52 protein-coding genes and 2 other annotated features are annotated in these 56649 nt (G+C 62.4%); of the genes, 33 read left to right on the top strand and 19 right to left on the bottom strand.

Translation table 11 applies throughout. The features are described 5' to 3' along the window. Positions 1–47 precede the first annotated feature (47 nt). The gene (locus ACESY8_RS02325; protein ID WP_009259290.1) at positions 48–401 is read left to right on the top strand and encodes a helix-turn-helix transcriptional regulator; all 354 of its coding nucleotides are present in this window, start codon (positions 48–50) and stop codon (positions 399–401) included. Positions 402–460: 59 nt separating this feature from the next. Here the strand turns inward: ACESY8_RS02325 and ACESY8_RS02320 are convergent, their stop codons facing one another. Together ACESY8_RS02320 and ACESY8_RS02315 are read right to left on the bottom strand one after the other, a co-directional pair. Beyond that, on the bottom strand, positions 461–1768 hold the full coding sequence (locus ACESY8_RS02320) for an MFS transporter (RefSeq protein WP_007489069.1): 1308 nt from the start codon (positions 1766–1768) through the stop codon (positions 461–463). A 20-nt stretch (positions 1769–1788) separates the two neighbouring features. Beyond that, entirely contained in the window at positions 1789–2787 is a 999-nt protein-coding gene (locus tag ACESY8_RS02315) for an amidohydrolase family protein (RefSeq protein ID WP_021632052.1), read from the bottom strand. Positions 2788–3049: 262 nt separating this feature from the next. Between ACESY8_RS02315 and ACESY8_RS02310 the strand changes: the two genes are divergently transcribed. Both ACESY8_RS02310 and ACESY8_RS02305 read left to right on the top strand, forming a co-directional pair. Continuing rightward, positions 3050–3829: a TetR/AcrR family transcriptional regulator gene (locus ACESY8_RS02310; RefSeq protein ID WP_007489073.1), complete on the top strand. Its 780-nt coding sequence runs from the start codon at positions 3050–3052 to the stop codon at positions 3827–3829. Between the two features lie 71 nt (positions 3830–3900). Next, complete coding sequence (locus tag ACESY8_RS02305) at positions 3901–4173, top strand: hypothetical protein (protein WP_007489074.1); 273 nt, start codon at positions 3901–3903, stop codon at positions 4171–4173. A gap of 270 nt (positions 4174–4443) precedes the next feature. On the opposite strand, the gene ilvC is transcribed toward ACESY8_RS02305, so the two are convergent. The 4 genes from ilvC to ilvB form a co-directional block, all read right to left on the bottom strand. Next, positions 4444–5463: a ketol-acid reductoisomerase gene (gene ilvC, locus ACESY8_RS02300; protein ID WP_498794557.1), complete on the bottom strand. Its 1020-nt coding sequence runs from the start codon at positions 5461–5463 to the stop codon at positions 4444–4446. Positions 5464–5589: 126 nt separating this feature from the next. Beyond that, positions 5590–6042 (bottom strand): GNAT family N-acetyltransferase, encoded by a 453-nt coding sequence (locus tag ACESY8_RS02295; protein WP_054338509.1) that lies wholly within the window; start codon positions 6040–6042, stop codon positions 5590–5592. Positions 6043–6487: 445 nt separating this feature from the next. Continuing rightward, positions 6488–7042 carry an acetolactate synthase small subunit gene (ilvN, locus tag ACESY8_RS02290; RefSeq protein ID WP_054338510.1) on the bottom strand — a complete coding sequence of 185 codons (555 nt, stop codon included), beginning with the start codon at positions 7040–7042 and terminating at the stop codon, positions 6488–6490. Positions 7043–7056: 14 nt separating this feature from the next. Beyond that, positions 7057–8766, bottom strand: a complete 1710-nt coding sequence (gene ilvB, locus ACESY8_RS02285; protein ID WP_204681785.1) for a biosynthetic-type acetolactate synthase large subunit — start codon at positions 8764–8766, stop codon at positions 7057–7059. Between the two features lie 49 nt (positions 8767–8815). Beyond that, positions 8816–9038: a binding site (T-box leader), on the bottom strand. Between the two features lie 371 nt (positions 9039–9409). Here ilvB and rsxC point away from each other — a divergent pair. The 6 genes from rsxC to ACESY8_RS02255 are packed head-to-tail and all read left to right on the top strand — an operon-like array spanning position 9410 to position 14609. Then, positions 9410–10756, top strand: coding sequence for an electron transport complex subunit RsxC (gene rsxC, locus ACESY8_RS02280; RefSeq protein ID WP_007489466.1), 1347 nt, complete (start codon positions 9410–9412; stop codon positions 10754–10756). Further along, complete coding sequence (locus tag ACESY8_RS02275) at positions 10753–11814, top strand: RnfABCDGE type electron transport complex subunit D (RefSeq protein WP_007489467.1); 1062 nt, start codon at positions 10753–10755, stop codon at positions 11812–11814. Before rsxC ends, ACESY8_RS02275 begins: the two co-directional genes overlap by 4 nt. Before the next feature lie 3 nt (positions 11815–11817). After that, positions 11818–12369 carry an RnfABCDGE type electron transport complex subunit G gene (locus ACESY8_RS02270; RefSeq protein ID WP_007489468.1) on the top strand — a complete coding sequence of 184 codons (552 nt, stop codon included), beginning with the start codon at positions 11818–11820 and terminating at the stop codon, positions 12367–12369. A gap of 15 nt (positions 12370–12384) precedes the next feature. Next, complete coding sequence (gene rsxE / locus ACESY8_RS02265; RefSeq protein WP_007489469.1) at positions 12385–13068, top strand: electron transport complex subunit RsxE; 684 nt, start codon at positions 12385–12387, stop codon at positions 13066–13068. Next, positions 13068–13658 carry an electron transport complex subunit RsxA gene (rsxA, locus tag ACESY8_RS02260; RefSeq protein WP_007489470.1) on the top strand — a complete coding sequence of 197 codons (591 nt, stop codon included), beginning with the start codon at positions 13068–13070 and terminating at the stop codon, positions 13656–13658. The genes rsxE and rsxA overlap by 1 nt, the downstream gene beginning before the upstream one ends. A gap of 15 nt (positions 13659–13673) precedes the next feature. Continuing rightward, entirely contained in the window at positions 13674–14609 is a 936-nt protein-coding gene (locus ACESY8_RS02255; protein WP_054338511.1) for an RnfABCDGE type electron transport complex subunit B, read from the top strand. Positions 14610–14668: 59 nt separating this feature from the next. Here the strand turns inward: ACESY8_RS02255 and ACESY8_RS02250 are convergent, their stop codons facing one another. The 3 genes from ACESY8_RS02250 to ACESY8_RS02240 all read right to left on the bottom strand — a co-directional run bounded on the left by ACESY8_RS02250 (position 14669) and on the right by ACESY8_RS02240 (position 16339). Continuing rightward, positions 14669–14857: a DUF1540 domain-containing protein gene (locus ACESY8_RS02250; protein ID WP_007495903.1), complete on the bottom strand. Its 189-nt coding sequence runs from the start codon at positions 14855–14857 to the stop codon at positions 14669–14671. Between the two features lie 115 nt (positions 14858–14972). Then, on the bottom strand, positions 14973–15806 hold the full coding sequence (locus tag ACESY8_RS02245; RefSeq protein ID WP_054338512.1) for a DUF2238 domain-containing protein: 834 nt from the start codon (positions 15804–15806) through the stop codon (positions 14973–14975). Further along, a complete protein-coding gene (locus ACESY8_RS02240) occupies positions 15803–16339 on the bottom strand; it encodes a gamma carbonic anhydrase family protein (RefSeq protein WP_009259279.1) in 537 nt (178 codons plus the stop codon). Before ACESY8_RS02240 ends, ACESY8_RS02245 begins: the two co-directional genes overlap by 4 nt. 116 nt (positions 16340–16455) lie before the next feature. Between ACESY8_RS02240 and ACESY8_RS02235 the strand changes: the two genes are divergently transcribed. Further along, complete coding sequence (locus ACESY8_RS02235) at positions 16456–16668, top strand: hypothetical protein (RefSeq protein ID WP_007495894.1); 213 nt, start codon at positions 16456–16458, stop codon at positions 16666–16668. A 44-nt stretch (positions 16669–16712) separates the two neighbouring features. Here ACESY8_RS02235 and ACESY8_RS02230 read toward each other — a convergent pair whose 3' ends face one another. Continuing rightward, a complete protein-coding gene (locus ACESY8_RS02230; protein ID WP_009259278.1) occupies positions 16713–17255 on the bottom strand; it encodes a putative ABC transporter permease in 543 nt (180 codons plus the stop codon). Positions 17256–17449: 194 nt separating this feature from the next. Here ACESY8_RS02230 and pyrB point away from each other — a divergent pair, with 194 nt between their 5' ends. From pyrB to ACESY8_RS02200, 6 genes are all read left to right on the top strand, one after another. Next, positions 17450–18508 carry an aspartate carbamoyltransferase gene (gene pyrB / locus ACESY8_RS02225; RefSeq protein WP_007495890.1) on the top strand — a complete coding sequence of 353 codons (1059 nt, stop codon included), beginning with the start codon at positions 17450–17452 and terminating at the stop codon, positions 18506–18508. Between the two features lie 80 nt (positions 18509–18588). Further along, positions 18589–18803, top strand: a binding site (T-box leader). 51 nt (positions 18804–18854) lie between these two features. Continuing rightward, positions 18855–21506: a valine--tRNA ligase gene (locus ACESY8_RS02220; protein WP_369847969.1), complete on the top strand. Its 2652-nt coding sequence runs from the start codon at positions 18855–18857 to the stop codon at positions 21504–21506. A gap of 158 nt (positions 21507–21664) precedes the next feature. Beyond that, positions 21665–22417, top strand: a complete 753-nt coding sequence (locus ACESY8_RS02215) for a hypothetical protein (protein ID WP_087360190.1) — start codon at positions 21665–21667, stop codon at positions 22415–22417. A 96-nt stretch (positions 22418–22513) separates the two neighbouring features. Beyond that, positions 22514–22819 (top strand): STAS domain-containing protein, encoded by a 306-nt coding sequence (locus ACESY8_RS02210; RefSeq protein ID WP_007495883.1) that lies wholly within the window; start codon positions 22514–22516, stop codon positions 22817–22819. Between the two features lie 17 nt (positions 22820–22836). After that, entirely contained in the window at positions 22837–23280 is a 444-nt protein-coding gene (gene spoIIAB / locus ACESY8_RS02205) for an anti-sigma F factor (protein WP_009259275.1), read from the top strand. Continuing rightward, positions 23277–23984: a sigma-70 family RNA polymerase sigma factor gene (locus ACESY8_RS02200; protein WP_007495881.1), complete on the top strand. Its 708-nt coding sequence runs from the start codon at positions 23277–23279 to the stop codon at positions 23982–23984. The genes spoIIAB and ACESY8_RS02200 overlap by 4 nt, the downstream gene beginning before the upstream one ends. Positions 23985–24393: 409 nt before the next feature. On the opposite strand, the gene ACESY8_RS02195 is transcribed toward ACESY8_RS02200, so the two are convergent. Then, positions 24394–24672 (bottom strand): hypothetical protein, encoded by a 279-nt coding sequence (locus ACESY8_RS02195; RefSeq protein WP_054338513.1) that lies wholly within the window; start codon positions 24670–24672, stop codon positions 24394–24396. A 122-nt stretch (positions 24673–24794) separates the two neighbouring features. Here ACESY8_RS02195 and ACESY8_RS02190 point away from each other — a divergent pair, with 122 nt between their 5' ends. The 5 genes from ACESY8_RS02190 to ACESY8_RS02170 all read left to right on the top strand — a co-directional run bounded on the left by ACESY8_RS02190 (position 24795) and on the right by ACESY8_RS02170 (position 30081). Further along, positions 24795–24989, top strand: a complete 195-nt coding sequence (locus ACESY8_RS02190; RefSeq protein ID WP_021630908.1) for a helix-turn-helix domain-containing protein — start codon at positions 24795–24797, stop codon at positions 24987–24989. 70 nt (positions 24990–25059) lie between these two features. Further along, a complete protein-coding gene (locus ACESY8_RS02185) occupies positions 25060–26028 on the top strand; it encodes a glycosyltransferase family 2 protein (RefSeq protein WP_044941899.1) in 969 nt (322 codons plus the stop codon). Then, positions 26009–26419, top strand: a complete 411-nt coding sequence (locus tag ACESY8_RS02180) for a GtrA family protein (RefSeq protein ID WP_226907624.1) — start codon at positions 26009–26011, stop codon at positions 26417–26419. The genes ACESY8_RS02185 and ACESY8_RS02180 overlap by 20 nt, the downstream gene beginning before the upstream one ends. A gap of 36 nt (positions 26420–26455) precedes the next feature. Further along, positions 26456–28273: a copper amine oxidase N-terminal domain-containing protein gene (locus ACESY8_RS02175; protein ID WP_243427665.1), complete on the top strand. Its 1818-nt coding sequence runs from the start codon at positions 26456–26458 to the stop codon at positions 28271–28273. Between the two features lie 2 nt (positions 28274–28275). Beyond that, entirely contained in the window at positions 28276–30081 is a 1806-nt protein-coding gene (locus ACESY8_RS02170; protein ID WP_054338514.1) for a copper amine oxidase N-terminal domain-containing protein, read from the top strand. A 13-nt stretch (positions 30082–30094) separates the two neighbouring features. Here the strand turns inward: ACESY8_RS02170 and ACESY8_RS02165 are convergent, their stop codons facing one another. Then, complete coding sequence (locus tag ACESY8_RS02165; RefSeq protein WP_434307927.1) at positions 30095–31312, bottom strand: dicarboxylate/amino acid:cation symporter; 1218 nt, start codon at positions 31310–31312, stop codon at positions 30095–30097. 62 nt (positions 31313–31374) lie between these two features. Here ACESY8_RS02165 and ACESY8_RS02160 point away from each other — a divergent pair, with 62 nt between their 5' ends. Beyond that, complete coding sequence (locus ACESY8_RS02160) at positions 31375–32256, top strand: SPL family radical SAM protein (protein WP_054338515.1); 882 nt, start codon at positions 31375–31377, stop codon at positions 32254–32256. On the opposite strand, the gene ACESY8_RS02155 is transcribed toward ACESY8_RS02160, so the two are convergent. Beyond that, positions 32253–32864 (bottom strand): hypothetical protein, encoded by a 612-nt coding sequence (locus ACESY8_RS02155; RefSeq protein ID WP_195383787.1) that lies wholly within the window; start codon positions 32862–32864, stop codon positions 32253–32255. The genes ACESY8_RS02160 and ACESY8_RS02155 overlap by 4 nt on opposite strands. Beyond that, positions 32858–33358: a flavodoxin family protein gene (locus ACESY8_RS02150; RefSeq protein WP_021630901.1), complete on the bottom strand. Its 501-nt coding sequence runs from the start codon at positions 33356–33358 to the stop codon at positions 32858–32860. The genes ACESY8_RS02155 and ACESY8_RS02150 overlap by 7 nt, the downstream gene beginning before the upstream one ends. A gap of 215 nt (positions 33359–33573) precedes the next feature. Here ACESY8_RS02150 and ACESY8_RS02145 point away from each other — a divergent pair, with 215 nt between their 5' ends. Beyond that, positions 33574–33990, top strand: coding sequence for a hypothetical protein (locus ACESY8_RS02145; RefSeq protein WP_009259269.1), 417 nt, complete (start codon positions 33574–33576; stop codon positions 33988–33990). A gap of 429 nt (positions 33991–34419) precedes the next feature. Here ACESY8_RS02145 and ACESY8_RS02140 read toward each other — a convergent pair whose 3' ends face one another. The 5 genes from ACESY8_RS02140 to rpoB all read right to left on the bottom strand — a co-directional run bounded on the left by ACESY8_RS02140 (position 34420) and on the right by rpoB (position 44745). After that, positions 34420–35337, bottom strand: coding sequence for a C40 family peptidase (locus ACESY8_RS02140; protein WP_009259268.1), 918 nt, complete (start codon positions 35335–35337; stop codon positions 34420–34422). 74 nt (positions 35338–35411) lie between these two features. Next, positions 35412–35702 carry a hypothetical protein gene (locus ACESY8_RS02135; RefSeq protein WP_007495862.1) on the bottom strand — a complete coding sequence of 97 codons (291 nt, stop codon included), beginning with the start codon at positions 35700–35702 and terminating at the stop codon, positions 35412–35414. A gap of 139 nt (positions 35703–35841) precedes the next feature. Further along, positions 35842–37179: a glycosyltransferase 87 family protein gene (locus tag ACESY8_RS02130; protein ID WP_054338516.1), complete on the bottom strand. Its 1338-nt coding sequence runs from the start codon at positions 37177–37179 to the stop codon at positions 35842–35844. Positions 37180–37241: 62 nt separating this feature from the next. Beyond that, positions 37242–41015 carry a DNA-directed RNA polymerase subunit beta' gene (rpoC, locus tag ACESY8_RS02125; protein ID WP_009259266.1) on the bottom strand — a complete coding sequence of 1258 codons (3774 nt, stop codon included), beginning with the start codon at positions 41013–41015 and terminating at the stop codon, positions 37242–37244. Between the two features lie 22 nt (positions 41016–41037). Next, on the bottom strand, positions 41038–44745 hold the full coding sequence (gene rpoB / locus ACESY8_RS02120) for a DNA-directed RNA polymerase subunit beta (RefSeq protein WP_055269917.1): 3708 nt from the start codon (positions 44743–44745) through the stop codon (positions 41038–41040). 339 nt (positions 44746–45084) lie between these two features. Here rpoB and ACESY8_RS02115 point away from each other — a divergent pair, with 339 nt between their 5' ends. The 10 genes from ACESY8_RS02115 to ACESY8_RS02070 all read left to right on the top strand — a co-directional run bounded on the left by ACESY8_RS02115 (position 45085) and on the right by ACESY8_RS02070 (position 56625). Beyond that, on the top strand, positions 45085–46437 hold the full coding sequence (locus ACESY8_RS02115) for a sigma-54 interaction domain-containing protein (RefSeq protein ID WP_021630895.1): 1353 nt from the start codon (positions 45085–45087) through the stop codon (positions 46435–46437). Between the two features lie 167 nt (positions 46438–46604). Further along, a complete protein-coding gene (locus tag ACESY8_RS02110; RefSeq protein ID WP_498794546.1) occupies positions 46605–48197 on the top strand; it encodes an amidohydrolase in 1593 nt (530 codons plus the stop codon). 50 nt (positions 48198–48247) lie between these two features. Continuing rightward, a complete protein-coding gene (locus ACESY8_RS02105; RefSeq protein WP_007495849.1) occupies positions 48248–49582 on the top strand; it encodes a branched-chain amino acid transport system II carrier protein in 1335 nt (444 codons plus the stop codon). Positions 49583–49816: 234 nt separating this feature from the next. Further along, positions 49817–50059, top strand: a complete 243-nt coding sequence (locus ACESY8_RS02100) for a ribosomal L7Ae/L30e/S12e/Gadd45 family protein (RefSeq protein ID WP_007495846.1) — start codon at positions 49817–49819, stop codon at positions 50057–50059. A 74-nt stretch (positions 50060–50133) separates the two neighbouring features. After that, complete coding sequence (gene rpsL, locus ACESY8_RS02095) at positions 50134–50556, top strand: 30S ribosomal protein S12 (RefSeq protein ID WP_007495843.1); 423 nt, start codon at positions 50134–50136, stop codon at positions 50554–50556. A gap of 209 nt (positions 50557–50765) precedes the next feature. Beyond that, entirely contained in the window at positions 50766–51236 is a 471-nt protein-coding gene (gene rpsG / locus ACESY8_RS02090; protein WP_009259261.1) for a 30S ribosomal protein S7, read from the top strand. A 14-nt stretch (positions 51237–51250) separates the two neighbouring features. Continuing rightward, positions 51251–53356: an elongation factor G gene (fusA, locus tag ACESY8_RS02085; RefSeq protein WP_007495839.1), complete on the top strand. Its 2106-nt coding sequence runs from the start codon at positions 51251–51253 to the stop codon at positions 53354–53356. 126 nt (positions 53357–53482) lie between these two features. Further along, positions 53483–54682, top strand: a complete 1200-nt coding sequence (gene tuf, locus ACESY8_RS02080; RefSeq protein ID WP_007495837.1) for an elongation factor Tu — start codon at positions 53483–53485, stop codon at positions 54680–54682. Positions 54683–55228: 546 nt separating this feature from the next. Beyond that, complete coding sequence (locus ACESY8_RS02075; RefSeq protein ID WP_204682052.1) at positions 55229–56098, top strand: mechanosensitive ion channel family protein; 870 nt, start codon at positions 55229–55231, stop codon at positions 56096–56098. Continuing rightward, on the top strand, positions 56095–56625 hold the full coding sequence (locus tag ACESY8_RS02070; protein WP_054338520.1) for a hypothetical protein: 531 nt from the start codon (positions 56095–56097) through the stop codon (positions 56623–56625). Before ACESY8_RS02075 ends, ACESY8_RS02070 begins: the two co-directional genes overlap by 4 nt. Positions 56626–56649: the final 24 nt, after the last annotated feature.

Genomic DNA, 56649 nt, shown 5'->3' with positions numbered 1-56649 from the left:
CCGCCCAAACAGGCTAAAATGGGGCCATCTGGAAAGGAGTGTTTGATATGAGTTTCGCGACGACAATCCCACTTTTACTGGGGCTGGTGATCTGGGCGGGCATCCTGGCCCTGGTGATTTATCTGGCGGTTCTGCTCATTAAGGCTCTGCGGAAGTACCTGAAATCCGGTCCCGTCCGGCAGGAGAAGGCGGAGATGGCCAGGAGCCTGGGGGAGGCCATCCGGTATCACCGCACCCGCTGCAAGATGACCCAGGAGTTCGTGGCGGAGTCCCTGGGCGTGAGCCGTCAGGCGGTGAGCAAGTGGGAGAGCGGCACCGCCGATCCCAGCACCTCCAACCTGCTGGCCCTGGCCAAGCTCTTCGGAGTTTCGGCGGAGGAGCTGCTGAAAAGCGTGGAATGACCCCAAAAACTGTGATCGCCTGCCCCGGCCGGGGCAGGCGATCTTTTTTATTGGACTCATCAAGAGGCGGAGCGGGCGTTCTGTCCCTGCTGCCAGTCCTTGTTGAAGCGGTGTTCATCCACTAGCAGTACAATGAGCGCGGAGACTACGGATACGCCGGCAAAAATGAGATAGGTGTAGCGCAGGTTGCCGCCGGTGATGTTGGAGACTACGCCGTTGACCACGAAGGAGAGGGCGGACACCGCGCCTTGGATGGGGAAAACGACGGAATTTACCTTGCTGAATCCCTGACGGCCAAACACGGAGGTGGTAAGGGAGGTGGTGAAGTTGGCGGAGCCACCAATGGACATGCCGATCATAAAGATGGAGACATAGACCAGAACGGTGTTCTCGGTGGCGTTGGCCAGCAGGGAGAGGGCGTACCAGATGCCGAAGAACAGCATGGACTTTTTGGTGCCAAGGCGCTCATCCATATAGCCCACAAAAAAGGAGCCGACCAGGCCGATGAGAGCTACCAGGCTGAGGATAAAGGTTGCCTGCTCCCGGGAGAAGCCCAGCTCCATGTTGCGCAGCACCATTTGAGATACCACGCCCAGGGAGCAGATTTGGAACATGCCGGTGGTGACGGCCACCAGCCAGGTTTCCTTGCACCGCAGCAGTCTGCCGGTGGTCCAGCCGCCAGTGGGATCCTCATGGCCGTGGAAGTACTCGGTTCGGTAGACCTCATCGGACACATTGTCCGGGTTGAGGCCGCGCTCCTGCGGAGTATTGCGGACGAGAAGCAGACCAAGAATGCCAAGCACGATGGCGCAAACGGAGATGGGAATTACACCGTTGCCAATGCCCAGCCGACCTACCAGAAGTGTGATAAGGGGGACAAAGGCGACGGAGGCCAGATTGTGGCCCATGGTGGTGTAGCCCATGACGATGCCTTTTTTCTTGGGGAACCACTGGGTGACCAGATCCCCGCCGGAGATGTAGCCCGCAGACATGACGCCGCCCACCACAATACACATGCAGACGGTATACATGGCAAGATTGACGGCATTGCCTACGCCGAGATAGGCCAGGCCGGCGACAATTAGGCACACGCCGGAGGTGATGCGGGCGCCGATCACCCGGTTGATCTGGCCTACGACAATAAAGAAGATGACGCCCACCACGCCGGCCACGGTGTTCATATTCAGTACGGTACCGGGAAGGATGCCGAACTTCTCTGCGATAGCCGGGGCGGTTACATTGGAACCGCTGTTCACCATGCCGGCATAAAGCCAGAACATCAGCAGACAGTACAGGATGGTGACCCAGCCCTGCACACCGAAGTTTACGACCGAGGACTTGTTGCCGTCATGTTTCCTGTTCCTCATGGATGACACCTCCAAATCAATTAAGAAAGGGAAATTCCCAGTAATGCTTCTGCGTTTTGATAGTAGAGCCTGGCGTAGTCCGCCTCATCCAGCGGAATCCCTCGCAAAAAGGCCATCATGTCCTCCACGGACTCATAGGGGTAGTCGCTTGCAAAGAGAATGTGGTCCATACCCAGCACATCCTGGGTACAGCGGAAAGCCTCCGGCGACATATTGCCGCTGGTAGTAACCCAGATGTTGTGCTGAAAGTAGTAGCGCAACGGGCGGCGGCAGCGAATGGCCGGATTGGGCAGAAATTTGATCCGGTTTTCAATACGGTCCAGCAAAAAGGGAAGCCCCTCGCCCAGGTGTCCCAGTACCAGCCGGAGAGAGGGAATCTCGTCGAACAGGCCGGATACCACCATGCGCAGCAGCGTGGTGACCGTATCCACCGTAAAGCCAAGACCGGGACCGGCAAAGGTAAAGCCGTAGCCTGCGTAGCGGCTGCCCTCGGGGAGCTGAGGGTGGAGATAGACGTAGACGCCAAGTTCGGCGGCCTTGCGGAAGAGGGGGAGATAGCGGGGATCGTCCGGTGCGGTGTTTCCGTAATTAGAGTGGGTGTGCCATGACACGAAGCCATATTCCTTCACACAGCGCTCCAGCTCCCGCTCCGCAGCGGCCACGTCCTTTACGGGGAGAATGGCGCTGCCGAACAGACGGCCGGGATGGGCCCGCGTCAGCTCATACAGCGCGGCATTGGTGGCCTGGCAAACGGCTATGCTCTTGGCGGGCTCAAGCTGCTCGGCGCCGGGGGAACAGCTCAGCACCGCATGGGTAATCCCCTGCTGCTCCAGTAGGGACAGGCGATGCTCGCCTACTTCCAGAAGCCGCTGAAGCAGCTCCCCCTGGGGCATACAGACATCCTCGGTCCAGTGAATCTGGTCAGTGGCGCGGTCATAAAACGGCGGCTGACTGCGCTGCGCCAGCGCGTCAATGAGACATGGAGCGTAAAAGTGATTTTCCAGATCAATGCGGATCAAAGAAAGACCTCCCTTTGAGGAATAATATAATTGAAATAGTCGGTAATAATTATTACACGATGCAAGAGTAGCATAATAATAATATACTGTCAAGTGTTATTATATTATCGCTGCAGAGAAAAAACAAAATAGATGTTTTGGACAAAAAGTTGGCGGGAAACTTGTGCGGAATACAGAATTGGAGGCACAGTGATGCTTGACAGGATATTTATAACAGGATAAACTAGAATCAACAGTTAAATTTGAAAGGAGGGGGAGAAGCATGGAGAGCGATGTCAGGGAAAAGATTTTGGAGACAGCCAGATGTATTTTCCTGAAAGAGGGCTACAAAGGGACAACCATTAACAGTATCGCCCGGGCGGCTGGGATCTCCCCGTCCACCATCTACCTGCACTTCAATGGGAAAAAGGATCTGTTTGAAAATCTGGACATTTCGGAAGAAGAGGCGTTGCAGGATGCATATAACGCCAACCGCACCTCAATTCTTCAGACGGCGCTGATCCTTTTTGGGGAACACGGCTATGACGGGGTATCTATGGATATGCTGGCCAGGGAGTCGGGCTATTCCAAGGCCACACTCTACCAGTATTTCAAGGACAAAGAGGAGCTCTACTCCGCTGTCATGCAGGAGACACCGTTCTATTTCAATTTTTTGAGCATTCAGCCGGAAATAGACGGCTATGATTTGGAGGCTGCTATCAAAAAGATAGGGCTGGCCTATCTGGCGGTTTTTGACACGCCGGAGCGTATCGCCTTTACCCGGGCCATCATCCGGGACTCCAAGCGGCACCCGGAGGTCAGCAGCATCTATCATAAGAACGGCATCGGCTATGTGGCCCGCTGTGTAGAGACGGTGCTGAAGAGGTATACCGGCAATCTCCAAGAGGGGGTGGACACCTATCTGGCCTCTAAGACCTATGTGGGCTCCCTGTTTGGGTTTGCGATTCAGTATAAAATTGTGGTGGGAGTAGAACCCCAGTACGGGGATGAGGAGATTGTAGATACGCTGACAAAGATTTTTCTCCACGGGATTCTGCATTGAATTCAAAAGCACCCTGACTTACAGGACAGGGCGCTCGGGCTGACCGGGAAAGAGCAGAAGGAGGGGAACGTATGCTTGCCATTTGGAACCGCCGCGAGCTGGTCACCGTTCTGACCATGCAGGAACAGAGCGATATCTTGTCCGCCCTGCGGGATGCGGGGTTGGACTACACGGTGAAGGCGATCGACCGCAGCTCGCCTTCCGCCCTCAATCCGGGTACCCGGGCCGACTTCGGTACCATGGGCATGTCGTCGGGGGCACAGTACGAGTACATCATCTATGTGAACAAGAGGGACTACGATGCCGCGCGGGACGCGGCGGGGCTTCCCGGAGACATTCGCTGAATCAGAAACAAAAAGTCCGGCCCGTGCAAATGCACGGGCCGGACTTTTTGGGGAGAAGGGAAGGTTCCGCTTCCCCACGCAAACCGCTGACGCTGGGGTTGCGCGGGAGCCCCGGTTCAGTTGAAGGCGGTGTCGAGATCCTTGTCGCCGCCCCTCGTCGGCGCAAAGTCCACTCTGCTCGGGACACCCTTGCGGGCATCCCTCGCTGCGCTCCCTTGCGCCTCCTCTCCGGACGCGACCCGCTGCGCGGGGCTCGCGCCCGGTTCTGGGTCAGTTGGAGGCAGTGTCCAGATCTTTATCACCGCCCCAGATCATGTTGCGGCGCAGCTCGTCGCCCACCAGCTCCATCTGGTGCTTCTTGAGCTGGGCGCGCTTGGAGTTGAAGAAGGTGCGGCCGTTCTTGTTCTCGGCGATCCACTTGCTGGCGAAGGTGCCGTCCTGAATGTCGGAGAGCACGGCGCGCATGCGGGCCTTGGTCTCCTCGTGGGGGATGACACGGGGGCCGGAGACGTACTCACCGAACTCAGCGGTGTCGGAGATGGAGTAGTTCATGGCCGCCACGCCGCCCTTGTTGATCAGGTCGATGATCAGCTTCATCTCGTGGATGCACTCGAAGTAGGCGTTCTCCGGCTCATAGCCGGCCTCCACCAGCACCTCAAAGCCGCAGCGCATCAGATCCACCACGCCGCCGCACAGGACGGTCTGCTCGCCAAACAGGTCGGTCTCGGTCTCGTCGTGGAAGGTGGTCTCCATCACGCCGGCCCGGGCGCCGCCGATGCCCGCAATGTAGGCTAGGGCGAGCTTATAGGCGTTGCCGGTGGCGTTCTGCTCCACTGCCACGAGGCAGGGCACGCCCTTGCCGTTGACATAGGTGGAGCGGACGGTGTGGCCGGGGCCCTTGGGGGCCGCCATGAACACGTCCACGCCGGCGGGGGGAACGATCTGCTGATAGCGGATGTTGAAGCCGTGGGCAAAGGCCAGGGCCTTGCCCCCGGTCAGGTAGGGGGCAATGTCATTCTTATAGACCTCTGCCTGCACCTCGTCGTTGATGAGCATCATTACAATGTCGCCCCACTGGGCGGCCTCGGCCACAGTCTTGACCGCCAGGCCGGCCTTCTCCGCCTCGGCCCAGTTCTTGGAGCCGGCCCGCAGGCCGACGCACACATCGCACCCGGAGTCCTTCAGGTTGAGGGCGTGGGCGTGGCCCTGGGAGCCGTAGCCGATGATGGCGATTTTCTTGCCGTTCAGGTAGGAGAGCTCGCAGTCCTTCTCGTAGTACATCTTAGCCATGGTGATACACTCCTTTTTCTTCTTGTTGGTGGGGGAATTTGAACTCATGATAGCATAGTTTTCGGGAAAAGAATGATAACTGTGATACAATCCGCAGAAGCGGAAGGCCGCCGCATGGGGCGGAAATCAGTCAAGCACCCGCTCCAGCTCGATCTCATCCCCGTCCGCCCGACCGGTGGGAGAGAAGTGGAGGGTCTGGTACAAATGGCAGGCGGCCGCATTTTCCGGGCTGACGGTCAGCCGGACGAGGTTGGAAGCCCCGAAGGGCTTGGAACGGATATAGGCAAGCGCCGCCTCCATAGCCGCCCTCCCGCAGCCCCTGCCCTGGTGCTGGGCGTCAATCATCAGATGCCAGATGAAGTAAGCCTCTTCATCATAGTCATAGATGACCATCAGATATCCGACCACCTGACCAGCGCGGCAGACCGCAAAGGGCGTACACTGGCTGTAGTATACATACGCCTGGGCCAGACTACGGATCGGGTGGGATACGAATTTCTCCTGCTGGGCCTCTAATCTCAGGGAAAAGCACGCAAGAAAATTGGATTCATCCACTTTTTGCAGGGTAATATGGTCCATATTTCCTCCTTCATATCTGGAGGGCTAATAGAGGAACACCCTCCCTCTGGTTGACAGGAACATGGTTTCATACAGCTTCATACATGCTCTCCCCCTTTCTGTGGAAAATGAGACACTTCATATTTATATGAAAACACAGAGGCCTCTGTGGAATTTGCCGGGGCCTATGTTCTGCGCACCGGGAAACGGGAGCTTTACAGGAAGTTCTTGCCCAGATAGAACTCGGTCTGCATGTCCCAAACGCGCTGGCGCGTTTGGGAGCCCTCCGGGCGGGAATTCACATCCTCGGCGGAAGCACCCGCAAGGGGTACGCCACATCCGTAGGGCGGCAAAGCCGCCAACGGCTGTGCAGTGAATTGCCCCTGCGGCAAGGTTTCGCTGCGCGAAACGCTTGGACGCCGCAGAGCGGCGGCTCGCTGCGCTCGCAGGAACAGACCGGCCGGAGCTACAGGAAGTTCTTGCCCAGATTAAACTCGGTCTGTTCCTTGGTCTCGTCGCCGATGGTATAGGCGCCCCGTTCGAGGGCCACCATGCCGGTGCGCACCAGCTCCAGGATGCCGAAGGCCTCCAGCAGCTTCTGCATGGCGTCGGCCTTGGTCTCGTCGCCGATCAGGGCCAGGGTGAGGGACTTGAGGGACACGTCGATGATCGAGGCCCGGAAGATGTTGGCGATCTGGATGATCTCGTTGCGGATGTCGGGGGTCTCGGCCCGCACCTTGAACATGACCAGCTCCCGGCGGATGGACCGCTCGGGCAGCAGCTCCTGCACGGAGTAGACGGAGAACTGCTTGCGCAGCTGGTTCATGATCTGCTCAATCATGGGCTTGTCGGCCCACACCTCGATGGTGATGCGGGAGACGGCTGGGTCGTCGGTAGTGCCCACCGCCAGGGACTCAATGTTATAGCCCTTCCGGGAGAACAGCCGGGAGACTTGGGACAGGACACCGGCGGCATTTTCCACCAGCACCGAGAGGGTGCGGCGGGTCACGGCTTCATTCATATCCACGCCCTCCTTTAATTCAGGATGAAATCGGTGACCGGAGCGCCGGCGGAGACCATGGGGTGGACCATGGCGTCCTTGTCGATGGCGCACTCGATGAGATAGGGCCGGCCCGCGGCCACGGCCCGGCGGAAGGCCGCCTCGAACTCCGGCTGGGTGGCGGCCCGCTCCCCCTGGATGCCGTAGGCCTCCGCCAGCTTGACGAAGTCGGGGCCGCGGTCCAGATCGGTCTGGGAGAACCGCTTCTGGTAGATCAGGTTCTGCCACTGGCGCACCATACCCAGGGTGCGGTTGTTGAAGATGACGGTGATGACGGGGATGTTGTAGTGCTCGGCGGTGCAGAGCTCGTGGCAGTTCATGCGGAAGCAGCCGTCGCCGGTGCAGTGCACCACCACCTTGCCCGGATTGCCCACGGCGGCCCCCATGGCGGCCCCCAGGCCGAAGCCCATGGTGCCGAAGCCGCCGGAGGTGATGAACTGGCCGGGGCGGGAGAAGTGGTAGTACTGGGCGCACCACATCTGATGCTGGCCCACATCGGTGGCCACGATGGCGTCCCCGCCGGTGACGGCCTGGATGGTCTCCAGAATCTCGTGGGGGTGGAGAACATCGTCTTTCTTGAGGGGCACCTCCGGGTGGGAGAACACCCACGCCTTCCACTCCGGGTAGTCGTGCTGGGGGAGCTTCTCGTTGAGCAGCTCCAGCACCCGGCGGGCGTCGCCGATGATGTGGTGGTGGGTGAGCACGTTCTTGTCGATCTCCGCCCGGTCGATGTCGATGTGGACGATTTTGGCGTTGGGTGCGAAGGTGGCGGGGTCGGTGGCCACCCGGTCGGAGAAGCGGCAGCCGACGGCGATGAGCAGATCGCACTGGTCGGAGGCGAGATTGGAGGCGTGGGAGCCGTGCATACCGATCATGCCGGTGAACAGCCGGTGATTGCCGGGGCAGGCGCCGCCGCCCATGATGGTGGAGGCCACCGGAGCGTTGAGCCGCTCCATAAAGGTGCGGAACTGGGGCACAGCTCCCTTGGAGCGGATGACCCCGCCGCCCACCAGCACCAGGGGCTTCCGGGCCCCCTCAATGAGATCCAGCAGGGTCTGAATGTCTCCCGCGTCGGGCTCGGGGGTCTTGAGATCGTGGCTGGCCCGGCGGAGCATGGCCCCCAGACGGCCGTGGTTGGCGTGCTGGTCGAGGGGGAGGGGCTCGTAGTCGGCTTCGGCGGCGGTGACGTTCTTGGCGATGTCCACCAGCACGGGGCCGGGGCGGCCGGAGCGGGCGATGGCGAAGGCCTCCCGCAGCACGTCGGCCAGGGCGCCGGGGTCCTTCACCAGATAGTTGCACTTGGTGATGGGCATGGAGATACCGGTGATGTCCACCTCCTGAAAGGAGTCCTTGCCGATGAGGTTCTCGCTGACGTTGCAGGTGATGAACACCACAGGGGAGGAGTCGTAGTAGGCCGTGGCGATGCCGGTGGTCAGGTTGGTGGCCCCGGGGCCGGAGGTGGCGAAGCACACCCCCACCTTTCCGGTGGCGCGGGCATAGCCGTCGGCGGCGTGGGAGGCGCCCTGCTCGTGGGCGGTGAGGATATGGCGGATTTTGTCCTTGTAGCCGTGGAGCTCAAATTCGTCGTATACGTTCAGGATCGTGCCGCCGGGGTAGCCGAAGACCGTGTCCACCCCCTGCTCCAGAAGGCACTCCATCAAAATCTGGGCGGTTTTCATTCTCATGGGTCGTCCAACCTCCTTTAACGATAAAAACAAGCATGGCGGCCTCGTCCCATAGGACGAAGCCGCCATGACTCCGTGGTACCACCTAACTTCGCGGGGCGCGCCCGCGCACTCATTGCCCCGCTAACGGAGGGGAAACCGTCCCTGCCTAACCTGCGGTTCAGCAGGGCTGCTCCCGGGCGAGCGTTCGGGGCGGCCTCATGGGAGCTTACACCAGCCGCTCCCTCTCTGCGCTTATGTACCGCCCGTACTGTCCCGGTCATCGCCTTTGTACGCTCCGGGCAAGCCCGGAAAATGTAATTACCTGATATCATACCGTTCCGGACCGCATTTGTCAATCGGGTTAATTTCACTTTTTGAACTTCTCCATTTTAAACAACGAAAGTGGAGAACGGAGCGGAGCTCTGTTGTCATCCTGACGAAAAAGTAAACCGGATGGTTTTTGCAAAAATGGTACTGCGGATGTTACCATATTTCTGGAAAAAGAGAAAAAACTAATTGGTTTAAAAGAAAAAATGAAGGGAATTTGAGCGTTTTAACTGGACAAGATGCTCCGTTTGCGCTATGATAAATCTGTTTGAGATACCGGTCAAACGACTCAGAACAATGGCCCGTGTGTGGGTCAGATTTGCGAGGTGGACCTATGAAGCAAAGCTTTTACGGCGGCGTGCACCCCAATGACCGGAAAGAGTTGGCACGCCACAAGGAGGTTGCGCCCCTGAGCGCCGCTCCCAAGCAGGTCGTCATCGCCATGGCAATGCATGTCGGTGCGCCCTGTAAGCCCATTGTAGCCGTGGGCGATCAGGTCAAGGTGGGCCAGAAGATCGGCGAGATCGCCGGCCTGGGCGCCCCCATTCACGCGTCTGTGTCCGGTGTGGTCAAGGCGGTGGAGCCCCGTCCCTACGTGGGCGGCGGAAAGGTGATGTCGGTGGTCATCGAGAATGACTTCCAGGACACCTGGGGCTCCGTGCTCACCCCCCATCCCGACTACAGCAAGCTGAGCTGCGAGGAGATCGTGGAGATTGTCAAGGAGGCGGGCATCACCGGAATGGGCGGCGCCGGCTTCCCCACCCACGTGAAGATCAGCTCCGGCGTCGGCAAGGTGGATACCCTGATCCTGAACGGCGCCGAGTGTGAGCCCTACATAACCGCTGACCACCGGCTGATGCTGGAGCAGGGCGAGCGGGTCATCGGCGGCGTGCGCATTCTGATGCAGGCCTTCGGCCTGAAGAACGCCGTCATCGGTGTGGAGGCCAACAAGGAGGACGCCATCGAGCACCTGAAGGCGCTGGTGGGCGGCAAGAACGACGTGCAGGTGGAGTCTCTGCGCACCCGCTACCCCCAGGGCGCGGAAAAGCAGCTCATTCAGCGCGTCACCGGCCGCGAGGTGCCTCCCGGCGGGCTGCCCGCCCATGTGGGCTGCGCGGTGTTCAATGTGGGGACCGCCGCTGCCGTGTACGACGCCGTGGTGGAGGGCAAGCCCCTGACCCACCGCATCCTCACCGTCACCGGCGACGCCATCAAGGAGCCCAAAAACCTGCTGGTGCCCCTGGGCACCTCCTTCCAGCAGATCATCGACGAGGGCAAGGGCTTCAAGGAGGAGCCCGACCGCGTGCTCACCGGCGGCCCCATGATGGGCATCGCCCAGTATAACCTGGATGTCACCTGCATCAAGGGCACCAATGCCGTGCTCTGCCTGACCAAGAAGGAGGCCGCCCCCGTTGTGGAGGAGGAGGTCTGCCTGCGCTGCGGCCGCTGCGTCAACGTCTGCCCCATGCACCTGACTCCGGTCTACATGCACCTGTACGCCGAGAAGGGCATGTGGAAGGAGGCCGAGGCGCTCAACGTCATGGACTGCATTGAGTGCGGTTCCTGCAACTACATCTGCCCCGCCCGCCTCCACCTGGTCCAGTCCTTCCGTGTGACCAAGGGTGAGCTGCGGGCTCTGGCGGCCAAGGAAAAAGCGGCGAAGGAGGCGGCCAAAGCATGAACGAGGAAAAGAAGCTGAGACTCACGGTGGCGTCGTCCCCCCACGTGGCCTCTCCCATTGACACCACCAACCTGATGCGGGACGTGCTCATCGCCCTGGTACCTGCCATGGTCATGGGCGTGGTGTTCTTCGGCCCCCGTGCCTTGGTGGCCACCATCATCTCCGTGCTGGCCTGCGAGTTCTTCGAGTGGGGCTACCGCAAGCTGATGCACAAGTCCTGCGCCGTCAAGGACCTGTCCGCCGCCGTCACCGGCGTGCTGCTGGCCTTCGTGTGCGCCCCCACCCTGCCCTATTGGATGCTGATCATCGGCGACTTCTTCGCCATCGTGGTGGTCAAGCAGCTCTTCGGCGGCCTGGGTAAGAACTTCATGAACCCCGCCCTGGGCGGCCGCGCCTTCCTGATGCTGTGCTACCCCGTGGCCATGACCACCTGGGTGGCCCCCGGCATCGGCACCGGCGCCTGGGCCGACCTGCTGGGCGGCACCAAGACTATGGCCGGGGTGGATATCGTCAGCAGCGCAACCCCCTTGTCTGCTGACTTCATGCACGGCGGCCTGCTGCCCGATGCCACCATCCTCGACACATTTGTGGGCAATGTGGGCGGCTGTATCGGTGAGATCTCCGCCCTGGCCCTGCTGCTGGGCGGCGTGTATCTGATCGTCCGCGGCGTCATCCGCGCCCGCATCCCCGTGGCCTACATCGCCACCGTGGCGGTGCTCACCTTCCTGTTCCCCCTGGGCGGCAACGACCGGCTGGTGTGGATGACCTACCAGCTCTTCACCGGCGGCCTGTTCCTGGGTGCCTTCTTCATGGCCACCGACTATGTCACCAGCCCCGTCACCAAAAAGGGTGAGATCATCTTCGGCATCGGCTGCGGCCTGCTGACCGTGTTCATCCGCTATTTCGGCGGCTATCCCGAGGGCGTGAGCTACTCCATCCTGATCATGAACTGCTGCGTGTGGCTCATCGACAAGGTGGGCAAGCCCGGCCGCTACGGAGTGACCAAGGAAATGAAGGCTGCGGCCAAGGCGGCCAAAAAAGCCGGGAAGGAGGGCTAAGCCATGAGTGAGACTGCAACCAAGAAAAAGGAACCAGGCATGGCGACCCTGGTGATCGTCCTCTTTGCCATCTGTGCGGCCACCGCCCTTCTGCTGGGCCTGACCAACTATGTGACCGCCCCCTTTATCGCGGCTAACAACGAGAAGACCACCCAGGAGGCCATGGCTGCCGTGCTCCCCGCCAACAGCTATGACGAGGTGGAGTACACCGGCGGCGACGCTATGGTGCAGGCCGTCTACAAGGCCGGCGATGCCGGATACGTGGTGGAGGTTAAGCCCGCCACGTCCTTCAGCGGCAACCTGACTATCATGGTGGGTGTGGACAATACCGGGGCCTGCTCCGGCATCTCCATTACCAGCACCGGCGAGACCTCCGGCCTGGGCTCCAACGCCAGCAAGCCGGACTTCCAGGCCCAGTTCGTGGGCAAGACCGGCGAGGTCAAGGTCACCAAGGACGGCGGCGACATCGACGCCCTGACCGGCGCTACCATCACCTCCCGCGGCGTTTGCGAGGCCGTCACCAGCGCCATCGCCGCCGCCGCGAGCATGGGCTAAGGAGGGTAATCGAATATGAACGTGATGAAACAATTTAGGGACGGCTTGTTCTTCCAGAACCCCGTCACCGTCCAACTGCTGGGCATGTGCTCGGTGATGGCCATTACCACCACCCTGTTCAACGGCCTGGGCATGGGCCTGTCCGTGTTGGTGATTCTGACCCTGTCCAACATCATCATCGCGGCCCTGCGTAAGATCATCCCCAACAACATCCGCATCGCCTGCTTCATCGTGGTCATCGCCGGCTTTGTTACCATCGTTGACCTGTGCCTGCAGGCATTTATCCCGGCCCTGTCCAAGAGCTTGGGCCTGTTTATCCCCCTGATCGTGGTGAACTGTATCATTCTGGGCCGCGCCGAGTCCTTTGCCTACAAGAATGGTATCGGCGCTTCTGCGCTGGACGGTATCTTCCAGGGCCTGGGTTACACCATGGTGCTGGTCATCATGTGTGTGGTTCGCGAGTTCCTTGGAAATGGCACCATTATGGGCGGCCTGCTGGAGATCGGCGCAGAAGGACAGTTGGTCTTCGGCCTGGGCACTGCCGCAGGCATCCGCATCCTGCCCGAGGGCATTCCCGCTCTGGGCATGATTCTCCCGGTGGGCGGCTTCCTGACCCTGGCCTGCGTGATCGCGGCCATGCAGTACATTCTGAACAAGCCCAAGAAGGGCGACAAAAAGACTGAGGAGGTGGCCAAGTAATGGAGTGGACTCAGCTCTTTACCATCGCCCTGGGCGCCATCCTGGTCAATAACTTTATTGTGGCCCAGTTCCTGGGCATCTGCCCCTTCATGGGTGTTTCCAAAAAGATCGAGACTGCCTCCGGCATGGGGCTGGCGGTTATCTTCGTCATGGGCCTGGCCTCCGCCATCTGTTGGCCCATCAATGAGCTCATTCTGGTTCCCATGGGCCTGACCTTCATGCAGACCGTGACCTACATCCTGGTCATCGCCTCTCTGGTGCAGTTCATCGAGATGTTCCTCAAGAAGGCCATGCCCTCCCTCTATGAGGCCCTGGGTGTGTACCTGCCCCTGATCACCACCAACTGCGCTGTGCTGGGCGTGGTGCTGCAGAACACCCAGAACGGCTACGGCTTTATTGAGAGCGTCGTGTACGGCGTTACCGGCGGCATCGGCTTCCTGCTGGTCATCGTGATCTTCGCCAGCATCCGGGAGCGGATGGAGTTCTCCGAGTGGCCCAAGGCTTTCGAGGGCTTCCCGATCGCCCTGGTGGCCGCCGGCCTCATCGCTCTGGCTTTCATGGGCTTCTCCGGCCTGAAGGTCTTCGGTTAAGGAGGGCGGAAGAATATGACGACTGTTATAATTGCCGTTGTGGTCCTGGCTGTGCTGGGCGCCATCTTCGGCCTGGTCCTGGCGATCGCCTCCAAGGTGTTCGCTGTTGAGGTGGATCCCCGTGAAGAGGCCATCCTGGGCTGTCTGCCCGGCGCCAACTGCGGCGGCTGCGGCTATCCCGGCTGCTCCGGCTATGCCTCCGCTGTGGTCAAGGGAGTGGCCCCAGTCAATGCCTGCGCCGCCGGCGGCGAGGCGGTGGCCGCCCAGATCGGCGAGATTATGGGCGTGTCCGCTGGCGCCGCAGTGAAGCAGATTGCCCAGGTGCACTGCACCGGCTGCGGCCAGAACTACAAGCAGTACACTTACGTGGGCATCCACGACTGCGTGGCGGCCTCCAAGCTGCCCGGCGGCGGCGACCTGGGCTGCGCCTATGGCTGCCTGGGCCTGGGCTCCTGTGAGAAGGCATGTCCCTTTGACGCTATCCACGTCATCGACGGCGTGGCCAGGGTCGATGAGGAGAAGTGCAAGGCGTGCAATAAGTGCGTGGACATCTGCCCCCGACACATCATCGCCCTGGAGCCCTACAAGACCAAGCGCCACGTCACCATTCCCTGTTCCTCCCACGACAAGGGCGTGGACGCCCGCAAGGTATGCGACAATGGCTGTATCGGTTGCTCCCTGTGTGCTAAGAGCTGCCCCAAGGAAGCCATCACCATGGTCAACAACCTGGCGGTGATCGACTACGAGAAGTGCATCGGCTGCGGTATCTGCGCACAGAAGTGCCCCCGCAAGCTGATCACCGTGGACGGCAAGGTGCCCGAGGTGAAGCCTGCGGCCCCCAAGGCCGCCCCGGCTGCCGCTGTCAAGCCCGCGGCTCCAGCTACGGAGAAGCCTACAGCGGAGGCCGCTGCCGACCCTAAGGCCGAGGTACCTGCCGAGCCCAAGGAGTAAATACCATAAAAATCGCGCGTTCCCAATCGGGAACGCGCGATTTTGCATGGATGGACGGTTCAGCGCTTGCAGCAGCCGCCGTGGTCGCCCAGCTGGAAGGAGGCGCACTCGGTGGAGGCGCAGTTGGTCACGTTGGAGTCGCAGCAACCCACCTTGATCTCGTTCAGGGTGCAGTAGTTCTGCTCGCCGCAGTGGTAAGCACAACTGTTCACAGAGCACTTGATGCTGTTGTTGGGGGTCTTGTTCATGGTGAGATTCCTCCTTGATTCCTTGGTATGACGCAAGGGAAGCACCGGCCCGCCCTGCGTGACAGGGTGGGAGCAGTGCTTCCCTAGTATGCGCCCCTGGGGGCGGAATATTCGGTTATTTTTTGGCGCCGGACTCCGGGAGGACCTTGGGGATGAAGCGCTTGGCGAACCAGCCCTTGCCGCGGTTCTTTACATAGAAATAGCCGATAAAGGAGAACACCACCGCGCCGATAAAGTTGACGAAGAGGTCTTTCATGGTGTCCAGGATGCCGATATCCAGATAACCGCCCAGGCCCAGTGGGTGCTGGGCTCCATCAGCCGTGATCACAATCACGTCGGTGATGTCGTGGATGGCCACCGGGGTGTTGCCGCCGGCGGGGTCCAGCATCACGGAGCCGATGGAGTGTACGATCGTGTCCTTCTGCATGTCCAGCAGGAACATCTGGTCCATAAAGCACTCGAAGAACTCCCACAGCACGCCGATTGTCATGGAGAAGCAGAAGGCCACCACCGCCAGATAGACCGGGGAGAGCTTGAAGGCCAGACGCTCGTCCCGGTTCAAAATGTCCAGCAGGGAGAAGCCGATGGCCGCGCAGAGAAAGCCGTTGAGGGTATGGAGCATGGTGTCCCAATAGGGAAACTGGACATAGTAAGCCTGGATCTCCCCCAGGATCTCCGCCGCGAAGATGAACAGCAGGATGATGACTTCCAGGGTGTCCGGGATATCAATGCGGACCGTGCGCTCGATGAAGCTGGGGATGGAGAACAGAATCAGGGTGAGCACGCACAGGAACACGTTTTCAAAGTTCCCGTTAAACACCTGTGCCACCAGGGCCAGCACCACCAGCACCCGCAGAATGACGTAGACGGCGGCCAGCCGGGGGTTCTCACGCACCTGTTCCTTCAATGTTTTATGATAACGGCCGGGAATTTTCCCTTTCCTTTTCATACGCTTCCTCCTGTTTCGGACGCCTCGGCGGTGGGAAGCAGCTCAGCGGACAGAGTGCGGTAGGTCTTGGCCGACTGGAGCAGTTCGGCGGCCTCCTCCGGCCGGAGGGAGCGCACCACCCTGGCTGGGGACCCCACCACCAGGCTGCCGGGCGGAATCACAGCTCCCTGGGTGACCAGCGCCCCGGCGGCCACCAGGCTACCCGCGCCGATGGTGCAGCCGTTGAGCAGGATGGCTCCCATGCCGATCAGGCAGGTGTCCTCCACTGTACAACTGTGGAGAATGGCACCATGACCCACGGTCACGTCGCGGCCAATCACGGTGGGGCAGTCTGCGTCACAGTGGAGCACTGCGTTGTCCTGGATGTTGGAGCCCGCTCCCACGTGGATGGAACTCTCATCCCCCCGGAGCACGGCCCCGTACCAGATGCTGGAGGCGGCCTCCACCGTCACGCAGCCCACCAGGGTGGCATTGGCGGCCAGCCGGGCGGCAGGGTGGATGATGGGCGAATGCCCGCGAAAGCGCTGTATCATGTCTGCTGGTTCCTCTCCCTTTCTACAGTGATATCTATCATTATAGCGCCTGTCCCCGGCGGTGGCAAGTCAAATCTCCCGCCGGCCCGGCATAGGATAGCTGGGAGGTGAAGCCAATGGACTTGAAGCGCAATCAGATCACGGTGGGGGAGCTGCTGGACCACCCGGGGGCCCGGGCGGTGTTTCAGCGCCGTTTCCCCATGCTGATGAAGCACCCCATGCTGGGAGCGGCCCGCACCATCACCCTGGAGCAGATTTTGTCTGTGGCCCAGGCATACGTACCGCAGAAGAAGATCGACGAGACCCTCAGTGAACTCCGCCGGGCGTAGATGCAAAAAGGGCGGGAGCGGCACGTGGCCGCCCCCGCCCTGCTTTATGCCGGCCGGCGGCGGGGCAGGCGGGCATACCAGCGCAGGGAATTGGGGTCTCCGGTCCGGCGCAGGAGCCGGGCGGTGAGGAGCGTGTCCAGCGCCGTGGCCAGCACGGCTGGAGGGAATGCCCACAGCGGAATCCGCGCCGCCAGCCAGGCCGCCGCCGGATGAATCACATGGAGGACGAGCAGGGCCAGTACCCCCCAGAACAGGGCGAACAGAAGGCATACCCGTCCGCCCAGATTGAGGGGCAGGTGGGAGTAATCCCAAAAGGATACCCGAAAGACCTTTTCATAAAACAGCCCGGTCACATACTCCACCGCCGTGCACACCAGGGCGGCGGCGGGGAAGAGAAGGGGCAGGCTGTCCCGGACCAGAGGCGGCAGGAGGAGAATGGCCAATGCCCCCAGGCCGTACACCGGGCAGATGGGGAGTACCAGACGGCACTTCCGGTCCCGTTTGACTCCACCCACCAGGCGGACATAGGCCACCTCCACCAGAAAGCCGAGAAAACTGTAGATCAGAAAGTACCAAAACCACACCATAAAACCGCCCCGCTTCGTCCGTTTTTCATAGCATGAGGCGAAGCGGGAGAGATCATGTGATGCAGTTTTTAACAGGGCGGGGGGACTGACAAGGCGGAGGAGAAAAAAGTGTAAAAATTTGTCCGTTCTGCTCTTGCCCGGGCCGGGGGAAATATGATACGATAGAAAAAATTCAAAAGGGGAAATGAAGCGTCATGCGGCATCTGATCGACTTTGGAGACCTGACGAGGGCGGAGTGGGAGTCCCTGTACCAGCGGTGCAGTGATATTATGGACCACCCCGCCGATTTTATGGACGCCTGCCGTGGGCGGGTGATGGCCAGCCTGTTCTATGAGCCGTCCACCCGCACCAACTTTTCCTTTCAGACCGCCATGCTGCGGGTGGGGGGCACGGTGTTCGGCTTCGCCGACCCCAAGTCCACCTCCACCGCCAAGGGCGAGACCCTGAAGGACACCATCAAGATGGTGTCGGGCTATGCCGACGTGGTGGTGATGCGCAACCCCAAGGAGGGCGCGGCCAAGGCGGCCTCCCTGTACTCCGACGTGCCGGTGATCAACGCCGGCGACGGCGGCCACATGCACCCCACCCAGACCACTGCGGATCTCACCACCATCACCCGCCTGCGGGGCAAGGTGGACGGGCTGTCCGTGGGCCTGTGCGGCGATTTGAAGAACGGCCGCACGGTTCACTCCCTCATCAAGGCCCTGGCCAAGTTTGAGGGCATCAAGTTTTTCCTCATCGCCCCCCGTGAGCTGGCGGTGCCCGAGTACATGCGGGCCTTTATGCGGGAGCATGGCATGTGGTTCACCGAGGTCACCGGCCTGGAGGCCGTCATCCCTCAGTTGGATGTGCTCTACATGACCCGCATCCAGCGGGAGCGCTTCGTAGACCCCCTGGAGTACGAGCGCTGCAAGGGCGTCTACGTCCTCACCCGGCGGAAGCTGGACCGTGCGAAGAAGGAACTGCTGGTCATGCACCCCCTGCCCCGGGTGGATGAAATTGCCATCGACGTGGACGACGATCCCCGGGCGGTCTACTTCGAGCAGGCCCGCTACGGAATGTACGCCCGCATGGCCCTGCTCACCGATCTGGCCAACCAGGAGCGGGAAAAACCGGAGCCGGTGGAAATCGGCGTCAAGCCGGTGTGCTCCAACCCCAACTGCATCACCCAGACCGAGCACTACCTGCCTCCCCTGGTGAAGCAGAACGGCGGCGTGGACTGCTGCGCCTACTGCGACAAGGAACTGCGGTAAGGGGGGACAACCTCCACCGGACACGGGGATATCACGTTTTGCCTTGACTTTTTTCCCGATTTTGCATATACTAAATGCGATACACAGCGACGAAGGGAAGGAGTACCCGCGCGGGCGGTGCAGAGAGGGGCCGGATGGTGCAAGGCCCTCCGGCGGCGCGGGGAAGGTCGTCCCGGAGCTCCGGGCCTGAATACAGTAGGGCCCGGCGGGTTCTCCCGTTAGCGAGACAAGAGCGCCTCCATGGCTTCATGGGGGAATTCAGGTGGTACCGCGGACTTAAGGGTTCGCCCTGAGCAACAGGCTTGGGGCGGGCCCTTTTGCTTTGCCCCGAAAAGGAGTGTAACAGATGAAAAAAGAACTGCCCAAGGTCTATGAACCCCGGGAGGTGGAGGGCCGCGTCTATGAGATGTGGGAGAAGAACGGCTGCTTTGAGGGCCGCCGCGACCCGGACAAGCGCCCCTTCACCATCGTCATGCCGCCCCCCAACGTCACCGGCCAGCTCCACATGGGCCACGCCATGGACTGCACCCTCCAGGACATCCTGATCCGCTTCAAGCGGATGCAGGGCTATGCCGCCCTGTGGGTGCCCGGCACCGACCACGCCGGCATCGCCACCCAGATCAAGGTGGAGGAGGAGCTGCGCAAGAGCGAGGGCCTGACCCGCTACGATCTGGGCCGGGAGAAGTTCCTGGAGCGTGTGTGGGACTGGAAGCACAAGTTCGGCAACCGTATCGTGGAGCAGCAGAAGAAGCTGGGCGCCTCCTGTGACTGGAGCCGCGCCCGGTTCACCATGGACGAGGGCCTGTCCAACGCGGTGCGCCACGTGTTTGTGTCCCTCTACAACAAGGGCCTCATCTACAAGGGCAGCCGCATCATCAACTGGTGCCCCCACTGCGTCACCGCCCTGAGCGACGCGGAGGTGGAGTACAAGGAGAAGCCCGGCCACCTATGGCACATCCGCTACCCCATCGCCGGGGAGGAGGGCCGCTATGTGACCGTGGCCACCACTCGGCCGGAGACCATGCTGGGCGACACCGGCGTGGCGGTCAACCCCGAGGACGGCCGTTACCGGGACATTGTGGGGAAGAAGTGCATCCTGCCCCTGGTGAACAAGGAGATCCCCATCGTGGCCGACGCCTATGTGGACATGGAGTTCGGCACCGGCTGCGTGAAGATGACCCCCGCCCACGATCCCAACGACTTTGAGGTGGGCCTGCGCCACAACCTGGAGTCCATCCGTGTGCTGGACGACAACGGCAAGGTGGTGGAGGGCTACGGCCGCTACTCCGGCATGGACCGCTACGAGGCCCGCAAGGCCATCGTGGCCGATCTGGAGGAGGGCGGCTACCTGGTGAAGGTGGAGGAGCACACCCACAATGTGGGCACCTGCTACCGCTGCGGCACCGATGTGGAGCCCATCATCTCCGCCCAGTGGTTCGTGAAGATGGAGCCCCTGGCCCGCGAGGCCCTGCGGGTGGTCAACGACGGGGAGGTCAAGTTCGTCCCCGACCGCTTCTCCAAGATCTACACCAACTGGATGGAGAACGTCCACGACTGGTGCATCTCCCGCCAGCTCTGGTGGGGCCACCGCATCCCCGCCTGGACGTGCGAGGACTGCGGCGGGATGACCGTCAGCGAGACCGATCCCACCGAGTGCCAGCACTGCCACTCCACCCACATCCACCAGGAGGAGGACGTGCTGGACACCTGGTTCTCCTCCGCCCTGTGGCCCTTCTCCACCCTGGGCTGGCCCGACGAGAGCAGCGAGGACTTCAAGTACTTCTATCCCACCGATGTGCTGGTCACTGGCTACGACATCATCTTCTTCTGGGTGGCCCGGATGATCTTCTCCGCCTGCGAGCACACCGGAAAGCCCCCCTTCCACACCGTGTTTATCCACGGCCTGGTGCGGGACGACAAGGGCCGCAAGATGTCCAAGAGCCTGGGCAACGGCATCGACCCCCTGGAGATGGCCGACCAGTACGGCGCCGACGCCCTGCGCTTCAACCTGATCACCGGCAACTCCCCCGGAAACGACATGCGCTTCTACACCGAGCGGTGCGAGGCCATGCGCAACTTTGCCAACAAGATCTGGAACGCCAGCCGCTTCCTGATGATGAACCTGACCATCGACCGGTGCGAGCTGCCCGACCGGCTGGAGCTGGAGGACAAGTGGATCCTCTCCAAGCTCAACTCTGTCATCCCCGAGGTCACGGAGAACATGGAGCGCTACGAGCTGGGCGTGGCCGCCCAGAAGGTGTACGACTTCATCTGGGACTCCTACTGCGACTGGTATATCGAGCTGACCAAGACCCGCCTCCAGGGGGAGGACGAGGACAGCAAGCTCCGGGCCCAGCAGGTACTCTGCTACGTGCTCACCGAGACCCTCAAGCTGCTCCACCCCTTCATGCCCTTTATCACCGAGGAGATCTGGCAGGCCCTGCCCCACAGCGGCGATTACCTGATGCTCCAGCAGTGGCCGCAGCACCGGGCCGAGCTGGACTTCCCGGAGGAGGAGAAGGCCATGGAGCTGATCATGGACGCCATCCGGGGCGTGCGCGCCCGCCGCGCCGAGATGAACGTGCCCCCCTCCAAAAAGGCGCAGCTCACCGTCTCCACCCTGGAGCGGGCCGTCTTTGAGCAGGGGATTCCCTTCCTCAAGCGCCTGGCCTACGCCAGCGATGTGACCGTGGAGGGCGTGGCCGACGCGGGCAGCGACGACGCCATGACCGCCCAGGGCATGGTCACCGTCACCACCCACGCCGCCCGGCTGTTCATGCCCCTGGCCGAGCTGGTGGATCTGGAGAAGGAGAAGGCCCGCATTGAGAAGGAGCTCAAGAAGAACCGGGCCGAGCTGGACAAGCTGGAGGCCAAGCTGGGCAACCCCGGCTTTGTCAACAAGGCCCCCGCCCACGTGGTGGAGGCCGAGCAGGACCGGGCTGAAAAGCTCCGGGCCCTCCTGGCCAAACTGGAGGAATCCGCCGCTTCCATGGCGTAAACAGGATAAAAACGGAGAAATGCCGCCGCCCTCTTCGGCAGGCGGCATTTTCCGCGCGTTTTTGTTGCTTTTTGTAACACATCTGTAGTTGTAGAATGAGTCCCCAGCGGATAGAATAGATCAAACACAGGATAAAAACGGAAGGGGGGCCAAGCTCCATGAAAAAACTCATGCCGTTGCTGGCTCTTGTCATACTGCTGTCGGGCTGCTGGGGGTGCGTTCCGGCCAGCCCTGCGGAGAGCAGCGGCACGGCAGACCGGCCCACGCCTCCGGCTACCCAGACCATCCTGGACAGCCCCATTCCTTCGGCGGAGGCGAGCCCACCCCTGCGTACGCCAGCCCCCACGCCGGAGGAGGCGGAGCCCGTCCCCACACCCGTCCCACCTCCGACCCCGACCCCGGCTCCAACCTCCACCCCCGCGTCCGGGGCGGATGAGCCTGCGGACGAGGCCATCCTGGCGGCCTACGAGAAGGCGGAGGAGGCCTGGGGCTGGTTCGAGATTGCGCCCATGCCGCTGGACCGTGACGACCAGAGAACCGTGGGGGAGCAGGTCTACTGCCGGGTGGACTACCCGGGCATTAAAACCCTGGCGGATCTGCGGGGTTATTTGAAAAGCCTGTTTTCCGACGGGCTGGTGGAGGAGCTGCTCCCCGTGGACGGGACGCAGTATGTGGAGCTGGACGGCGCGCTCTACACCATCGACGGCGGCCGCGGCGCGGACATCACCAAGGGCGAAGAGACCGTCCAGGTACTCCGGGACGGTACGCCCGGCCGGTGCACCGTTCGGGTGACGGTGGAGGTGCTGGACCCGCAACAGGGATTTTCCGTGGTGGGGAGCGAGACCCACGATTTCCTCTACGAGCAGGTGGGGGAGCGGTGGATTTTTACCACCTTTTCAATGGTGCGATAAGGGATCGACGCAAATCGCATACCGGCTGTGCTATGATCGCAGTATACCAGATTTTGGTATGCTGCGTTTTTTTGTGTCAACAAGGAGGGACAAGCTATGGCAGTGACTTGTACCGGCGAGGGGCGGGTGCTCCGGGCCGCCATCAGCGGCGAGGTGGACCACCACCGGGCGAGGGCCATCATGGAGGAGCTGAGCCGCCAGATCGACCTGGAGCTGCCCCGGTCGCTCACCCTGGATCTGGAGGGCGTGACCTTTATGGACAGCTCGGGTATCGCGGTGCTGCTGCGGGCCTACCGCCGCCTGGGAGAGCTGGGCGGCGCGGTCAAGGTGGTCCATGTCCCCGCCCAGGCGGGCAAGGTGCTCCGGGCGGCAGGGCTGGACAAGCTCATGGAATTTGAATGACGGGAGGTTTACATAAGATGAAACCCATCAATGAGGCCGCGGTGACCTTTCTGAGCCGCTCGGCTAACGAGGGCTTTGCCCGCACGGCGGCGGCCTGCTTCGCGGCCCAACTGGACCCCACCCTGGACGAGGTGAACGACATCAAGACCGCCGTCAGCGAGGCGGTGACCAACTGCATCGTACACGCCTACCCCGACCGGCTGGGCAAGGTGTCCATGCGACTGCGGCTGTTTGAGGATAACACCCTGGAGATCCAGGTCAAGGACTGGGGGGTGGGCATTGCCGACGTGGAGCAGGCCCGCCAGCCCCTCTACACCACCGGAACCGAGGAGCGCAGCGGCATGGGCTTTACCATTATGGAGAGCTTTATGGACGCCGTGAAGGTGCGTTCCACCCCCGGCAAGGGCACCGTGGTCACCCTGCGGCGCAGGGTCTCCCGCCGGATGGGGGCGCCCGTGTGAGCGTAGCGGATACCCCCGCCCTGCTGGAGGAGGCCCGCCGAGGGGACAACGACGCCTGTGCCCGGCTGATCGAGGAGAACGCCGGACTGATCTGGAGCATCGTCCGCCGCTACTACGGCCGGGGAACCGACCCGGAGGATCTGTACCAGCTCGGGTGCCTGGGATTTCTGAAGGCGGTGCGGGGCTTTGACCCCGCCTTCGGCTGCCAGTTCTCCACCTACGCCGTGCCCAAGATTGCCGGGGAGATCCGCCGCTTCCTCCGGGACGACGGGGCGGTGAAGGTGAGCCGGGGACTGAAGGAGCGGGCGGGGGCCATCCGCTCCGCCCGGGAGCGCCTGTCCGCCCGCCTGGGCCGGGAGCCCGCCCTCTCCGAGCTGGCGGAGGAGACCGGACTGGAGCCGGAGGAGATCGCCGCCGCCGAGGAGGCAAACCTCCCAGTGGCCTCCCTCCAGATGGAGACGGGGGACGGCTTCACCCTGGAGAGCGTGCTGGGCACCGAGGGCATGGAGGAGGCCATCGTGGAGCGGGAGGCCCTGCGGGGAGCGGTGGCCGCCCTGCCCGAGAGGGAACGGCAGGTCATCCTGTTGCGCTACTTCCGGGGTATGACCCAGGATCGGACCGCCAAGGTGCTGGGAGTCTCCCAGGTGCAGGTCTCCCGCATCGAACGCAAGGCCGTGGAGCACCTGCGCCGCAAGCTGGAGTAGGGGCGGCCACAAGGGGAGCACCTACGCCGTGATACGTTGAGGCGGGCATCCCCCTAGCATAGGGGCCGACGCCCCAGGGCAGCCTCTCTTGACACTTTGGCGTAATTTGCCCTAGCCCATCGGCTTGCACTTCCGCAACCCTGTAGGGGCGGCCTTTATGGCCGCCCCCCGCGGGCGACCACAAGGGTCGCCCCTACGCCGTGATACGTTGAGGCGGGCGTCCCCCTAGCGTAGGGGCCGACGCCCCAGGGCGGCCTCTCTTGCCCCTCTAGGGCAATTCACCTTCTGCCCACATCGGCCCGTCTTGTGCCGGGCTGACGCACCTTCCATGTTGCAGTTTTTGACAACTGATTTCTTGTCATGCCTCCGGCGGGGCCTACTCTGTCGCGCCATACTAGAGTGTCGTCCCCTACGGCTCCGTATCCCAGAAGCGGCCAAGGCCGCCCAGCTCCAGGCCCAACTGGAGTCCCAGGCAAAAGGCGGCATCACGCTCCCAGACCGCAGCCAGATTGCAGCGGTCAAGCAAATCCAGCACCTCCTCGTTCAAAGCCTCCGAGTGGGAGGCTTTGAACGCCGCCCACTGTGCACGGCTGTCCCGCTCTGCCTCCTGATAAGGCGTGCAGTGGGACAGCTTTTCCTTTAGCAGAAGAAGCCCGGCCCAGTTTAGGATAGGAAAGAAAGAATTCATATCAGCACCTTCTAAATAGCTTATAGCTATATTATAGCAAAGTAAGAAAAAAGTCAATAGCTAAAAGCTATAGATGAAAAAGATATTGCTATTAGCTATAATAGGAGCAGGGAGTGATTGGAATGGATTACCGAACTCTGATAAGGGAAAAGAGAAAGGAAAAGGGACTGAGTCAGGAAAGGCTTGCAAAGCTGGTACAGGTGTCCCAGCCCTTCATTGCCGAAATTGAGAGTGGCCGGAAAAAGCCCTCAGTGGATGTGCTGATGCGCATTTGTGCGGTGCTGGATATTTCCCTGTTTGGCAGCGGGGAACCATAAGGTGGCTTTTCTCGTCCAAAGAGGGTATAATGGCAGATACCAAAACCAAAGACAAGGAAGTGGAGACCGGATGGCAGATATTCTGTATATCGTCGTCCCCTGCTATAACGAGGAAGAGGTGCTTCCCGAGACCTCCCGGCGGCTGCGGGCCAAGCTGGAAGGGCTGATGGCGGCGGGCAAAATCTCGGAGCGGAGCCGGGTGCTGTTTGTCAATGACGGCTCCAGGGACCGGACGTGGGAGCTCATCACCCGGCTGCATGGCGAGTGCCCCCTGTTCTGCGGGGCGGATCTCTCCCGCAACCGGGGGCACCAGAATGCGTTGCTGGCGGGGCTGATGACCGCAAAGGAGCGGTGTGACATGGCCATCTCCATGGACGCCGACCTCCAGGACGACATTGACGCGGTGGACGCCATGGTGGAGCAGTACTACGCCGGGTGCGACGTGGTCTACGGCGTGCGCTCCTCCCGGAAAAAGGACACCTTCTTCAAGCGCTTCACCGCCGAGGGCTTCTACCGGGTAATGAATTTCATGGGGGCGGAGACGGTGTTCAACCACGCCGACTACCGCCTCATGTCACGGCGGGCGCTGGAGGGGCTGGCCCAGTTCAGGGAGGTCAACCTGTTCCTGCGGGGCATCGTGCCCATGATCGGCTATCGCACCGGCACCGTGGAGTACGAGCGGGGGGAGCGGTTCGCCGGTGAGAGCAAATACCCCCTGAAAAAGATGCTCTCCTTCGCCATGGAGGGCATCACCTCCCTGTCCGTCAAGCCCATCCGCTACATTACCGGCCTGGGCTTCCTCATCTTTGCCGTCAGCATCCTCATGCTGATCTACTCCATCGTCCGCTGGGCCACGGGAGCCACCATCATTGGCTGGGCCAGCGTGATCTGCTCGGTGTGGGCCATCGGCGGACTGATCCTCCTCTCCCTGGGGGTCATCGGGGAGTACATCGGGAAGATCTATCTGGAGACCAAGGGACGCCCCCGTTTCCTGCTCCGCGAGGTACTGGAGGATGCGCATGGCGAAAAAGCTGATTGACAAGAGCATCCCCAGGTTCCTGCTGGTGGGGGTGGGGAACACCCTGCTGTCCATGGCCCTCATGTTCCTGCTAGAGGGGCTGGGCTACTGGCCCTCCACCGCCATCGCCTATGTGGCCGGGGCGGTGATGAGCTTCTTCCTCAACCGCCACTTCACCTTCCACAGCGAGGAGACCCTGGGCCGCTCGGCGGTGAAGTTCGCCGTCAACGTGGCGGTGTGCTATGTGGTGGGCTACGGCCTGGCCCGGTTGATCGTGGGCGGGCCGCCCCCCCTGACTGCCGTCCCGGCGGTGTGGTGGGAGCGGTTCTCCAAGCTGGTGGGCATGGGGCTCTACACCGCCCTCAACTACTTCGGACAGCGGTTTTTTGCATTCCGTAAGAAGAATTCGTAAGGCGGGGATGCCCCGCCGCTGGAAAAGGAGGTTTTCATGAAACGGTTCCTGTCAATCCTACTGGCCCTGGAGCTGGCCCTCACCCTGGGCATTCCCGCCCTGGCGGCGGAGCACCAGGCCGGGGACACCTACATCCGCATCCTGGGCAGCAGCGGCGCGCGGACGGTGGGCGTCCGCACCACCTACGGAGCGTATCGGCAGACGGCAGACGGCGCGGTGTACCGGGACGACCGGTATGAGTTTGTCTACACCGACGACGGGGTGAGCTGGGTCTCCGCCGGGGCGGCGGAGAGCAGCCTGGGCAGCGGCATGTACGACGGGACGCAGTTCCTGGCCGGCCCCTTCGGGAGCGAGCGGCCCACTTGGCGCTCCGCCGACGGGGTGCACTGGACGGCCCTCACGCCGGAGGAGCAGGATACCGCGCCGGCCATCCAGCGGGGCCGGTCGTCGCTGAACGGCCTCACCTTCACCCTGCGGGGCGGCCGGGAGCTCTGGGTGATGGACGGACAGGGGCGGGCCGTGGAGCTGACGGCGGACTTTTCCTCCTTCCTGGCCAGCTACGACATGGCGGATGTGCAGGCCTATCCGGTGCCCCAGGGCATCCGGGTGGAGGTCTACAGCCGGTATGGCTACGAGACCGGCGCGTCCCACACCTATCCGGCGGCGGAGTTGAAGCAGCGCCTGGCCGCTGCCCAGCCCGGGGCCTTCCGGCCCGAGCTGCTGCGGGTGGCGGGCAATGGGAAGCTCCTGTTGGGACAGGCCCGGTCCGGCGCCGACGGGATGGAGAACCTTTACACAACCGACGGCCTCACCTGGAAAACGGCGGAGGGGATGCCGGCGGGCAGGCTGCTACCCTACAACGGCAAGAGCTTTGTAGTGGTCAGCGAGGAACAGGCGGGGGTGTACGCCTCGGAGGACGGCCTGACCTGGAAGAGCCTGGAGGGCACCCCCTTCCAGCCGGAGCGGGAGGCGGTACTGGCCGACTACACCTTCCTTTGGACGGGGACGGAGTACATCTCCTGCCGCACGGTGGAGGAGCCTTACGGCCCCCATGGCGCCCGGGGGGACTGGACCAGCGCCTGGAACACCAGGGTGTGCTTTGCGGATGAGAATTTCCAGCTCATCGGCTCTCACGACTTCGGAGCCAATGTCACCGGTGTGGGCTGGGCGGACGGAGTCTATTACGCCCAGGCCGGCGGGACGGTCTACTCCTCCGCCGACCGGACGCACTGGACGGCCACTACGCTGACCTCCATTCCGGCGGCCCCGGCGGCGGCTCCCTATACCCTCCGTGTAACTGGAACCCAGGTAGAGGCGGCCCCGGCGGGCAGCAGCCAGTTTGTCCCCCTGTTTACCGCCCCCTCTGAGGGCCTGCGGGCTATCCTGCGGCGTGGGGAGAGCGTCTATGCCGTAGAATTGGTGGATGCCGGCGGCCGGACAGAGGACGTTCAGGTGTTTACGGCCGCCCAAATGGCGGCGAAGTTCTCCAAAGAGTTGCGGGTCACGGTAGACGGCAAGCCGGTGACCTTCCCCATCTCCCTCTATCAGGTGAGCGGCTGCACGATGGCCCCTCTGCGGCCGCTGGCCCAGGCTCTGGGCTATACCTTTGACTATGACGGCTCTTCCAGGACGGCGGTATGCGCCCGGGGGACGGACACCATTTCTGTGCGTGCGGGCAGCACCCAGGCCACCGTCAACGGCAAGACCACCAACTGGCTGGCGGTGCCCGCCGAGCTGCGCGGTGGCATATTCTGTGTACCCGTCCGATTCTTTGCCGAGGCGGCGGGGGCGGATGTGACCTGGGATGCGGCGGGGCAGACCTTCTACCTCACCACAGCAATTCAGGAGGGGTAAACATGAGACGGCGTGCAATTTCGGCGCTGGCTGCCGCCCTGGCGTTGGTTCTCACCCTAGTCACTCCCGCGCTGGCGGCGGGGCGGCCCAATTGGGACGGCCCCCTGGGGGCCATGGCGGGCCCGGTGGTGTGCGAGACCGGAAGGGACTATGTGCTGTACTACACCATCATAGGCGGCGTGTACCGCTCCGCAGATGGGGTGACGTGGACGGAGCTGGATCGCCAGTGGGCGAGTGCTGGCTGGGCCTACGGCACCGGTGTAAACGGACTGGCCCACAAGGAGTTCCAGTTTCTGTGGACGGGCAGTGAGTACATGATGCGCCAGAGTCTGCTGGACGATCCCCGGGAGGACACCCACCAGCAATATGGGGACAGTCCCCGCAACAACTGGGTCACCCTTTTGGACGAGGACTTCTGTATCATCGGCGCCAAGGCGTTTGACGGCCCGGTCACCGATATCCGGTACGCGGGGGGCACCTACTACGCCACCGTGGACGGGGTGGAGCACGCCTTCACCCGGACCGACTGGGAGCCGGGCCGGGAGGGCGGCGTCTACTACAGCGGCACGGCCTGGTACAAGCAGGAGAATCAGCGTAAGCCCGTGGAGGTGACCAGCTATCTTATCCGGGAGCAGCCCGGAAACAACGGCCCCTTTGGGCTGGCGGTCTCCACAGACGGCTACTCCTGGCTGCCGCTGGAGACCAAGCTGACCCCGGACATGATGCGCCTGTCCGAGACCGGGGGAGGAGCCGTGGTCTACTACAGCCCGTACGACGGTTCGCTGTACTACTATGACTACAGGGGCAGCCGTTTTGCAGGGGCCTGTACCGCCGGATGGGTGGAGGCCGACCTGGGCTTTGACCCCGCCGAGGGCGTTGGAACGGCCTGGGTGGACTATACCTTCCGCTGGACAGGGGACGGCTATCTTATGTGTCAGTCTGTCACCGGCCGGGGGATGATGGGTACCGGCGCAGACCGGTTCAGCCCGAACAACAACAAGGTCATTTTCTTGGATCGCAGCTTCCACCGGACGGGGGAGCACGACTTCGGCGCACCGGTGGAGAACGTGGCCTGTGTGGACGGGGTGTGCTATGCGCTGGTGGACGGAACCGTCTGGCAAAGCGCTGACCGGGAGCAATGGACGGCCACCAGCCTGACCGTCCTGCCGGAGGCGGCCCCCCAGATAGATCTGGGATGGCGCATCAAGGATTGCCCGGTGGACGGCCAGACCGACGGTTCGCTGGTCTACCGGGTGGCGGATGGGAAGCTGCTGGCCTCCGGCGACGGGGTGTATTTCACGGCCCTGTGTCCCTGGAGCTCCACGGGGGTGGAACTCCATTCAGGGGGCGGCACGGTGGTAACTGGTGTGGGGACGGATGACGTTCTGGCAGTGGACTCGGAGGAGGTCCGGGGGCTCTGCGCCGCATGCTTCGGCGAGTTTCCCACCTATGTGGCTCTGGACGGGGAATATTTCTCCCTGACCGATATGCCCCTGCGCAGCACAGCAGGGTGCACCATGGCCCCGATGCGGGAGCTGGCGGTCTGGATGGGATATTATGACTTCTCCTACGATGCGGCCACCGGGACGGCGGTGTGCAAAAATGGGACGCAGGCCATCACCGTCCGGGTGGGCAGCACCCAGGGCCAGGTGTCCGGGCGCGGCCCGGTCTCCATGGCGGTGCCGCCTGAGCTGGTGGGGTGGAAGCTCTATGTCCCGGTGCGCTTTATGGTGGACGCCGCGGGGCTGGAGGACGTGTGGGACGCGGAGGAAAACACCCTCTGGATTACCACCCCCGAACAGACGTAAAAAAGGGCCTCCCTCAGGCGGGAGGCCCCTTTTCAACCGGAGGTTCGGCGGCGGACACTACAACGGCGCAGGCGAGGTCGCCCGCTACGTTGACGGCGGTGCGCGCCATGTCCAGCACCCGGTCGATGCCCAGGACCAATGCCACCCCCTCCACCGGCAGGCCCACGGACTGGAGCACCATGCCCAGCATGACGGCCCCTGCGCCGGGTACTCCGGCGGTTCCGACGGAGGCCAGGGTGCAGGTGAGGATGATGGTGAGCTGCTGGGGGAGCGCCAGGGGGATACCGTAGGCATTGGCGATGAACAGGGCGCACACCCCCTGGTAGATGGCGGTGCCGTCCATGTTGAGGGTGGCACCCAGGGGGAGCACGAAGGAGCGCACCCCGGCGGGGACGCCCAGGCGCTCGGCGGCCTCCAGCGAGAAGGGAAGGGCCCCGGCGGAGCTGGCCGACGAGAAGGCGAAGACCACGGCGGGCAGGGCCTCCCGGAAGAAACGCCGGGGGCTGCGCCTTGCCAGGGCGCCCACGGCTCCTCCGTAGACCAACAGAAGCTGCACCAGACAGGCCCCGTAGACCAGGACGGCCACTCCCAGGAGGGAGGAGAGCACTCTGGGCCCCTCCGCGGCCACCACCGGGGCGATCAGGGCGAATACGGCCACCGGCGCCAGTACCATGGTCCGCTCTGTGAGGGCGTACATGGCCTCCGCCAGACTGCCGAAGGCCCGCAGCAGGGGCGCGCCCTTCTCTCCGATGGTCAGGGCCGCCCACCCGAGGGCCAGGGCGAAAAAGAGGATCTGCAGCATATTGCCCTCGGCCAGAGCCTGGATGGGGTTGGTGGGGACAATCCCCAGCAGGGTGTCCGCCAGAGAGAAAGAGGGGGCCTCCTCCCGGGCGGCGGGGAGCGGATAACCCAGCTCCCGCCCCACCGGAAACAGGTTGGCCGCCAGCAGGCCCAGGGCCACCGCCAGCGCGGTGGTGCACAGGTAGAACAGGAGGGTGCGGCCGCCGACCCGGCCCATGTGCCGGGCGTCCCCCAGACCGCCCACCCCCGCCGTCAGGGAGCAGAACACCAGGGGGACCACCAGCATCTTTACCAGATTGAGAAACAGGGTGCCGAAGGGCTGAATCCAGGCCGCGGCAAACTCTGGGGCATCCTGGAGCGCCAGCCCGGCCAGCACGCCCAGCCCCAGGCCCAGCAGGATCCGGAGCGAAAGGGGCAGCTTGCGTCTCATGCTCCACCTCCATTCCCCACTAGGATATGGAGGCGGGGGGAAAACCATACGGAGGAACGGCCATGGAGTACATTCCCGCCAAGCAGATCTTAAGCCGCAACAGGAGCACCGCCTGGTTCGGCACCGACTACACCATGAACCTGTACCGGGGCTGCTGCCACGGCTGCATCTACTGCGACAGCCGCAGCGCCTGCTACGGTATCGAGGATTTCGGCCGGGTGCGGGCCAAGGAGAACGCCCTGGCGCTCCTGAGGGACGAGCTGCGGCGGAAGGTGCGCCCCGGCATTGTGGGCATGGGCTCCATGAGTGACCCTTACAACCCCTTCGAAGGGGAGCTCCAGCTCACCCGCCACGCCCTGGAGCTGCTGGACGCCTACGGCTTCGGGGCGGCCATCGCCACCAAGGGGGACGGGATTACCCGGGACATAGACGTGCTGCGCTGCATGAGGGAGCACGTGCCGGTGCTGTGCAAGGTGACCGTCACCACCACCGATGCCGCCCTGGCCGCCCGGGTGGAGCCGAACGCTCCCAGCCCCGCCCGGCGGCTGGAGGCGGTGGCCCGGCTGGCGGAGGCGGGGGTGTTTGCTGGCGTGCTGCTCATGCCGGTTCTCCCCTTTTTGGAGGACAATGTGGAAAACCTGCGGGCCGTGGTGGAGGCCGCGGCGGAGGCGGGGGCCCGGTTTGTCTACCCCGCGTTCGGTATGACGCTCCGTGATCAACAGCGGGAATATTACTATCAGGCATTGGAAAAAGGCTTTCCCGGCCTGGCGGAACGCTACCGGCGGCAGTACGGACCCCGCTACGAGTGCCCCAGCCCACGGGCAAAGGCCCTGTGGGCTGCCCTGGAGGAGCGGTGCCGCGCCCTGGGCCTGCTGTGCCGGATGCGGGACATCACCGCCGCCTATCAGCGCGGCTACGGGGAGCGGCAGCTCACCTTTTTCTAAGGCTGCGGCTCAATGTCCATGGACGCCATCTGTTCCGGCGTACAGCCGTTGGCGGCGCCCATCTGCGTCCAGTAGCGTGTGGAGGCCCGCACAAAGGAGCGGGGGGACAGGGGCATGGTGACCGCCAGCTCGGCGGACCGTCCGGCGGCGACGGCCCTGGCCAGCGCCCTGATGCTCCGCCTGACCAGGAAGGCGAAGGGGGTGCCCAGGATGGCCTCCCCGCCGCCGATTTTGAGGCATGCGCCGAAGGGATAGCCGTTCTCCAGGCAGAAGAGGCGCACCATGTCCACCGCTACATCGTTCTGGTGTGGCTCCAGAAAGCCGCAGTTGATCAGTACGCTGATGCGCGGCCTGTGCTCCGGCCCGGCCCCCTCCAGGAACTCCAAAAAGCGCAGGAGAGGGGCGGGAAGGCCGTCGGCATAGAGGGGGAAGACCAGCAGCAGGTCGGTGCACTCCGCCGCGGCCGCCGCCAGCTCGGCGTGATTCTTTGCGGTCAGGGCCTCATAGCGGGCCTCCCCCTTCCAGCGGGCCTGAAACAGCTCGGCATAGCGCCTGGAATTGGAGCGGGGGGCGCGGGGGCTGCCGTTTACGATCAGAAGCTTCACCACCGGGCCACCTCCTCTCCCACGGCGGCCTCCAGCTCCCCCTCGGCCACAAAGCGGACGCGGTGGCTGCGGAAGGACATGTTGTGGGCGTTGCGCTCCACCAGCCGGGTGAACAGGGCGCGCTCCTCCGCCCGGTCCGCCCCGTAGGCCAGGATCACCGCGTCCTTGGGGACCACGGCGCGCTGAACGTGGTGAGTCTCGCCGTTGTGGATGCGGAGAAAGGCCTGCTGCACCGGGATGGCCCGCTCCAGCATGGTCTTCATTACCGGCGCGTAGGAGCCGTATTTGACCCGGCTGACATAGAGTACCTGCTCGCTCCGGGCGATGAGGGGATATACCCGTACCGCGTCGTCCCGGATGACGCAGCGGCCAGGCGTTTTGGTCCAGCAGCCGAAGCAGCCCACGCAGTTTGCGATGCGGAGGGCGGAGAGATCCACGGCGGCGGCATCCTGGGGGAGAGCGGCGGACACGGGACGGTCCGTCATCAACAGTTTCATGGGTGCTCCTTTCCGGGGGAGAATTCCCCCAGTGAAATGATATGATTTTATCACAGTGCGGGCCAAAGGGCAAGAAAAGGCCGCAAAATTTAAGCTCCGCTATAGGATCGGTTAAAATTGGCTAAAATCCCGGCGCGTCCCCTTGCGCACCGGGGCAAAACGGGGTAGAATAAGGCCAGCAACCCAACAAGCCGCACCGTAAGGAGGTTTTTAATATGGCTTTTTTGGATGAACTGAAGGATCGTGCAATGGATCTGGGCCGGGCCGGCGTGGCCAAGTCCAAGCAGCTTGCGGAGATCACCAAGCTGTCCCTGAACAACGCCAGCGAGGAGGACGCCATCAAGAAGGCGTATGTGGAGATCGGCAAGCTATACTATGCCGAGCGGGGCATGGCCCCTGAGGCGGCCTACGTGGCCCTGTGTGAGCGCATCACCGCCGCCAAGGTCAACATTGAGGAGAACAAGAACCGCATCGCCGAGCTGAAGGCTGAGGGCAATGTGTCCGACGCGGACATCCCCCACGTGGAGACCGACGTGCCCCCTGAGGAGCCGGTGGACGGCGGCTGCGGCTGCTGCGATCACGAGGTGGCTCCCGAGGAGGTATTCTCCGACGACGACAAGCCCCAGGAATAAGCATCTGACCCGACAGGGCCCGCCATCCGGGGGGCCCTGTTCCTGTGACTGGACAACATCAACCCCTAATGCAGTATACGGCGATTGTCTGCAAAGAAAGGGTGACGGCATTGATATTGCACAGGGCGAGGCCGCCGCGGGGAGCGGCAAAGGAGAAGGCGCATACCCTCCCCACGGAGAGGGGGACGGATTTCTCCACCAGGTGCCGAACAGGGCGGGGAGCGTGGGGCAGGGCGATGGGAAGGCCGGCGAGGGATTCCGGCAGCTCCGGCGCGCCGGGAGACAGAACTTGGTTTCCTCCAGAAAGGCCAGATCCATTTGAAAATCCCTCCTAAAACTGCATCGTATACGAAAACATAAAACGAGCGTGCACGGCAGAGCCGTGGTCGCTCGTTTTCAACTCAGACCGGATTCGCCTGCCAGGCAAAATCACAGGATGCGGCGGGCGCCCACGTAGACGTTGGCGTAGTGGCCGCGGGTAAGATCGTCAATCTTGACGGTGTATGTATTGGTAGAGGCGTGGATGAACTGCCCGCCGCCGATATAGATGCCCACATGAGAGGCGGCCTTGCTGGTGTTGTACTTGAAGAACACCAGGTCGCCGGGCTGCAGCTCACTCTTGGAAACAGAGGTGCCATTGGAGAGCTGAGTGGAGGCGGTGCGGTTCAGGGTGTAGCCGAAGTGGCGGTACACATAGCTGGTGTAGCCGGAGCAGTCAAAGCTGCTGGGGCCGTTGCCGCCGTAAACATAGGGGCAGCCGAGATACTGCTTGGCGTAGTCCACCACCTGCTGGCCCAGGCTGCTGCTGGAGGCGGTGGCTACGGCGGTGGCGCCGTCGCCGCGGGAACCGGCGGAGTCCTTGCAGGTGACCATGTAATCGCTGCTGACATAGCCGGTGACGCCATTGGTAGAGATCTTGTACCAGCCGTTGTCGATACCCACGATGTTGACCACCGCGCCGTTGTTGAGGGAGGTGACCTTACCGTAGCTGGTGCCGGGGCCGCTGCGCACATTCAGGGGAGAACCCTGGGACTGAACCAGGCCGTAACCGATGGTGACATCCGCCTTGGCGGACACGTTCAGGTACTCGCCGGACATATAGCCCTCCACGGACTTGTAGTCCACCTTGTACCAGCCGTTGCCCGCGTCCTCCAGAACCACCACGGTGTCGCCCTTGGAGGCGGTACCCAGTACGGTGGCGGAGGTGCTGGCCTCGTCGCGGAGGCGGAGTGCGTCGGTGTTGACGGTGCCCACGCCGACGCTGGCGGCGGAGGCGCTCACCACGCAGACGGTGGAGAGGACGGCGGTTACAAGCGCGGTGCGCAGGAGCTTGGCAGGCTGTATCATGGGTCGATTCCTCCAGTTTCAAAGTAATACCCGCCCGGAGGGCGGGGCTTTGGCTTCTCGGGTGTAAGGCGGGATTACGGGTTGGCGAGCGCGCGCTCCAGCCAGACGGACGCCACGTCCATGGCGGCGTAGAGGCTGTCTTTCTCAGTTTTCTTAACCACCCGGTCCCGGCTCTTCAGATCCGGGTCGGTGAGCTGAAGCTGAACGGAAACCTTGGTCGCCACGTCCAGATCCTGATCCTTCTTCTGGGAGAGAATCTGGAGCATGATGATATATTTCTGGGCCATGCTGCCGTAGTAGATCAGGCTGTCCTTCCGGCGGAGGGGGTGGCCCTTGTAGGTCAGGGGAATATTCTGAGCTGCCATTTTGACCTCCTTTGAGAATTGTAACTATTCTTAAAAACTGTAACCAAATTGTAACACATTGTTTCCAGCTCGTCAACTGCTTTCCTGCTGATTTCACAGGAAATTTGTACCGGCATGCCAGATGGTAGGGGACAGGCTGTTACTCTCTGGATTTTTGAGGGAAGGCGAGTCGGCGGGCGAGGGAGAGGACCGCAAAGGCCAGGCCGGCCAGCATGAGCAGGGCCTCGCACAGCATGGGGAACAGGCGGCCATCCAGGGAGACCGCCAGGGTAAATTTCCCCCGCAGGACCACCACATAGGCGCCCAGGGAGGCCAGCTCCACCAGCAGGGCGCAGGGGGCGGAGCGGGGGAACGCGCAGGTCCAGGCCAGAGCCAGCACGTCGGCCAGGAAGAAGTAGCGCTCATGCATGTGGGGCAGCAGGAAGGGCACGCCGATGGCCAGGACAACCGCGGCGGCCAGAAGAGCCCGGTCGTCCGCCTGGCGGCGGAAAACCAGCAGGGCGGCCAGCACGGCCGCAGCGAGGGCGAAGGCGGCCAGGATGCCCAGGCGGGCGGCGAGGGCAGTGTTCACCTCCGCGCCGTGGGGAATCAGGGCGTACATATTGGGGGCATTCAGGTTCAGATAGCCGGAGTACTCGGCGGCCTGCCCAAAATAGACCCCCAGGATGTCCCCCAGGGGCTTGCCCAGCAGCAGCGCGGGCACACAGGTGGCGGCATAGGCCGCCGGAAACCACAACAGCTCCCGGAAGCGCACCCGCCGGAGCAGCCACAGCCCGCCCCACAGGGGGAGCACAAAGACGGTCTGTAGTTTAAAGGAGAAGGCGATCCCCAGCAGGAGCAAAGAGCTTCGGTTTCGCCCCTCCAGCGCGCAGGCCAGGGCGTGGAGGGTGAGGGCGCCGTACAGGGCGTCGCACTGCCCCCAGAACGCGCCGTTGAGTATCACCGTAGGCAGCAGCAGAAGCAGGCAGAAGCAGAGCAGGGGGCGGTTCGGGCTCTCCGGCGCGAAATGCCGCACCAGCCGGAAGCCGCCCCAGGCCAGCACCACGTCAAACAGAATGGAGAAGAGCTTGATGAGGTACAGGTCGGGTATGGGCAGATAGGAGATGGCGGCAAGAAAATAGAGGTAGGGCGCGTTATAGTTGCCGATCGGCAGCTTCACGGCCGCGAAGCCGCCCCCATCCCGGAAGGCCGCGGCCCATTGGGAGAGGAACATCTGGTAATCGGCGGACTGGTAGTCTAGCAGCAGGGCCCGGAGGAAGAAGGCCAGCCCAATGGGCAGCAGGGCGTCCAGCAGCCGGGGACGGTCCAGGCCCTCCCGGCGGAGCAGCCGCAGCGCCAGGGCGGCCAGGGCCAGCAGGAGCAGAAAGACGGCCAGATGAGCGGGCGCTCCGCCCAGGGCAAGGGAGCCGGCGGGAAACAGGCTCAGGCCCAGCAGGGCCAGTCCCGCTGCGGCCCAGGAGAGGGAAAAGACGTTCATAGGCACCTCCTGTCGAAAAAAGGCCCGGGGCAATGGGGTGCCCCGGGCCTTTCACAGTGGGATCAGACTTCAGCGGACTCGGAGAGGACCGCCGCCTCGGCGGGGGCCTCTTCCTCGGGAACCGCCTCCTCGCCGCTCTGGGCGGTGCCCTCGTCGTCCACCTTGTCGTACTTGCGGTAGACGGACAGGCCGGAGCCGGCGGGAATCAGCTTGCCGATGATGACGTTCTCCTTCAGGCCCAGCAGGTGGTCCACCTTGCCCTGAATAGCGGCCTCGGTGAGCACCTTGGTGGTCTCCTGGAAGGAGGCGGCGGACAGGAAGGAGTCGGTGGCCAGAGAGGCCTTGGTGATGCCCATCAGCAGGCGGGTGCAGGTGGGCAGCTTGAGCTCGAGGCCGTCGTTGGTCTCGCCGGCGTCGATGCGCTTCTGCACGGCCTCCTTGGCATCCTCAAAGCGGATGAGATCGACGGTGGAACCGCTGAGCAGATCGGAATCGCCCGCGTCCTCCACCCGCACCTTGCGCATCATCTGGCGGCAGATGACCTCGATGTGCTTGTCGTTGATGTCAACGCCCTGCTGGCGGTAGGGCTTCTGAACCTCCTGGATGAGGTAGTCGTACACGGCGTGGACACCGCGCACCCGGAGGACGTCCTGGGGGTAGAGGGCACCCTCGGTGAGGGCGAAGCCCTTCTCCACAGTGTCGCCGTCCTTCACCCGCAGGCCCGCGTAGGGCAGGGCGTAGGAGACCACCTCGCCGTCGTTGGCGGTGATGGTGACGTTGCAGATGGCGTTGCGCTTGGCCTCCTCCAGAGTGACCCGGCCGCTGATCTCGGCCAACTGGGCCATCTTCTTGGGCTTGCGGGACTCGAACAGCTCCTCAACACGGGGAAGACCCTGGGTGATGTCGCCGCCGGCGACGCCGCCGGTGTGGAAGGTACGCATGGTGAGCTGGGTGCCCGGCTCGCCGATGGACTGGGCGGCGATGATGCCCACGGCCTCGCCCTCACCCACGGGCTCGCCGATGGCCAGGTTGATGCCATAGCACTTGGAACAAACGCCACTGCGGGCGCGGCAGGTGAGCACGCTGCGGATCTTCACGGAGTGGATGCCGTGGTCCTCCAGCAGCTTGGCGTGGTCGGCGGTCATCATGGTGTGGTGATCAATGAGCACCTCGCCGGTCTGGGGATCGCAGATATCCTCCACCGGATAACGGCCCTTGAGCCGCTCGCCGAAGGTCTCAATGACCTGGCCGTTCTCCACGATCTCGCTGACGGTGATGCCGTCGTCGGTGCCGCAGTCGTGCTCGCGGATGATGACCTCCTGGGACACGTCCACCAGACGGCGGGTCAGGTAACCCGAGTCGGCGGTACGCAGGGCCGTGTCGGCCATGCCCTTTCGGGCGCCTCTGGAGGAGATGAAGTACTCCAGCACGGACAGGCCCTCACGGAAGTTGGACTTGATGGGGATCTCGATGGTGCGGCCGGAGGTGTCGGCCATCAGGCCGCGCATGCCGGCCAACTGGCGGATCTGGGCGGAGGAACCACGGGCGCCGGAGTCCGCCATCATCCAGATGGGGTTGTAGCGGTCCAGGCCGGCCATCAGGGCGTCGGTCACGTCCTTGGTGGTCTTTTCCCAGGCTTCGACCACCAGGCGGTAACGCTCCTCATTGGTGAGGAAGCCGCGCTTGTACTGCCGCTCGATCTTGACGATCTCCTTCTCGGTATCGGCGATCAGGCCGTACTTCTTCTCGGGGATGGTCATGTCGTAGATGGAGACGGTGAGGGAGCCGCGGGTGGAGAACTTGTAGCCCCGGTTCTTGATGGTATCCAGCACATGGGCGGACACGGTGAAGCCGTGCTTGACGATGCACTTGTCGATGATCTTGCCAAGCTGCTTCTTGCCGACGATGAAGTTGACCTCGGGGTCGAACATCTGCTCGGGATCGCTGCGGTCCACGAAGCCCAGATCCTGGGGGATGCCCTCGTTGAAGAGCAGGCGTCCCACGGTGGTGCGCACCAGCTTGTGGCGGACGACGCCGTCCACCTCCGCCTCCCGGCGGACCAGGATGGGCACGTGGAGCTCCAGCTCGCCCTCGTCGTAGGCCAGGCGGGCCTCGATGTCGTTGGAGAAGACGTGGAGTACCTCGCGGGGCAGCGCGCCGTCCTCGGTCTCGGCGCAGATGCCGGCATAGGTGGGAATATCATCCAGGGAGCCGGGGTTCTTCACCCAGACATAGGAGTCGGGGGTGATGGCGCCCGCGGCCAGGGCGGCCTTCACCGCCGCCACGTCGTCATAGGTCTCCTCGGCGGTGTGCTCGGGATACTTCTCATAGGTCAGGTAGTAGGAGCCGAGCACCATGTCCTGGGTGGGCACGGTGACGGGGCCGCCGTCCTGGGGCCGCAGCAGGTTGTTGGCCGAGAGCATGAGCACCCGGGCCTCGGTCTGGGCCTCGGCGGACAGGGGCACGTGGACAGCCATCTGGTCGCCGTCGAAGTCGGCGTTGAAGGCGGTACACACCAGGGGGTGCAGCTTGATGGCGCGGCCCTCCACGAGCACGGGCTCGAAGGCCTGAATGCCCAGGCGGTGCAGGGTGGGGGCGCGGTTGAGCATGACGGGGTGGTCCTTGATGACAAACTCCAGGGCGTCCCACACCTCGGCCTTGCCCTTGTCCACCATCTTCTTGGCGGACTTAATGTTGTTGGCCAGGCCGTCCTCCACAAGCTTTTTCATCACGAAGGGGCGGAAGAGCTCGATGGCCATCTCCTTGGGCAGGCCGCACTGGTAGATCTTCAGCTCGGGGCCGACCACGATGACGGAACGGCCGGAGTAGTCTACGCGCTTGCCCAGCAGGTTCTGGCGGAAGCGGCCCTGCTTGCCCTTGAGCATGTCGGACAGGCTCTTGAGGGCGCGGTTGTTGGCGCCGGTGACGGCGCGGCCCCGGCGGCCATTGTCGATGAGGGCGTCCACCGCCTCCTGGAGCATCCGCTTCTCGTTGCGCACGATGATGTCGGGGGCGTTGAGCTGGATCAAACGCTTCAGGCGGTTGTTGCGGTTGATCACCCTGCGGTACAGGTCGTTCAGATCGGAGGTGGCGAAGCGGCCGCCGTCCAGCTGCACCATGGGGCGCAGCTCGGGGGGGATCACCGGCAGCACGTCGATGATCATCCACTCGGGCTTGTTGCCGGAGATACGGAAGGCGTCCACCACCTCCAGGCGCTTGACAATGCGGGCCTTCTTCTGGCCGGAGGCGTCCTTCAGCTCGGCGCGGAGCTGGTTGGACAGCTCCTCCAGATCAATGTCCTGGAGCAGCTTCTTCACGGCCTCGGCGCCCATGCCGGCCTCGAAGTCGTCCTCGTACTTCTCCCGCATGTCGCGGTACTCCTTCTCGGAGAGGATCTGGTTCTTGGCCAGGGGGGAGAAGCCGGGGTCAGTGACAATATAGCTGGCGAAGTAGAGCACCTTCTCCAGAATACGGGGGCTGATGTCCAGCAGCAGGCCCATGCGGGAGGGGATGCCCTTGAAATACCAGATGTGGCTCACCGGGGCGGCCAGCTCGATGTGGCCCATGCGCTCACGGCGCACCTTGGCACGGGTGACCTCCACGCCGCAGCGGTCGCAGATCTTGCCCTTGTAGCGGATCTTTTTGTACTTGCCGCAGTGGCACTCCCAGTCCTTGGTGGGGCCAAAGATCCGCTCGCAGAACAGACCGTCCCGCTCCGGCTTGAGGGTGCGGTAGTTGATGGTCTCCGGCTTCTTGACCTCGCCGTAGGACCACTCGCGGATCTGCTCCGGGGAGGCGATGCCGATCTGGATGGCGTCGAATTCAGCGTAACTCATATCTTTGCTCGTCCTCCCTTAATTAGTCCATATCCTCATCGGAATAGTCATCCGAGAAGTCGTCGCTGTCGTCCAGCTCCTCTGCGTCCGCGGCGGCCAGGTCGTCGTCGTCGCTGCCCTCCTTGAGGGTGTAGCCCGCGGCGGCGAAGTCGGACTCCCCGCCGGCGTCGTAGCCGTAGTAGTCGTCGTCCTCGTCGCGGAACTTGCCGGGCTGGTAGTTGTCCTCGTCGTCGTCCTTCAGCTCGATCTCCGCGCCCTGGTCGTCCAGCACCTTGATGTCCAGGCACAGAGACTGCAGCTCCTTGACCAGGACCTTGAAGGACTCGGGCACGCCGGGCTTGGGCACGTTGTGGCCCTTGACGATGGACTCGTAGGTGCGCACGCGGCCGGTGACATCGTCGGACTTGACGGTGAGGATCTCCTGCAGGGTGTAGGCCGCGCCGTAGGCCTCCAGGGCCCACACCTCCATCTCGCCGAAGCGCTGGCCGCCAAACTGGGCCTTGCCGCCCAGGGGCTGCTGGGTGACCAGGGAGTAGGGGCCGGTGGAGCGGGCGTGGATCTTGTCGTCCACCAGGTGGTGGAGCTTGAGGAAGTAGACGTAGCCCACGGTGACGGGGTTGTCAAACCGCTCGCCGGTGCGGCCGTCGTACAGCCAGCTCTTGCCGTCGGGGCGCAGGCCGGCCATCTTCAGGGTCTCGGCGATGTCCTTCTCGTCGGCGCCGTTGAAGACGGGGGTGGCCACCTTCCAGCCCAGGGTCTTGGCCGCGTAGCCCAGGTGGACCTCCAGCACCTGGCCGATGTTCATACGGGAGGGCACGCCCAGGGGGTTCAGCACGATGTCCAGGGGGGTGCCGTCGGGCAGGAAGGGCATATCCTCCTGGGGCAGGATGCGGGACACGACGCCCTTGTTGCCGTGGCGGCCGGCCATCTTGTCGCCCACGGAGATCTTGCGCTTCTGGGCGATGTAGACGCGCACCACCATGTTCACGCCGGGGGAGAGCTCGTCGCCCGCCTCGCGGGTGAACACCTTCACGTCCACGATGATGCCGCTCTCGCCGTGGGGCACCTTCAGGGAGGTGTCGCGCACCTCGCGGGCCTTCTCTCCGAAGATGGCGCGGAGCAGCCGCTCCTCAGCGGTGAGGTCGGTCTCGCCCTTGGGGGTGACCTTGCCAACCAGAATGTCGCCGGCGCGCACCTCGGCGCCTACGCGGATGATGCCCCGCTCGTCCAGATCCTTCAGGGCGTCCTCGCCCACGTTGGGGATGTCACGGGTGATCTCCTCGGGGCCCAGCTTGGTGTCGCGGCTCTCGGTCTCGTACTCCTCGATGTGGATGGAGGTGAACACATCCTCCTTCACCATGCGCTCGTTGAGCAGGATGGCGTCCTCGTAGTTGTAGCCCTCCCAGGTCATGAAGCCCATGAGGATGTTCTTGCCCAGGGCGATCTCGCCGTTGTTGGTGGAGGGGCCGTCCACAATGACCTCGCCCTTCTCCACCCGCTGGCCGGCGTCCACGATGGGACGCTGGTTGATGCAGGTGCCGTGGTTGGAGCGCAGGTACTTGGTGAGCCGGTAGTCCTCCACGCGGCCGTCGTCGTAGCGGACGGAGACGGAGTCGGCGGCCACCCTGGTGACCACGCCGTCGTCCTCGGCCAGGATGGCCACCTCGGAGTCGATGCAGTTCTTGTGCTCCTGGCCGGTGGCCACGATGGGAGCCTGGGTGGTCAGCAGGGGCACGGCCTGACGCTGCATGTTGGCGCCCATCAGGGCGCGGTTGGCGTCGTCGTTCTCCAGGAAGGGGATCTGGGCGGTGGCGATGGAGAACATCATCTTGGGGGAGATGTCCATATAGTCCACCTGGTCCCGGTCCACGTCGATGATCTCGTTGCGGTGGCGGCAGGTGATACGGTCGTGCACCAGGCAGCCGTTCTCGTCCAGCGGCTCGGTGGCCTGGGCGATGGTGTACTGGTCCTCCACGTCGGCGGTCATATAGTCCACCTGGTCGGTGACGTGGCCGGTGGCTTTATCCACCTTGCGGTAGGGGGCCTCGATGAAGCCGTAGCGGTTGATGCGGGCATAGGAGGCCAGATAGGAGATCAGGCCGATGTTGGGACCTTCGGGAGTCTCGATGGGGCAGAGGCGGCCGTAGTGGGAGTAGTGGACGTCGCGCACGTCGAAGGAGGCGCGGTCACGGGACAGGCCGCCGGGGCCCAGGGCGGACATACGGCGCTTGTGGGTCAGCTCGGCCAGGGGGTTGGTCTGGTCCATGAACTGGCTCAGGGGGGAGGAGCCGAAGAACTCCTTAATGGCGGCGGTGACGGGGCGGATGTTGATGAGGCTCTGGGGGGTGACGATGTCCAGATCCTGGATGGTCATGCGCTCCCGGATCACCCGCTCCATGCGGGAGAAGCCGATGCGGAACTGGTTCTGGAGCAGCTCGCCCACGCAGCGCAGGCGGCGGTTGCCCAGGTGGTCGATGTCGTCGGCGGAGCCCACCCCGTGGGCCAGGCAGTTGAGGTAGTTGATGGACGCCATGATGTCGTCCACGATGATGTGCTTGGGAATGAGGTCGTCGATGCGCTCCTTCACGGCCTCCTTGAGCTCCTCGCCGGTGTAATTCTGGAGCAGCTCCTGGAGCACGGTGAAGCGTACCTTCTCACTGACGCCGCACTCCTCCGGATCAAAGTCCACGAACTTGGACATATCCACCATGTGATTGGAGAATACTTTGATCTGCACGCCGTCGAGCTCCAGTACAACCTCGTTGACGCCCTTGTCGTCCAGCTCGTGGGCCCGCTCACGGGTGAGCACCTCGCCGGGCTCGGCGATGATCTCGCCGGTCATGGGGTCGGCCACGGGGGCGGCCAGGGTCTGATTCACCAGGCGGGTCCAGATCGACAGCTTCTTGTTGAACTTGTAGCGGCCCACGGCGGACAGGTCGTAGCGCCGGGGGTCGAAGAACAGGGCGTTGAGCAGGCTCTCGGCGGAGTCCACCGTGGGGGGCTCGCCGGGGCGCAGCTTGCGGTAGATCTCCAGCAGCGCGTCCTCATAGGTTTTGCAGGCGTCCTTCTCCAGGGTGGCAACGATGCGGGGATCCTCACCGAACAGCTCGAGGATCTCGGGGTCGGTCTTGGGGCCCACCGCACGGATCAGGCAGGTGATGGGCAGCTTGCGGTTCTTGTCGATGCGCACGTAGAAGGCGTCGTTCAGGTCGGTCTCATACTCCAGCCAGGCGCCCCGGTAGGGGATGACGGTGGTGGCGTAGGTGATGCCGCCGGCCTTGTCCTCGGTGTGGGAGTAATAGATGCCGGGGGAGCGGACGATCTGGGAGACGATGACGCGCTCGGCGCCGTTGATGACGAAGGTGCCGGCCTTGGTCATCAGGGGGAAGTCGCCCATGAAGATCTCCTGCTCCTTGATCTCCTCGGTCTCCTTGTTGCGCAGGCGCACCCGCACCTTGATGGGCGCGGCGTACGTGGCGTCCCGGGCCTTGCACTCCTCCACGCTGTACTTGGGGGGCTCATCCATGGAGTAGTCGATGAAGGAGAGCTCCAGGTTGCCCGCGTAGTCGGTGATCGAGGCCACATCCTTGAAGACCTCCCGCAGTCCCGTGTCCAGGAACCACTGATAGGAGTTCTTCTGCACCTCCAGGAGGTTGGGCATGTCCAGGATTTCTTCATGGCGGGCAAAGCTCTTGCGGAGGGTCTTGCCGTAGTAGACGTCCTTGACCATCGTAGAAAAAACACCTCGTTTTCTTTGTTTGGGGAGCGTTGGGCGGCAGCGCTCTCCGGTTTCCATCGGCTGTCTTCCGTCAAACCCGACAAAGCGCGGCGGGGAAGAAGGAAGTACACGCTCGGCTGTGTGGACAAAAAAGAAACAAATCCTCTTGCGCTTTCCCGCCCCGCATGCTAAACTGTGTCCAAGCTGGGAAAAAATCGGGAAAACTGGGTTGGAAGATAAGAGCATTTCAGTATACCATGAAAAGGGAACAAAAGTCAATTGTTTTATCCGTCGAATCTGGAGAAATCCAGATTTTTTTTATATTCTCATGAACAGAAGGGGAGAGCAGGCATGCTGGAGCGGTTTCTGGATCAGATTGGCGAGGTACTCCGCCTCTGCGAGGATACGGACGGAATTCTGGTGGTCAACCGGGAGGGGATCATCGAATACCACCGGATTCCGCTGAACAGCTACTGGTGCTCCCAGGACACGGTGGGGCGGCACATTCTGGAGCTCTATCCGGAGCTGGACGGGGAGAGCAGCACCATCCTTACCGCCCTGCGGACGGGCCGGGCCAGCTACAACGTTCTCCAGGACATCAACAACCACCGGGGGGAGCGGGTGCTGCTGGAGTCCACCACCATCCCCATCGTGGTGGACGGCCGGGTGGAGTGCGTGGTGGACTCGTCCAAGTACCACACCATTGACCAGCGGGTGATCCGTGGCGGGGAGGGCGGCGGCCTGTCCACCCTGGACCGGATGCTCACGGAAGACCCGGCCATGTTGGCCCTCAAGAGCCGCATCCGGGACGTGGCCGGGCTGGACTCGTCGGTGCTCATCTATGGTGAGACGGGAACGGGCAAGGAGCTGGTGGCCGAGTCGCTCCACAGCGAGGGCGGCCGGGCGGGACCTTTTGTCTCCCAAAACTGTGCGGCCATCCCGGCCACCCTGCTGGAGAGCCTGTTTTTTGGCACGGAAAAGGGAAGCTACACCGGCGCCCTCACCCGCAAGGGGCTGCTGGAGGAGGCGGACGGCGGCACCCTGTTCCTGGACGAGATCAACTCCATGGACCCGGCCCTCCAGGCCAAGCTGCTCAAGGTGCTGGAGGAGAAGAAAGTGCGCCGTCTGGGGGGTAGCCGGGACATCCCCTTCGACGTGCGGATCGTGGCGGCGGTAAACGAGAAGCCTCAGAAGCTCATCCGGGAGGGGCGCCTGCGGGAGGATCTGTACTACCGCCTGGGGGTGATTCGCCTGACGCTCCCGCCCCTGCGGGAGCGGCTGTGCGACATCGGCCCGCTTGCGGACTACTTTATCGAGCACTATAACCGGAAGCTGCACCGGAGGGTGCGGGGGCTGAGCGAGCGGGCCCTCCGGCTGCTCCGGGGCTATGCGTGGCCGGGCAATGTGCGGGAGCTGAAAAACGCCATCGAGGGGGCGGTGGCCGTCGCCCGGGGGGAGCGCCTCACCGTGGAGGACATGGAGGAGATCCTGGCCGGGCGGCTGGGCGGCCTGAACCGGCCGCCGGAGCTGCCGGAGGCCCTGCGCCTGGAGGAGAGCTTTTCCCTCACCCGGGCGCTGGACTCCTACGAGCGGGAGCTGCTCAGCCGGGCTATGCAGCAGGCCGGCTCCATCTCCCAGGCAGCCCGCCTGCTGGGCCTGTCCCGGCAGAATTTGAAGTACAAGCTGAAAAAATTTGACCTGTAAAAAATTTTGCGCCGCAAAATATTTTCCCCCTGAAAAAGGGCCCGAGAGCCGGAGGTATGTCCTATAATACCGGCCCTCGGGTCCTTTTTTGGGCATTAGGGTGAGCTGGCATCCCGTTTGCAAAGTTAAGTGCACGAAACTTGCCGCAGGCGGAAAGGAAGGCTGATATGCGGAGACTTTGGTACAACGGAACGGTTGCCTCGATGGACGGCGCCATGCGCCGCTATGAGGCGGTGGGCGCGGAGGACGGCAGACTGACCTTTTTGGGGAGCGTTCAGGAGGCTCTGGCGCAGGCGTGGGATGAGACGAGGGATTTGCAGGGTGCCATGGTGCTGCCCGGCTTCACCGATTCCCACATGCACCTGCTCCACTACGCCATGATTCAGAAAAACCTCTCCCTGTTTGGCGTGGCGTCCATCGGGGAGATCATAGAACGGGGGCGGGCCCGGATTGAGCGGGACCACCCATCCTACCTGATCGGCATGGGCTGGAATCAAGAGACCATGGCGGAGGGGCGCCTGGTGACGCGGGAGGATCTGGACCGCATCTCCACCGATATCCCGGTGTGTATGCTGCGGACCTGCCTGCACATAGGGGCCTGCAACTCCGTAATGCTGGAGCGCATCCGCGCGCTGGAGGATGTGGCGCCCGAGGTACTGGCCCTGGTGGACTTTGCCAACGGCATCCTGCGGGAGGATGCCGCCCGCTTGTATATGAAGGTGCTCCCCCAGGCGGATGACGCCTATGTAAAGGAGCTGATCCGGCTGGGCCAGCGGGATCTGAACGCGGCGGGCATTACCTGTGTCAATTCCGACGATCTGAAGGCCATTGCCGGAGTGGACCCTATCCGATTGATCGGCATCTTCCGGGAGATGGAGGCGGACGGAGAACTGACGGTGCGGGTCTACGAGCAGTGCCTGGTGGAGCCCGAGGACTTTGAGCGGCTCCAGGCGGTGCGCAGCGATCCGGCCGACCGGGAGAGCCTCTTCCGCACCGGCCCCCGCAAGCTGCTCCAGGACGGCTCCCTGGGGGCCAAGTCGGCGGAGATGATTGACGGCTACCTGGACGAGCCGGACAACCACGGCATCCCTATCTACACCGAGGAAGAGCTGTGCAGCCGGATTCGCGCGGCCCATACCGCCCATATGGACGTGGCGGTGCATGCCATCGGCGACCTGGCCTTCCGCAAGGTGTGCGCCGCCATCGAGCGGGTGGAGCGGGAGGAGCCCTGGCCGGATCACCGCCACGGCATCGTCCACGCCCAGACTACCACACCCGCCCTGCTGGAGCGGATGAAGGCCCTGGGCCTCCAAGCGTACATCCAGCCCATCTTCATTGACGCCGACATGAACATCATCGCCGAGCGGGTGGGGGAGGCCCACGCGAAGGAGTGCTACAACTGGAAGGCCATGGAGGATCTGGGCATCCGGATCAGCGGCGGCTCCGACTGCCCGGTGGAGCCCTTCAACGTGCTGGACAACCTGCGCGCCGCCGTCACCCGGCAGAACCGGGCGGGCACCAGGGTCTATCTGCCCGAGCAGGCCCTCACCGTGGAGCAGGCGGTGCGCCTGTTCACCTCCGATGCCGCCTGGGCCAGCCGGGATGAGGCTGTCCGCGGCACCCTGGAGCTGGGCAAGCAGGCCGACCTTGTGGTGCTGGACCGGGATCTGTTTAAAATCTCTCACCAAGACTTTAATCGGGTTAAGGTTTTGGAGACGGTGTTAAATGGTGTGACAGTCTATCGGGCGGAAACGCTGTAGTCCGTTCACAGCTTAGATCATAGGCAACGAAACAACGGGGAGGAAGCACTATGAAGAAGAAATCCTTCTGGAAGGATACCGTGATTGTAGGTTTGGCGCTGTTTTCCACCATGTTTGGTGCCGGAAACCTGATATTCCCGCCGCAGATTGGCCTGTTCAGCGGACAGGAGTGGTTCCTCGGTGCTATGGGCCTGCTGCTGGGTGGCATCGTTCTGCCGGTTATGGCTCTCTGGGCGGTTAATAACGTCGGAGAGGGCTCTGAGGACCTAATGGGCCACGTGTCTCCGTGGTGTTATAACGCGTTTTATCTGGTGAGCTGTACACTGATCGCCATGGGCTCTACCTTACCCAAGAGTGCCGCTACCACTTATGAAATCGGAATTCAGCCGCTTTTCCCGCAGGTGCCCAACTGGGCAGTTATCATTGTGTTCTTTGTTTTGGTCTACTTTTTTGCCTGTGACCGGGAGTCGGTGATCGACAAGCTGGGGAAATATATGACGCCTATCCTACTGGTGCTTCTGGCAATTGTCCTTATCAAGGGTGTGGTGACGCCGGTAGGGGAGCCAGTGGATACCGGGATCGGAAACCCCTTTGGGGATGCCATGCTGACGGCCTATAATACAGGCGATCTGACGGTCGGCATCATGTTTGCAAGCGTCATCCTGGGTGATCTCCGCCGCCGAGGCTATGACGGAAAGGAGAGCCGAAGAGGCGGATTTATGGCGGGTATCGTCTGCATTATCGCCCTGTTTGCTGTTTATGGTACTCTGACCTACATTGGCGCCACGGCTAGCGGTATCTATGCCCAGGATACTGCCCAGACCGCGCTGCTCTCTGGTGTCATTCGGCAAATCATGGGGACTGCCGGGCTGGCTTGTATGGGCGGCGCGGTAGCCATGGCCTGTCTGACGACTGCGGTCGGCATTGGAACCACAGTTGTCTCATTTATTTATGAATTTCTAAAAAAGAGAGTGCCCTACAAGCTGCTGATGCTGATAGCCTGCATCATCGGAGTTTTCATGGGGATCACCGGAGTACAGAATATCGTGAACTATGTTACACCAATTTTCCTGGTGATCTATCCGGTCTGCATTGTTATGACCATCTTGGGACTGCTGGACCGCTTTCTGCCGAACGACGGTTTCTACAAGGGTGGCGTTTTGATGGCGGGGATTGTGAGCCTGGGGGACGCGGTGCTTAGTGTGGCGCCTGACATTGGCTGGTTGAAGGACCTGATGAGTATGTTCCCGCTCTCCGATTTGGGCTTTGCGTGGCTGGCTCCAGCCGTTATAGGCGCAGTAGTGGGAGCCCTTCTGTGCAGGGGAAAGGAAAAATATCAGGCCATGGGCGACCCAATTGCAGAGGAAATTGCAAAAAACGAATGATTGAATAGTGCCAGGGGAGCGGCGGAGGGGGGAAGCCCCTCCGCCCCCCCCCCCCGCTCTGGCGGTTCTGACTGGAAACGGGCCGGAAAGCTTTGCAAAATCTAGTGATTTTCTGATTGACTTTAGAATTCGCATATGGTAAAATTCTAAATCGCGCAGGTATGCCTGCCAAAAGGGGATACGCGGCAGAAAAGCCAGACGGCCCTGCAAATCAAGCGATGGGAGGCAGACCGCATGCTGACGGAACTCAAGCAGGGCTCCAAGGTGGTCGGCGTCAAGCAGACCAAGCGGGCCGTCAATGATGGGAAAGCCGCCCGGGTTTTTCTGGCAGAGGATGCCGATCCCAGGGTGACCGCCCCGGTGGAGGCCCTGTGCGCAGAAAAACAGATTCCGGTGGAGCGGGTTCCCCAGATGAAGGAACTGGGCTCCGCGTGCGGTATCGCCGTGCCCAGCGCGGTGGCCGCGCTGCTGCACTGATTTTAGCGAAACGGAATAATTTTCATCCGTTTCGTTAAAATATATTCTTTAGAAACCAAGAAAGGAGGAAAACCATGCCTACGTTTAACCAGCTCGTCCGCAAGGGACGCGAGGCCGCGACCTACAAGTCCACCGCTCCCGCCATGCAGAAGGGCCTGAACACCCTGCAGAACCGCATGACCGACCTGCCTTCTCCCCAGAAGAGAGGTGTGTGCACTGCGGTTCGTACCGCCACCCCCAAGAAGCCGAACTCCGCTCTGCGTAAGATCGCCCGTGTGCGTCTGACCAACGGGATGGAGGTCACCGCCTATATCCCCGGTGTCGGCCACAACCTGCAGGAGCACTCTGTGGTCATGATCCGCGGCGGCCGTGTCAAGGACCTGCCCGGCGTGCGTTACCACATCATCCGCGGCACTCTGGATGCCCAGGGCGTTGCCAACCGCATGCAGGCCCGTTCCAAGTACGGCGCGAAGCGGCCCAAGGCCGGCAAGAAGTAATTTTTCTCCGTAAAAATTCTTCTGAAAACCCAATAAGAGACTTTATGCGCAAACGCGCAAGGCAGTTGTCCTTGCGGAAGCGCTTACCTATATATAATAGGGGGCGTTTTCTGTGGGGCACTGGACAAGCAGGCACTTGTCTTACACGGGGGCTTTTCTGAAAAGCCTTCGAGTACCTATGAAATCATACTATGAAGGAGGGAAGCAAAGTGCCCAGAAGAGGAAACGTACCCAAGCGGGAGGTTCTGCCCGATCCGATTTACAACTCCGTCCTGGTGACCAAGCTGGTCAACAGCATCATGCTGGACGGCAAGAAGGGTGTGGCCCAGAAGGTCGTCTACGGTGCTTTCGACATCATCAAGGAGAAGACCGAGAAGGACCCCCTGGACGTGTTCACCACCGCTCTGGAGAACATCATGCCGTCCCTGGAGGTCAAGGCCCGCCGCGTGGGCGGCGCCACCTACCAGGTGCCCATCGAGGTTCGCCCCGAGCGCCGTCAGACCCTTGGTCTGCGGTGGCTGACCAACTACTCCCGCGCCCGCAGCGAGAAGACCATGAAGGAGCGGCTGGCCGGCGAGATCATGGATGCCGCCAACAACCTCGGCTCCGCGGTCAAGAAGCGCGAGGACACCCACAAGATGGCCGAGTCCAACAAGGCCTTCGCGCACTATCGCTGGTAATAAGGAGTTAGAGTATGCCTAGGAAAGTTACCTTAGAGAATACCAGAAACATCGGTATCATGGCCCATATCGATGCCGGTAAGACCACCACCACCGAGCGTATCCTCTACTACACCGGCGTCAACTACAAGATCGGTGAGACCCATGACGGCACCGCCACCATGGACTGGATGGCTCAGGAGCAGGAGCGCGGCATCACCATCACTTCCGCGGCTACCACCTGCTATTGGAAGGGGTCCAAGGACCAGTTCCCCCAGACCCGCATCAACATCATCGACACTCCGGGCCACGTGGACTTCACCGTGGAGGTGGAGCGCTCTCTGCGCGTGCTGGACGGCTCTGTGACCGTTATGTGCGCCAAGGGCGGCGTTGAGCCCCAGTCTGAGACCGTGTGGCGCCAGGCCGACCACTACAAGGTCCCCCGCATGATCTACGTCAACAAGATGGACATCATGGGCGCTGACTTCTATAACGTGCTCAACATGATCCACGACCGGCTCAAGTGCAACGCGGTGCCCATCCAGCTCCCCATCGGCTCCGAGGATACCTTCAAGGGCATCATCGACCTGGTGGAGATGGATGCCGACATCTACTACGACGAGCTGGGCAAGGACATGCGCGTGGAGGAGATCCCCGCCGATATGCTGGAGCTGGCCCAGGAGTACCGCACCAAGCTCATCGACGCCTGTGCTGACATCGACGATGAGATCATGGAGCTGGCCCTGGAGGAGAAGCCCATCCCCGAGGATATGATCCGCCGTGCCCTGCGCAAGGGCACCATCGAGAACCTGCTGGTTCCCGTGACCTGCGGTACCTCTTACCGCAACAAGGGCGTTCAGAAGCTGCTGGATGCCATCGTCGACTTCATGCCCTCCCCGCTGGACATCCCGGCCATCAAGGGTGTGAACCCCGACACCGACGAGGAGGACGAGCGTCCCGCCGACGACAACGCGCCCTTCTCCGCCCTGGCCTTTAAGATTATGACCGACCCCTATGTGGGCCGCCTGTCCTTCTTCCGTGTGTACTCCGGCAAGCTCACCACCGGTTCCTCCGTGCTCAACAGCACCAAGAACCAGAAGGAGCGCATCGGCCGCATCCTACAGATGCATGCCAACCACCGGGAGGACATCGAGGAGGTCTTCTCCGGCGACATCGCCGCCGCCGTGGGCCTGAAGAACACCACCACCGGCGATACCCTGTGCGATGATAATCACCCCATCATCCTGGAGTCCATGGAGTTCCCTGACCCTGTCATCCGCGTGGCCATCGAGCCCAAGACCAAGGCTGGTCAGGAGAAGATGGGCCTGGCGCTGGTAAAGCTGGCTGAAGAGGACCCCACCTTCCGTACCTGGACCGACGAGGAGACCGGCCAGACCATTATCGCCGGCATGGGCGAGCTCCACCTGGAGATCATCGTCGACCGTCTGCTCCGCGAGTTCAAGGTGGAGGCCAACGTGGGCGCACCCCAGGTCGCCTACAAGGAGACCATCAAGAAGTCGGTCGAGCAGGATACCAAGTATGCCCGCCAGTCCGGCGGTAAGGGCCAGTACGGCCACGTCCGCATCACCGTGGAGCCCAATGAGCCCGGCAAGGGCTATGAGTTCCTCAACGAGATTACCGGCGGCGTTATCCCCAAGGAGTATATCCCTGCGGTGGACGCCGGTATCCAGGGCGCCATGCAGGCGGGTGTTCTGGCCGGTTACCCTGTTGTGGATGTGAAGGTCCACCTGACCTTCGGCTCCTACCACGAGGTCGACTCCTCCGAAATGGCGTTTAAGATCGCCGGCTCCATGGCGTTCAAGGAGGCCTGCCGCAAGGCGGACGCCATCCTGCTGGAGCCCGTGATGAAGGTTTCCGTCATCGTACCCGACGAGTATCTGGGCAACGTCATCGGCGACCTGACCAGCCGCCGCGGCATGATTCAGGGCCAGGAGAGCCGTCCCGGCGCCACTCAGGTGGATGCCCTGGTGCCCCTGGCCAGCATGTTCGGCTACGCCACTGACCTACGCTCCTCCACCCAGGGCCGCGGCCAGTACTCCATGGAGCCCCACAGCTATGTGGAGATCCCCAAGAGCATCGCCGAGAAGATTATCGCGGAGCGGGGCCGCAAGGACGATTAATTTCTGTCCTTTGGCATTTCTCGCAACAAGGGTATTGCATTTTATTCTGCAATGCTATACAATATTTTCGCATTATTGTGGAAATAAGAACCATCTTACTATCAGAATTTAAGGAGGAACATCCAAATGGCTAAGGCTAAATTTGAGCGTACCAAGCCCCATGTCAACATCGGCACCATCGGCCACGTTGACCACGGCAAGACCACTCTGACCGCCGCTATCACCAAGTATCTGGCTCTGAAGGGCCAGGCTCAGTACGAGGATTACTCCAGCATCGACAAGGCTCCCGAGGAGCGTGAGCGCGGCATCACCATCAACACCGCCCACGTGGAGTACGAGACCGATGCCCGTCACTATGCCCACGTTGACTGCCCGGGCCACGCCGACTATATCAAGAACATGATCACCGGTGCTGCTCAGATGGACGGCGCCATCCTGGTTATCGCCGCCACCGATGGCCCCATGGCTCAGACCAAGGAGCACATCCTGCTGGCCCGTCAGGTGGGCGTGCCCGCCATCGTCGTGTTCCTGAACAAGTGCGATCAGGTGGACGACGAGGAGCTGCTGGAGCTGGTCGAGATGGAGGTCCGCGAGACCCTGTCCAAGTACGAGTTCCCCGGCGACGATATCCCCATCATCAAGGGCTCCGCTCTGAACGCCCTGACCTGCGAGGGCGGTGTGGACGATCCCGACTTCGCCTGCATCAAGGAGCTGATGGATGCTGTCGACAGCTATATCCCCACTCCTGACCGTAAGGCGGATCAGCCCTTCCTGATGCCCGTCGAGGACGTGTTCACCATCACTGGCCGCGGCACCGTCGCTACCGGTCGTGTGGAGCGCGGTACCATCAAGATGAACGAGGAAGTTGAGATCGTTGGCCTGACCGACGAGAAGAAGAAGACCGTCGTCACCGGCATCGAGATGTTCCGCAAGCTGCTGGACTTTGCTGAGGCCGGCGACAACATCGGCACCCTGCTGCGCGGCGTCGCCAAGACCGACATCGAGCGTGGCCAGGTTCTGTGTAAGCCCGGCTCCATTCACCCCCACACCAAGTTTGTGGGCCAGGTGTACGTTCTGAGCAAGGACGAGGGCGGCCGTCACACCCCCTTCTTTAACAACTACCGTCCTCAGTTCTACTTCCGTACCACCGACGTTACCGGCGTCATCACCCTGCCCGAGGGCACCGAGATGTGCATGCCCGGCGATAACGTTGACATGAAGGTGGAGCTGATCACCCCCATCGCCATCGAGAAGGGCCTGCGTTTCGCTATCCGTGAGGGTGGCCGTACCGTGGGTTCCGGCGTCGTCATCGACATCGAGGAGTAATCTCACTCCAGCTTTCTCGCAGGAGGGTGACCGCCCGAGGGAAAAGCGTCGTTATCGACATCGAGGAGTCATTGATGCTCCCTTGGAAAATCCCCGCCATAAGGCGGGGATTTTCTTTTGCCGCAGTGCGGCCGCCCGGCCCCCATCTGCGGTGGGGCGCGCCGGGAGACGCGTGCAGGGTTTTGCCCAAAGGACAAAACCTTGACACAGGCGGAATTCATTTCCGCCGAGCAAGCAAAATGAACAGGGTTCCCACAGAATCGGAGCTTCTGTGGAACGGCCGCACCGTGGGAAACGCGTCGTCATCGGCATTGAGGAGGTAATATTTCTCGAGCTTTTCCACAGGAGGGTGAGCACCGGCGGAAAAGCCTTGTTATCCACCTTGTGAAGTTCTTCTTCATTTCAGCAGAAGGCCTGCCGATCGGCAGGCCTTCTGCTTTTTAAAAAGCTGCTTTATCCAGAAATTTTTTAAGGAAAAGGGACGAGCTGAGTGGACAGTCCCCTTTTTTTATGGTACAACAGGAAGTGGAAAGGGGCGTGCCAGACATGCAGAGCATATTGACCAACCTGGGAACCGTCACCCCGGACGAGGCAGAGGAGACCTTACAGACGGTGACCGACTTTCTGAAAGGGCTGAATCTGGAGAAGCTCATCACCCTGCTGCTCCTTCTGGCAGGCTGCCTGGTGGTCATGAAGCTGGTTCTCCGGCTGACCGACCGGGCCTTCCTCCGCCTGGAGCTGGAGCGGAGCCTGCATACCTTCATCCATGCGGCCCTGCGGGTTATTTTGTGGATGATTACCCTGTGTATCGTTCTGGACTACGTGGGAGTGCCCATGACTAGCCTGGTGGCGGTGCTCAGCGTCATTGGACTGGCGGTGTCTCTGGCCATCCAGGGCACTCTGTCCAACCTGGCCGGCGGCATCCAGGTGTTGCTCTCCAAGCCCTTCAAGGCGGGGGACTACGTGGAGGCCGGCGGCATCTCCGGTACGGTGCAGGAGGTGGGACTGGCCTACACCAAGCTGTGTACCGTGGACAACAAGGTGATCTCCGTGCCCAACGGACAGATTTCCGGGGAAAAGATCATCAACTACAGTACGGAAGAGCGGAGGAGAGTAGATCTCACCTTCAACGCTTCTTATGACAGCCCTCTCCAGCAGGTGACCGGCGTTCTGCGGGCAGTCGTGGCCGCGCACCCCATGGCCCTGGCCGAGCCGGAGCCCTTTGTGCGGGTCAACGCCTACCGGGACAGCAGCATTGAGTATGTGGTCCGGGTGTGGTGCGCCACGGGGGATTACTGGACGCTGTACTACGACCTGTTGGAGCAGGTTAAGGAGGCTTTTGACCGGAACGGCATTGAGATGACCTACAACCATCTGAACGTCCACCTGATGGAGCGGGAGAGGAGCGAGCCGTGAGCGATAATGTGGAGGTCGGCCGCGGTTTAAACCGAATTTTTATTGGGCAGCTTCTTGTGATTGTGGCCATGATTTTGGCCACAATTCCCCCGGCCGGACTGTTTGCGGTTGTGGCGGCGCTGGTTCTGCCCATGATGGGGCTGTATCAGGCGGGCCGGGTGGATAAGGGCTATCACACGGCCTTTGTGCTCTCTGTTGTGGCCCGGGTGTCGGGGCTGCTGTGCAGGTTGATCGGGGTCCCGGATCTGCTCGGTTATATCCTCGAATTCGCGGTGGTCTACCTGGTATGCACCAAGACCGCCAGACGGTTGGAGGCGGAAGGGGACTTGTCCATGGCAGCCCGGGGGCGGTTTGTGTGGAAACTCGATGCGGCCTGCCTGGCGGTCACGCTCCTCTCCGGCCTCCTTGTGCCAATCATGGGCGAGAGGCTGGTTGGACTCCTGCTGGTTACACTGGTCGCTGCGCTGGCGAACGCCGTCTTCTATATGACCTTCCTTTATCGGGCCTCCAAGAGACTCCAGGAGTGAATGGAAAGCGCGGCGCGAGAGCGC

This window comes from Clostridium sp. ATCC BAA-442, assembly GCF_964239415.1.
Lineage (GTDB): Bacteria > Bacillota > Clostridia > Oscillospirales > Oscillospiraceae > Flavonifractor > Flavonifractor plautii.
This window is presented reverse-complemented; position numbering and strand designations above follow the sequence as displayed.

Coding starts and splice junctions, on each gene's coding strand:
- ACESY8_RS02325 (WP_009259290.1), top strand. CDS start 48: ATGAGTTTCGCGACGACAATCCCACTTTTACTGGGGCTGGTGATCTGG.
- ACESY8_RS02320 (WP_007489069.1), bottom strand. CDS start 1,768: ATGAGGAACAGGAAACATGACGGCAACAAGTCCTCGGTCGTAAACTTC.
- ACESY8_RS02310 (WP_007489073.1), top strand. CDS start 3,050: ATGGAGAGCGATGTCAGGGAAAAGATTTTGGAGACAGCCAGATGTATT.
- ACESY8_RS02305 (WP_007489074.1), top strand. CDS start 3,901: ATGCTTGCCATTTGGAACCGCCGCGAGCTGGTCACCGTTCTGACCATG.
- ilvC (WP_498794557.1), bottom strand. CDS start 5,463: ATGGCTAAGATGTACTACGAGAAGGACTGCGAGCTCTCCTACCTGAAC.
- ACESY8_RS02295 (WP_054338509.1), bottom strand. CDS start 6,042: ATGGACCATATTACCCTGCAAAAAGTGGATGAATCCAATTTTCTTGCG.
- ilvN (WP_054338510.1), bottom strand. CDS start 7,042: ATGAATGAAGCCGTGACCCGCCGCACCCTCTCGGTGCTGGTGGAAAAT.
- ilvB (WP_204681785.1), bottom strand. CDS start 8,766: ATGAGAATGAAAACCGCCCAGATTTTGATGGAGTGCCTTCTGGAGCAG.
- rsxC (WP_007489466.1), top strand. CDS start 9,410: ATGAAGCAAAGCTTTTACGGCGGCGTGCACCCCAATGACCGGAAAGAG.
- ACESY8_RS02275 (WP_007489467.1), top strand. CDS start 10,753: ATGAACGAGGAAAAGAAGCTGAGACTCACGGTGGCGTCGTCCCCCCAC.
- ACESY8_RS02270 (WP_007489468.1), top strand. CDS start 11,818: ATGAGTGAGACTGCAACCAAGAAAAAGGAACCAGGCATGGCGACCCTG.
- rsxE (WP_007489469.1), top strand. CDS start 12,385: ATGAACGTGATGAAACAATTTAGGGACGGCTTGTTCTTCCAGAACCCC.
- rsxA (WP_007489470.1), top strand. CDS start 13,068: ATGGAGTGGACTCAGCTCTTTACCATCGCCCTGGGCGCCATCCTGGTC.
- ACESY8_RS02255 (WP_054338511.1), top strand. CDS start 13,674: ATGACGACTGTTATAATTGCCGTTGTGGTCCTGGCTGTGCTGGGCGCC.
- ACESY8_RS02250 (WP_007495903.1), bottom strand. CDS start 14,857: ATGAACAAGACCCCCAACAACAGCATCAAGTGCTCTGTGAACAGTTGT.
- ACESY8_RS02245 (WP_054338512.1), bottom strand. CDS start 15,806: ATGAAAAGGAAAGGGAAAATTCCCGGCCGTTATCATAAAACATTGAAG.
- ACESY8_RS02240 (WP_009259279.1), bottom strand. CDS start 16,339: ATGATACAGCGCTTTCGCGGGCATTCGCCCATCATCCACCCTGCCGCC.
- ACESY8_RS02235 (WP_007495894.1), top strand. CDS start 16,456: ATGGACTTGAAGCGCAATCAGATCACGGTGGGGGAGCTGCTGGACCAC.
- ACESY8_RS02230 (WP_009259278.1), bottom strand. CDS start 17,255: ATGGTGTGGTTTTGGTACTTTCTGATCTACAGTTTTCTCGGCTTTCTG.
- pyrB (WP_007495890.1), top strand. CDS start 17,450: ATGCGGCATCTGATCGACTTTGGAGACCTGACGAGGGCGGAGTGGGAG.
- ACESY8_RS02220 (WP_369847969.1), top strand. CDS start 18,855: ATGAAAAAAGAACTGCCCAAGGTCTATGAACCCCGGGAGGTGGAGGGC.
- ACESY8_RS02215 (WP_087360190.1), top strand. CDS start 21,665: ATGAAAAAACTCATGCCGTTGCTGGCTCTTGTCATACTGCTGTCGGGC.
- ACESY8_RS02210 (WP_007495883.1), top strand. CDS start 22,514: ATGGCAGTGACTTGTACCGGCGAGGGGCGGGTGCTCCGGGCCGCCATC.
- spoIIAB (WP_009259275.1), top strand. CDS start 22,837: ATGAAACCCATCAATGAGGCCGCGGTGACCTTTCTGAGCCGCTCGGCT.
- ACESY8_RS02195 (WP_054338513.1), bottom strand. CDS start 24,672: ATGAATTCTTTCTTTCCTATCCTAAACTGGGCCGGGCTTCTTCTGCTA.
- ACESY8_RS02190 (WP_021630908.1), top strand. CDS start 24,795: ATGGATTACCGAACTCTGATAAGGGAAAAGAGAAAGGAAAAGGGACTG.
- ACESY8_RS02185 (WP_044941899.1), top strand. CDS start 25,060: ATGGCAGATATTCTGTATATCGTCGTCCCCTGCTATAACGAGGAAGAG.
- ACESY8_RS02180 (WP_226907624.1), top strand. CDS start 26,009: ATGGCGAAAAAGCTGATTGACAAGAGCATCCCCAGGTTCCTGCTGGTG.
- ACESY8_RS02175 (WP_243427665.1), top strand. CDS start 26,456: ATGAAACGGTTCCTGTCAATCCTACTGGCCCTGGAGCTGGCCCTCACC.
- ACESY8_RS02170 (WP_054338514.1), top strand. CDS start 28,276: ATGAGACGGCGTGCAATTTCGGCGCTGGCTGCCGCCCTGGCGTTGGTT.
- ACESY8_RS02165 (WP_434307927.1), bottom strand. CDS start 31,312: ATGAGACGCAAGCTGCCCCTTTCGCTCCGGATCCTGCTGGGCCTGGGG.
- ACESY8_RS02160 (WP_054338515.1), top strand. CDS start 31,375: ATGGAGTACATTCCCGCCAAGCAGATCTTAAGCCGCAACAGGAGCACC.
- ACESY8_RS02150 (WP_021630901.1), bottom strand. CDS start 33,358: ATGAAACTGTTGATGACGGACCGTCCCGTGTCCGCCGCTCTCCCCCAG.
- ACESY8_RS02145 (WP_009259269.1), top strand. CDS start 33,574: ATGGCTTTTTTGGATGAACTGAAGGATCGTGCAATGGATCTGGGCCGG.
- ACESY8_RS02140 (WP_009259268.1), bottom strand. CDS start 35,337: ATGATACAGCCTGCCAAGCTCCTGCGCACCGCGCTTGTAACCGCCGTC.
- ACESY8_RS02135 (WP_007495862.1), bottom strand. CDS start 35,702: ATGGCAGCTCAGAATATTCCCCTGACCTACAAGGGCCACCCCCTCCGC.
- ACESY8_RS02130 (WP_054338516.1), bottom strand. CDS start 37,179: ATGAACGTCTTTTCCCTCTCCTGGGCCGCAGCGGGACTGGCCCTGCTG.
- rpoC (WP_009259266.1), bottom strand. CDS start 41,015: ATGAGTTACGCTGAATTCGACGCCATCCAGATCGGCATCGCCTCCCCG.
- rpoB (WP_055269917.1), bottom strand. CDS start 44,745: ATGGTCAAGGACGTCTACTACGGCAAGACCCTCCGCAAGAGCTTTGCC.
- ACESY8_RS02115 (WP_021630895.1), top strand. CDS start 45,085: ATGCTGGAGCGGTTTCTGGATCAGATTGGCGAGGTACTCCGCCTCTGC.
- ACESY8_RS02110 (WP_498794546.1), top strand. CDS start 46,605: ATGCGGAGACTTTGGTACAACGGAACGGTTGCCTCGATGGACGGCGCC.
- ACESY8_RS02105 (WP_007495849.1), top strand. CDS start 48,248: ATGAAGAAGAAATCCTTCTGGAAGGATACCGTGATTGTAGGTTTGGCG.
- ACESY8_RS02100 (WP_007495846.1), top strand. CDS start 49,817: ATGCTGACGGAACTCAAGCAGGGCTCCAAGGTGGTCGGCGTCAAGCAG.
- rpsL (WP_007495843.1), top strand. CDS start 50,134: ATGCCTACGTTTAACCAGCTCGTCCGCAAGGGACGCGAGGCCGCGACC.
- fusA (WP_007495839.1), top strand. CDS start 51,251: ATGCCTAGGAAAGTTACCTTAGAGAATACCAGAAACATCGGTATCATG.
- tuf (WP_007495837.1), top strand. CDS start 53,483: ATGGCTAAGGCTAAATTTGAGCGTACCAAGCCCCATGTCAACATCGGC.
- ACESY8_RS02075 (WP_204682052.1), top strand. CDS start 55,229: ATGCAGAGCATATTGACCAACCTGGGAACCGTCACCCCGGACGAGGCA.